Origin of the sequence: Streptomyces sp. NPDC102259 (assembly GCF_044766465.1) — a bacterium.
Taxonomy (GTDB): Bacteria; Actinomycetota; Actinomycetes; order Streptomycetales; family Streptomycetaceae; genus Streptomyces.
Genome location: NZ_JBIWMA010000002.1, coordinates 549,886 through 606,130, shown reverse-complemented (window position 1 = coordinate 606,130; position 56,245 = coordinate 549,886). Strand labels below are relative to the sequence as shown.

The window sequence follows — 56,245 nt, the reverse complement described above, 5'->3', positions numbered from 1 at the left end:
GGTCGTGTGCCTGGTAGCCGACGCATTCACAGCCGTTGTCGGCGCCCAGACCGAGGGTCGCCTCCTTGACGACCTCCGCCGGATTCTGCTCGGCGGTGTTGATCGGGATGGCACCGATCTCCTCCGCCTTGCGCAGCCGGTCGGGTTGGTGATCGGCCACCCAGACGCGGCCGGCGCCCTTGAGGAGGGCGGAGTAGGCCGCCATCTGCCCGACGGGACCGGCCCCGAAGACGATCGTCTGGTCGCCCGGCTTGACGTGCGCCATCTCGGTGGCGTGATAGCCGGTGGGGAAGATGTCGGCGAGCATCACGTAGTCGGTCTGCCGCTCGGCGGCGTCCTCGCCCAGACGCAGCGCGTTGAAGTCGCCGTAGGGCACGCGCAGGAGTTCCGCCTGGCCGCCCTGGTAGGGGCCCATGTCGGCGAATCCGTAGGCGGCTCCGGCGAGGGCCGGTTCCGGCTGCATGGTCAGGCAGTAGTTGGTCAGGCCCCGCTCGCACTGCTTGCAGAAGCCGCAGGCGATGTTGAAGGGCAGGACCACGTACTCGCCGACCTGGACCTTGCGGACGGCCGAGCCGACCTCCACGACCTCGCCCATGTTCTCGTGTCCCAGGGTTCGGCCGGACTCGAACGAGGTGCGGCCCTCGTACATGTGCAGGTCCGAACCGCAGATGTTGGTGGTGGTGATCTTGACGATGATGTCACAGGGATGTTCGATCTTCGCGTCCGGTACGTCCTTCACTGTGACCGTTCGCGGTCCTTCATATATCGCGGCCTTCATGATTGCTTCCTTCGGTGCCGCGGCAGCGGCATGACCGCAGCACGGCGGTGACGGGACGGCGCACAGAGCCTGACTCCCGGGAGTTGACGCATGGGGCCCGTGGCTCCGACATGCCCCCTGTGGGCCGTTCACCCGGTTCGGGTGGAACGGTGGTGCCGCCGGCCCGCCAGGCTGAGCCCCGCGTTCCGGCGGCGTGCCGTCCGGGTCCCCGTCGGCCCCCGACGCGAAACAACCACGCACGATCGATCAGCGGAGTCTTCGGGCCCGGACGACCGTCGACCGCCGACGAATCTCCGGCTCAGGTCTCCAGTCGGTCACCGTCGTTGTCTTGGAGCATGTGGCGACGTTCCTGTTCGCGCTTGGAGTAGGCGGCTGCCCGGATCGCCTCGTCGCTCTCCAAACCCGATCCCAGCGCACCGCCCACCGTGGCGACCGAAGCCACGAACCAGGCCAACGTCCAGTAGTCCGTTGCGTGCAGCGGAGTTCGTGTCGTGGAGGCGAACACTTGGTCGTTGAGGATGAACAGCGCCCAGACGAAATTGATGACCAACAAACCCGCGTAGCAGACGATCACGCCGATACCCACGGTCAGGACGGTCGAGGTGTTGTACAGCCGTGCCCTCTGCCTCGCTTCCCGCGAGCCCTCCGCCGATCGATGCCAGAGTTCCGCGTCCACGATCAGCCAGCCGATCATGAGCGCGACGGACCCGACCGTGGCGATCACGAGGCGTGGCGCGCTGAGGGACTCGGCCAGGCTCCAGACGGTGGAGTTCACGGTGGCGACCGCTCCCGTGGCGAGCGCGGCCGCCAGGGCTTTCGACAAGCCCGGCACCAACCGCCACGGCCGGTTGGCGCGGACCATACCGAGGAGCACCCTCAGGTATCCGCGCGGCCCGCTGACGACGTACCGAAGATCAGCGGTCTCCTCCTCACCGATCGCCCCCGGGTGAACAGGCGCGAAACGACCCACGAAGCGCCCCAGGGGCGGCTGACCCTGCAAGGGGCCTTCAGCCTCGGTGGCCGGCGGAGCCGCCAGGCCGAGCACCGCTTCTTCCACGGCCCGCCGGGCCCTCGTCTGGAGCCGCAAGCCCCCCAGCGAAGGCAGAGACAGCAACGCCAAGCCGTGTTCGTGACTCAGATCCACGACGAGTCTGCGCCCGTGCGAATGCAGCGGAAGGTCCGTGAGGGCCACGACGACGTCCCAGTTCTCCGCACGTCCACGGTCCACGATCCGGCGCATCAAAGTGGGCAGGTCCTCCGTGCCCGCGGTGAAGGGCTCGCTGACCACCTCGACGTCGAACCGTCGCCCCCGGTCCGACTTGTCGGCGAGCCGCTCGGGAAGTATCCGGGCCATGCGCCGCGCGATTTCGGTGGGCGCATCCGGATCCGCCAGGAGAGCCACGACCGTAACGCCCTGGGGCGACACCCGCATGACCGGACCCTTCTCGTCGACTGACCCCGCGAGCGCGAGTGCCCACAGGATGCCCCCGAGGCAACGCCGACGCCGCGTGACACGCTGGCCCCCGCCGACAGGCGCAGGCGGCACGGCCAGGTCTTCTCGTTCTCCACGTCCGGCGGGTCACTCGTCACGTGGGGCCACCTGTCGACACGGTGCCCACCCGGCTGTCGCTCCGCCCGCCCGTCGTCCGACTGCCCGACAGTCGCACGCCTGGGCCTGGCAGGGCAACACAGGAAGGTTAATTGGGCCCCGCATGTGCATGCGTTCGCGCGCCCCCGTCGGCCAGGCTGACTGGTAAGCCAAGGGGGGCCGGGAACCACCCGGCTCCCGCTGCCGGAGGTTGCCGTCATGACCGTGATGTCCATCGCCAGGTTCGAAAGGTTCTTCCGCGCGGCCGCGGGGCTGGACGTCGACAAGAACGATCTCAAGCGCTACAGCGACTTCGTCGACGCCAAGCTCTACGATCTGCTGACCGTCGCCCAGGCCACTGCCAAGGCCAACGGGCGCGACATCATCCGGCCCGGTGACCTACCGATCACGAAGGGCCTGCAGGAGAGCATTCACCGCTTCCGGAAGATCGACCAGGAAGTGGAGCTCAAGCCGATCCTGGAACAGCTCGCCGGCCACCCCGCTCTGGACCGCACGCCCGACGAAGAGACCGAGGCGGCCTATCCGGACATCATCGGCGGACTCAGCCTGGCCCTCGCCCAGTGCTTCAAGATCCTCCACCCTGACCTGAAGAACCCCCAGACCCAGCACTGGGACGAGGCCCGAGCCGTCTTCGACCTCCTGCTGTGAGCGGCGGAGCGCAACGCCCGACACGCGCTGGGTGAACAGCCCTTGGGGACCATCGAAGGACGTCGATGGATGCCGGGCATGGCTCAGTCTCCGCCGAGAAGCGGCGGGTATGGCGCCGCACCTCTGCGGCGCCATACCCGCGCAGGCATACCCTTCGCTCGCGACCACCGCGCCTCACGGGCTCAGTCAGCGAGTTCGGCCTTGCCGAACAGGACGGCGTAACCGGACGGGAGTTGGCTGAGGATCTGATTCAGCTCACCGCCGGTGACAGCGTCGGCAACGGTGGTCAGGACCGCGCTGGCATCCCACTGCGCCGTACGCGGCCGGGCCTGGATGCGCTCTGCGACCCGGCGGTAGAACTCTTCGATCCCGAAGCTCTGCGCCTGCTGCGGCGTGGCATGGTCCAGAACTTGTCCCAGCGGGCCGGGCAGTTGGGATGCGAGGTCCTTGACCTCTCCCGGGCTGATCCGTTGGGCCAGCACTTCCAGCACGGCGTTGGTGACGCTCGCGGCTTCGTCCTGGTCGTTGTATTCGCCTCGCTCGCGCACACGGGCGAGGAATCCGTCGTATTTCATAGCTGCCTTCCTTCTGCACGCCCACTCACCGCTGATCGAGGGGGTCGCCCGGTGTGCCGTCGGGCCGGCCGGGTCCGTCCGCCGACTCGTAGTCGCCGTTCGCAAGGCCCTTGGCCCGGGACTCCCGCACGGATACACGCAGGGCACCGCGGAAGCGCCCGGGGCCCCAGGAACGGCCGCCCACGGCCTGTTCGAGTCGGTCGTGGCTCGTCGGGCCGGCTTCTCGGAGCGCGTGGGCGATCTGTTCGATCTCGTCGTCGAGGCGTTGTTCGGCCATGGTGGAGGTACGGCTTGCCGTGCCCGCGGTGCCGACCATCCCCGGCGAGTACAGGGTGCTGCCCGGTCCGGTGCCCGGGCGGTAGCGGCGGGCTCCGGCGCGCTCCTGCTCCCGGTGGCGGGCGGCGCGGTCGGCGATCCGCAGTTCCCGCTCGTGCGCGGCCTGCCGGACGTGCGCGGGCCGGAGGCGGTCTCGTGCGTCCTGTGGCGCGGGCTCGTTGCGCCAGGCTGCCTCGGTTTCCTCAGCGGTGAGCGGCCGGGCGATGTTCTCCAGGGACTGTTGTTCGGCCCGGACACCGAAGAAGACCTCGGCCAACCCGCCCAGCGCCATGGCCGCCGCTCCGACGAGGAAGCCGATGGCCACCAGGTTCACATCGCCACTGTGAATCAAGTGGCCGAACAGCAGCGGGCCGGTGATTCCGCCCACGGCCGTGCCGATCGCGAAGAACAGCGAGATGGACAGGGCTCGGGTCTCCATGGGGAAGACCTCGCTCACCGTCAGATAGGCCGAGCTCGCTCCCGCTGACGCCACGAAGAAGGTCAGCGAGACCAGCACGAAGAACGACCATGTCGTCAGGGAGCCGTTGATCAGCAGAACGGCGAGGACGGCTGCCACGACGGCCGAGCCGAAGTAGGTGCCCGCGATCATCGGCTTTCTGCCCACGGTGTCGAACAGTCGGCCGAGAAGGAGTGGTCCGAGGAAGTTGGCGATCGCGAAGAGGGCGAGGAAGTAGGGGATCGAGCCGGAGCCGATGTCGAAGAAGCCGTTCAGGATCGTGCCCAGGTCGAAGACGATCGCGTTGTACAGGAACGCCTGTCCGATGAAGAGCGCCAGGCCGAGAACGGCGCGACGCGGGTACCGCCGCAGAGCCACGCCCGCGATCTCCGTGAACGGGATGACATCACGCTGCCGTACGGTGACGGCCTCGCCCGGTTCGGGCAGCTCGCGGCCGGTCTCTCGGTGCACCTCGGCCTCGATCCGGTCGACGATACGTTCCGCCTCGGCCTGATGCCCGTGGATGAACAGCCAGCGCGGACTTTCCGGTACGTGGCGGCGTACCAGCATGATGCCCAGGCCCAGAATGCCGCCCAGGCCGAAGGCCAGCCGCCAGCCGAGGTCGGCCGCCAGCAGACTCTCGTCGAGCAGCAGCACGGCGACCAGGCTGCCGAACGCCGCACCGACCCAGTAGCTGCCGTTGATGGCCAGATCCACCTGCCCTCGGTTGCGGGCGGGAATCAGTTCGTCGATGGCCGAGTTGATCGCGGCATACTCTCCGCCGATGCCCATACCGGTGATGAAACGGGCGAGGTAGAGGTACCAGGCGTCGTGGGCGAACGCGGTCGCGACGGTGGCGAGGACATAGATGCCGAGCGTGAGCATGAACAGCTTCTTGCGCCCGTAGCGGTCGGTGAGCCTCCCGAACAGGAGAGCGCCCGCACATGCGCCCGCCACGTAGATGGCGGCGGCAGTGCCTATGTCGGCGCTGGTCAGGTTGATGCCGCTGCCCGGCTCGGTCATACGGGCGGCAACCGCGCCGACGATCGTCACTTCGAGTCCGTCGAGAATCCAAACGGCTCCCAGACCGATGACGATCCGCCAATGGAATCGGGACCACGGCAGCCGGTCGAGCCGGGCCGGGACCTTGGTCGTGACGACACCGAGCTCGGCGGTGGTGGTCATGCCATGCCTCCTCGTTCAAGGGCCCTGGGCCGTTGCCTGGAGCGGGACAGAACGGGCCAGAATGGACAAATCCACATAGGGTGCTCTTCTGTGCTGCGCTGCCACCTTCTGGGACACCGTTTTCGCTTCCTCCATGAGGGCGACACCATGCTCTGGCACTGCGCGCGTGAGTGCGGAGCGGAGGGGAGCAAGCGATATCCGACGGCCGAGGACGCCGAGCGTTACGCACGGGCGTTCGACCGCGAGGACCAGGCGGACCTGGGCCGCCGAGCACCACTGGGTCTGCTCCCCCTTCGGCTGCTGCGCGCCTGGCGTCTGCGGCGCCGAAAGGAAGCCGGTGGCGAGCCCCCGGCCGGGTCTCCGCCGTGAGGGGTTGTGATGTCGGACGTCATTCTCGAGTCACCCTGGGTGTCATGCCTCGCCGACCCGGCACCGCGGTGCCGGACGGGTGTCCGGGACCGCGGCGTTCGCGTCTCAGCCGCCGCTCCCGGTGCTCTCACTCGTCTCGCTGATCTCGACGTGCCGCGCCTTCGCGACCTCGGCCTTGGGGACGGTGATGGTGAGCACCCCGTCCGACATCCGCGCATCGATCTTTTCGGTGTCCACCTCTCCGGGAAGCCTCAGCCGGTACTCGAAGGCTCCGGTGCGGCGGGTGCTCCGGCGCAGGATGCCTTTGCGTTCCTTCTCCTTGATCTCTCCGGTGACCACCAACTCCTGGCCGTTCGCTTCGACGTCGATGTCCTTGCTCTTGACGCCGGGGAGTTCGATCTCGACATGGAAGGCGTCGTCCGCCTCCGTGACCTCCGCCAGGGGCGTCCAGGCGACTGCGGGCGCCGCGCCTCCCACCGTGGATTCCATCAGCCCGCTCATCTCGGCGAGCAGTTGGTCGAACTCCGTCAGCGGATTGCGGGCCCAGCCGACGGGCCTGTCCTGCATCGCGCCACCTCGGTGGCGCCGTACGGGCGTGGCCATTGCCATCGCCTCCTTCTCGTGATCTCGTCGCCCGCTGGGCGTCATGCGAGCCAAGCGGCCTGTTTCGGACGGGTGTGCGGGGAGGTGTCGGTGTTGCCGGGCGCGGCGGTGCGGCCCAGGTAGCGGTGCACGAAGTGGATGCTCATCGAGCCTTCGCCGACCGCGGAGGCCACGCGCTTCACCGAGCCGCTGCGCAGATCGCCGGCGGCGAAGACGCCGGGCAGGCTGGTCTCCAACGTCAGGCAGTCGCGGCCCTGGCTCTGCCACACTTCGGGAACGGAGCAGGCCTGCGCCTCCGCCCCCGTGAGCACGAAGCCGCGCGCATCGAGAGCGAGCACGCCGGACAGCCAATCGGTGTGCGGGTCGGCGCCGGTGAAGACGAACAGGGCCCGCACCTCGATGTGGTGGTGCTCGCCCGTACGGTGGTCGACCACGGTGACCGCCTCGAGCGTCTTGTCGCCCAGTGCCTCGGTCACCTCGGTGTGCAGCAGCACCCGCACTCGGGGGTGGCGCTCGACCTGATCGATCAGATAGCGGGACATGTGCGCCTCGAGGCTCGGACCACGGACGAGCAGATACACCTGCGGTACGTATCCGGCCAGGAAGAGCACCGCCTGGCCCGCGGAGTTGCCGCCGCCGACCACCGCCACCGGGTCGGTACGGCACTGCTGGGCCTCGTAGACGGTCGCCGAGTAGTGGACACTCGAGCCCTCCAAAGGCTCGATGCCGGGCACACGGAGGCGGCGGTAGCGGGCACCGGTGGCCAGGACGACGGTACGGGCGGTGACCTCGCTGCCGTCGGCGAACCCGACGGCGTAGTGGTCGTCCCGCCGTTCGAGCCGGGCCGCCTCCGCCGGCACGCTGATCCGGGCGCCGAATTTCTCCGCCTGGAGCACGGCGCGCTCGGTGAGTTCGGCGCCGGAGATACCCGAAGGGAAGCCGAGCAGATTCTCGATGCGGGAGGACGTCCCGGCCTGGCCGCCGGTGGCCAGCGCCTCGACCACGGTCGTGCCGAGGCCCTCCGAGGCGGCGTTCACCGCGGCGGCGAGACCGGCCGGACCGGAGCCGACGATGAGGAGGTCGCCGCGGCCGTCGCCCGGTTCCAGGGCCGGCAGGCCTATGAACCGTGCCAGTTCGGCGTTGCTCGGATTGCGCAGCAGGGTCGTGTCCCTCCAGATGACCAGCGGCGTCTGCTCCGGCCCGACCCCGAAGCGGCGCAGCAGTGCCTCGGCCTCCGTGTCCGTCTCCAGGTCGATCCAGCGGTGCGGCAGCCGGTTGCGGGCGGCGAACTCGCGCAGCCGACGGGTGTCGGGCGAGTAGCGCGAGCCGATGATGCGGAAACCGGCGCCCTGCCCGACGAGCAGAGCGCGGCGCCCCAGGCAGGCGCGCAGCACCACGTCACCGAGGGTGGCGTCCCGGGTCACCAGGTCGCGCAGCTGGTCCATGGACAGGGCGAGGATCTCGCCGGGGTCCCTGACCACAGCGGTGTAGAACGCCACCTGTCCCTTCAGGAGGCCGAGTTCGCCGATGAAGCGGCCAGGGCCGTGCACACGCAGCAGGTGTTCGTCGGGCGTGCCGTAGTTCTCGACGATGGCGACAGAGCCACTGAGGACGACGTAGAACGTCTCGCACCTCTCCCCCTCCCGGATCAGCTCGTCACCGACGTCGACCGCACGCCGCCGGCCGTGCTGCGCCAGGCGGGCGATCTGGTCGTCTTTCAGGCGGGGATAGGCGCCGTAGACGTCAGGAGTCTCGAAGGGGACGCTCTCCTGCTCCTCGTCCGGCACCGGCGGCACGTCGGGCCGCGTCTCGTCGCCGGGCATCACACGAACGCCTCGTGGACGTAGCACCACCGCCAGTCCTCGCCGGGCTGGAACGACTGCACGATCGGATGGGCGTCGGCAGCTGCGTGCTTACGCGCGTGCTTGTTCGGTGAGGAGTCGCAGCAGCCGACGTGGCCGCAGGTCAGGCAGAGCCTGAGGTGGACCCACGGGGAGCCGAGCAGCAGGCACTCCTGGCACCCTTGTGGGGTCAGCGGCTGGACCGGCCGGACGAGCGCGAGGTGGGGATCGGCGTGCAGGGTCATGTGGATCACTCTTTCCGGGCCGCGATCGACTGCTCCACCCACCGCCGAAGGGCAGGGGCAGGTGCGGCACCCGCCTGCCGGGCGATGATCTGTCCTTTGTCGAGGACCAGCAGCGTCGGTACCGCCTGGACCTCGAACCGCTGTGCCAGACGCGGGTTCTTGTCGATGTCGACCTTGACCAGCTTGATCGTTCCTGCCAGGTCGGTGGCGACCTGCTCCAGCGCGGGGCTGACCATGCGACAGGGTCCGCACCAGGTGGCCCACAGGTCGACGACGACGGGCACGGTGGCCCGCTCGACGACCTCGGTGAAATCGTCGTCGCCCGCGTCGGCCGTCCACGGCAGCGGCTGCTTGCAGTTGCCGCACGTGGGGCGGCCCTCGGCGGCCGCCGGCACCCGGTTGGTGCGCCCGCAGTGCGGGCAGACGACGTTGGTGGCTTGCAGGGTGCTCATGCCGCCCTCGCTTCCTTCACATCCTCGGGCTTGTCGTAGGTGACCACCAGTTCTCCGTGCTGGGCGTCGACGCGGACCTGCGCGCCGTCCTGGACGTCACCGCGCAGCAGGGCGCGCCCGACCATGGTCTCGACCTCGTGGGAGATGTAACGCCGCAGCGGCCGGGCCCCGTACACCGGGTCGTAGCCCTGGTGGGCGATCAACTTCCTGGCTTCGTCGGTGAGTTCGACGGTGATGCGGCGTTCGGCGAGGCGCCGGCGCAGCTCGTCGAACTGCAGCTCCACGATCCGCTCGATCTGCCGCTCACCGAGTGGCCTGAACAGCACGATGTCGTCGACGCGGTTGAGGAACTCCGGGCGGAAGTGCCCGCGCAGCTCACCCATCACCAGGGCGCGGGCGTCCGGTTTGATCTCACCCTCGGCGGTGGCGCCGTCGAGGAGGTGCTCGGAGCCGATGTTGGACGTCATGATGATCACGGTGTTGCGGAAGTCGACGGTACGGCCCTGAGCGTCGGTGATGCGGCCGTCGTCGAGGATCTGCAGCAGGGTGTTGAAGACGTCGGTGTGCGCCTTCTCGACCTCGTCGAACAGCACAACGGAGTACGGCCTGCGGCGTACGGCCTCGGTGAGCTGGCCGCCTTCCTCGTAGCCGACGTATCCGGGCGGTGCGCCCATGAGCCGGCTGACGGTGTGCCGCTCCTGGTACTCGCTCATGTCGAGGCGGACCATGTTGTCCTCGGAGTCGAACAGGGCCCGGGCGAGGGTCTTGGCCAGCTCTGTCTTCCCGACGCCGGTGGGGCCGAGAAAGATGAACGAGCCGATGGGGCGGCGCGGGTCGCGGATCCCGGAGCGGGCGCGGATGACGGCGTCGGCCACCAGCTTGACCGCCTCGTCCTGGCCGATGACGCGCTCGCGCAGGATCTCGTCGAGGCGCAGCAGCTTCTCGCGTTCGCCCTCCTGGAGGCGGCTGACGGGGATGCCGGTCCAGGCGGCGACGATCTCGGCGATCTCCTCCTCGGTGACGACCTCCCGCAGCAGCCGGTTCTGGCCCTGCCTGGCGGTCAGTTGTTCCTCCTCGGCGGCCAGCCGGCGCTCGAGGTCCTGGAGGCGGCCGTAGCGGAGTTCGGCGGCGCGGTTGAGGTCGTAGGCGCGTTCGGCCTCTTCCGCCTCGTGGCGGACCTGCTCCAGTTCCTGGCGCAGCTCCTGCACGCGGCGGATGGCCTGCCGTTCGGCCTCCCACTGGGCGTGTTTGGCGTCGGCCTCGGCGCGCAGGTCGGCCAGTTCCTTGCGCAGTTCTTCGAGGCGGGTTTCGCTGGCGGGGTCGGTCTCCTTGGAGAGGGCGGCCTCCTCGATCTCCAGGCGGGTGACGCGGCGGGTGATCTCGTCGAGTTCGGCGGGCATCGAGTCGATCTCGGTACGCAGCCGGGCGCACGCCTCGTCGACGAGGTCGATGGCCTTGTCGGGCAGGAAACGGTCGGTGATGTAGCGGTGGGAGAGCGTCGCCGCCGCGACCAGCGAGGTGTCCTGGATCTTCACGCCGTGGAAGACCTCCAGGCGTTCACGCAGGCCGCGCAGAATGGAGATGGTGTCCTCCACGCTGGGCTCTTCGACCAGGACCTGCTGGAAGCGGCGCTCGAGGGCGGCGTCCTTCTCGATGTGCTTGCGGTACTCGTCGAGGGTGGTGGCGCCGATCATGTGCAGTTCGCCGCGGGCGAGCATCGGCTTGAGCATGTTGCCCGCGTCCATGGCGCCCTCGGCGGCGCCCGCGCCGACGACGGTGTGCAGTTCGTCGACAAAGAGCAGGATGCCTCCCTGGGCGGCCTTGACCTCGGACAGCACGGCCTTGAGGCGTTCCTCGAACTCGCCGCGGTACTTGGCGCCGGCGACCAGGGAGCCCATGTCGAGGGCGAACACGATCTTGTCGCGCAGGCCCTCGGGCACGTCGCCGCGGACGATGCGCTGGGCGAGACCCTCGACGATGGCGGTCTTGCCGACGCCGGGGTCGCCGATCAGGACAGGGTTGTTCTTGGACTTGCGGCTGAGGATCTGGGTGACGCGGCGGATCTCGGCGTCCCGGCCGATGACGGGGTCCAGCCGCCCGGACCGAGCCTCGAGGACCAGGTCGCGGCCGTACTTCTCCAGGGCCTCGTAGGCCACCTCGGGGTTGGCGGAGGTCACTCGCTGGTTGCCGCGGACCTGGGTGAGCGCGCCGAGGAAGGACTCCCGGGTCACGCCGTGCTCCTTGAGCAGGCGTCCGGCGGCGGTCGCCGAGCCCTCCTCGGCCAGGGCCAGCAGCAGGTGTTCCACGGACACGTACTCGTCCTTGAGGCGTTTGGCCTCCCGCTCGGCCCCGTCCAGCAGCCGGGCCAGGCGCTGGGTGACGAAGACCTGGCCCGGTGACGCACCCGGGCCGGTCACCTTGGGCCGGCGGGAGAGCTCTTCGCGTACGGCCGCGCGCAGTTCCTCGGGCTCGGTGCCCGTCTGCTGCAGCAGGCGCGGGATCAGGCCCTCCTCCTGGTCGAGGAGGGCGAGCAGCAGATGCTCGCCGTCGACCTCGGTGTGGCCCAGGCGGCCGGCGGCGCTCTGGGCCTCCTGCAGGGCTTCCTGGGACTTCTGGGTCAGGCGGTTCATGTCCATGGTGGTAGATCACTCCTCATGCCCGCCCGCCGCAGCGCGGCTTCGAGCAAGCTGATGCGGTCGAGCAGGTCGAGCACCAGACCGATGGATGCGTAGTTCAGGCACAGCCCGGTGCGCAACCGCTGGACACGGGCCAGGACGGCCGGGGCGGTGGGGGCGAACACCAGCCGTCCGGAGGCGTCGCGGCCGGCGTCCACCAGTCCGAGGGCGACGAACCTACGGATCAGGTCGGGATGCAGACCTGAGCGGCGGGCCGCGGTATCCAGGGAGAGCCCGGGCACGGGCACGATCGCGTACTGCACGCCCACCTCGGCCATGCGTGGGGGGGACGGGCGGGCCTCGGCCGGTCGGTCGGTCATCAGGTCCTCCTGGGGTCGAACGAGGAGACGGTGGCAAGTTCCTCCAGCAGTTCGCGCTCCCGGTCGCTCAGCCGGGGCGGCACCATGATCCGCAGCTCCGCGTACAGGTCTCCGTTCGCGCCGCGCGGGCCAGGCATGCCCTCGCCACGCAGCCGTAGACGCCGTCCGCTGGAGGATCCGGCGGGCACGGTCACCTTGGCCGTGGCGCCGCTCGGCGTGGGCACCGGCACGGTCGCGCCCAGTGCCGCCTCCCATGGGGTGACCGGAAGCCTCACGTGGATGTCCCGGCCGTCGAGGCGGAACTCGGGGTGCGGCTGGATCCGCACCCTCAGATACAGGTCTCCGGCGGGAGCGTCCTCGCCGCTCCCGCGCCCGCCCTCCCCGGCCAGCCGGATGCGCTGCCCGTCGATGGTGCCGGGCGGCACGTCGACCTGGTAGCGCCGCTGCCCGCCCGGCCCGGCGAGGGTGACCGTACGGCGGCCGCCACGATAGGCCTCCTCGACGGTGAGCGGCAGCTCGGCCTCCTGATTGGCGCCGGGCACGCGCGTCCGCCCCGCGCCGCCGAACAGCGAGCCGAACAGATCCTCGACGTCGACCCCCTCGCCCCCGAAACCTGCCGTGGAGTACCGCGCCCGGGGGCCGCCGCCGGTGGCCCACCGGAAGCCGCTGCCGGCTCCCGCTCCGGCACCGGCTCCGGCTCCGACGCGCTCCTCCCAGTCCTCCGGGATCTTCCGGAAGTCCTCGCCGAAGCGGTCGTACCGGGCTCGCTGATCCGGATCGGACAGGACGCTGAAGGCCTCGTTGATGTCCTTGAACCGCTCCTCCGCCTGGGGGTCCTTGTTGACGTCGGGGTGGTACTTGCGGGCCAGCGTGCGGTAGGCCCGCTGGATCTCGTCCCGGTCGGCGGTGCGCGGAACGCCGAGCACCTCGTAGAAGTCGTGTGCCATGGAGGGTCACTCCCGCTTGGCGACGGTCACTGCGGCAGGCCGCAGCTGCCGCTCGGCCTCCCCATAGCCGGGTCGCAGCACCTGGACCACGGTGTTCGGATCGGCGTCGGGATCCTGGACCACGCCGACCACCTCGTGCCGGGCCGGGTCGAAGGACACGCCCACCTCTGCGTGGCGCGGGTAGCCCAGCCGCTCCAGGACGTTCACGGCCTGGTCACGCACGGCCCGGACACCTTCGACGATCGCACCGGGGTCGGCGGCCGCGTGGCTCAGGGCGAGTTCCAGGTTGTCGATGACGGGCAGGAAGGCCGCGGCTGTACGGGCGCGTTCGGCGGCGGCCTCCCGCTCCAGCTCCCTGACGTGGCGTTTGCGCAGGTTGTCGAGGTCGGCCAGGGCGCGACGCCATCGGTCCTCGGCCTCTCGCAGCGCGGCCTCGTACGCGTCGTCGGGTGCGGCGGCGCCGGTCGCGGCGTCGGGCCCCGGCTCGGCCTCCTCGGTCGGCGGTCCAGGCTGTGCGAGATCCCCGCGCGGCGGCTGTACGGCGCCTTCGGGCGACGGGTCGGGCTCTCGGCCCCGGGGTGGGATGGGCATGGCGGGCACCTCAGCCCTTGTCGAACTCGGCGTCGATCACATCGTCGTCGTCGCCCGGCGCGGCGCCGCCGGGACCGGATCCTTCCGGTGAGCCGTCGCCCGCCGGACCGGCCGCGGCGGCTCCCGCCTCATGGGCCGCGAGCGCCGCGAAGACCTGCTGGAGTTCGGACGTCAGCGGCCGGACCTTGTCCGCCCCGGCCTCGTTCTTGACCGCCTCGCGGGCCTCGGCCACCAGCATCTCGGCGCGGGCCTTCTCATGTGCGGGCGCGGCGTCGCCGAGTTCGCCCAGGCGCTTCTCGACCTGGTAGGCGATGGCGTCCAGTTCGTTGCGGGCGTCGACCGCCTCGCGCAGGGCCTGGTCCTCGCCGCGGTTGTGTTCGGCCTCCTGGACCATCCGCTCGACCTCGCCGCGGTCGAGGTTGGAGCTCTCGCTGATCGTGATGCCCTGTTCCTTGCCGGTGTCCTTGTCCCGCGCGGTGACGTTGAGGATGCCGTTGGCGTCGACGTCGAAGGTGACCTCGATCTGCGCCTCGCCGCGCGGCGCGGGGCGGATGTCGGTGAGCTGGAAGCGGCCCAGAACCCGGTTGTCGGCGGCCCTCTCCCGCTCGCCCTGCAGGACGACGACGTCGACCGCGGGCTGGTTGTCCTCGGCGGTGGAGAAGGTCTCGGTGCGGCGCACGGGGATGGTGGTGTTCCGCTCGATGATCTTCGTCATCACGCCACCACGCGTCTCCACGCCCAGCGACAAAGGGGTGACATCGAGCAGCAGGACGTCCTTGACCTCGCCCTTGAGGACCCCGGCCTGGATCGCGGCGCCCATCGCCACGACCTCGTCGGGGTTGACGCTCATATTGGGTTCCTTGCCGCCGGTCAGCCTCCGCACCAGGGCCTGGACGGCGGGGATGCGGGTGGAGCCGCCGACGAGGATGACCTCGTCGATGTCGTTGTCACTGACCTTGGCGTCCTCCATGGCCTGCCGCACCGGGCCCAGGCAGCGCTCCACCAGGTCCCCGGTGATCTGCTCGAACGTGGACCGCATGATCGTCGTGGTCAGATGCTTGGGCCCGGAGGCGTCGGCCGTGATGAACGGCAGGCTGACCTGCGTCTGGGTCACCGAGCTGAGCTCGGTCTTGGCCTTCTCGGCGGCCTCGAACAGTCGTTGCAGGGCCTGCGGGTCCTTGCGCAGGTCGATGCCGTTGTCCTTCTGGAAGCCGTCGGCGAGCTGGTCGACCAGCCGACGGTCGAAGTCGTCACCGCCCAGATGGCTGTCGCCCGCTGTGGACCGTACCTCCACCACGCCGTCGCCGACGTCGAGGATGCTGACGTCGAAGGTGCCGCCGCCCAGGTCGAAGACGAGCACCGTCTCGTGCTGCTTCTTGTCCATGCCGTAGGCGAGTGCGGCCGCGGTCGGCTCGTTGATGATCCGCAGCACTTCCAGGCCGGCGATCCGTCCGGCGTCCTTGGTGGCGGTGCGCTGGGCGTCGTTGAAGTAGGCGGGCACCGTGATGACCGCCTCCGTGACCCGCTCTCCCAGCTGCTTGGAGGCGTCGTCGGCGAGCTTGCGCAGCACCTGCGCGCTGATCTCCTCGGGCGCGTAGAGCTTGTCGCGCACCTTGAAGCGGGCGGCGCCGCCGTCTCCCTCGACCACGTCGTACGTGACGGCCTTGACCTCTTCGGAGATCTCGTCGAAGTGCCTGCCGATGAACCGCTTGGCCGAGTAGATGGTGCCTTTGGGGTTGAGGATCGCCTGGCGGCGGGCCAACTGGCCCACCAGGCGCTCGCCGGTGTCGGTGAAGGCCACCACGGACGGTGTCGTGCGGTTGCCCTCGGTGTTGGGTACGACTGTCGGCTCGCCACCCTCCCAGACGGCGATCACCGAGTTCGTGGTGCCCAGGTCGATGCCTACTGCCTTGGCCATGAGGAACTCCTTTCGCGACGGGCGGCCCCGTTCGCTCTCGGAGTCGTGCCCGGTTTTCCGTACTCGCTCAGGTGATGGCGGGACCGCTCCGCGGGCGGCTGCCCTTCCGCGCTCCGCTGTTCGTGCCGGTGCCGGTGCCGGTCCCGCCGGGTAGCTCGGCCAGCAGCTGCGCCGCGTCGTCGGCGACCGCTTCGTCGGCGACGACGTCGTACCGGCTGGGCTGCATGGAGCTCACCGAGGCGAAGTCCCGCCGGCCACGCTGGGCCGCGTGCGCCAGCACGCCGAGCAGAGCGCCGACGAGTGCCCCGAAAACCAGCCCGTACAAGGCGAGGAGCAGTCCCGACACGACCGGGTCCAGCCAGTTCAGCAGCCCGAAGATCCATCCGATCAGTGCGCCGGGCAGGGCGCCGCTCGCCGCTCCCTGCAGCGCGGCCCCGCCGTGGCCGAGGCGGCCGGTCACCTGTTCGACCAGGCGCACGTCCTGCCCGATGATGGCCACCCTCTCGACGGGAAAACCCTGGTCCGACAGGTGATCGACGGCGCGTTCCGCCTCCTGGTAGGTCATGTACGAGGCGATGGCCCTACGGGCCTGCTCGCTCATCAGCCTGTCCTTCCTGCCACGGCCACCGGTGCGCTCGGCGTCTCCGACAAGCCCAGAGTGGCAAGAGAACAGCGCGCTCCGCCTGCACCCGGCAGGTCAGAAGTCGACGCAGCCGGTCGGTCCACCAGAACAAGGCATAAAGTCGTATAAGTCCCATGGCTCTGCCTGGGCTGGGTGCGCCGAGAGCTCACAGGCCTGGATCCCACGATTCGCTCGATCGCTTCCGATGACCGGAGGAGAACGGAGTGACTATGGCCTGTCACCCGTCACGGAGAATGTCCGCTCATGTCCCCGACCAGGAAGTGACCCGCCACCCGAGCGACACCGAGGGCACCGAGGGCACCGAACGACACGACCCCCGTCCGCTCGCGGCGCTGGACCCACACGGGCTGCTCGTGCTGTCCCACACCCTCTTCACCTGCGCGGAGCAGAGTGAGATCGTGCGGTTGGCCATGCGGCACGTCAGTGCCCTCGGTCCCTACCTCGCCGAGGCCGGATACCTCGCGACGGGCGACGGTCTGTCCCGCGTCCCCGGCCACGACACGGAAGCGCCGACAGTCGACGACGCACGGGTGGAGGAGTTGGGCGAGGCCGACGGCGCCGTGTCGCTTCCGGAGCAGTCCTGGAGCTGGGCGTTCGGCCTGCGCGGGGCCGGCGTCCTGCTCGGCTACATCGTGGTCTCCTCCCACTCCGGGCCCGATGAGCAGGGGCGCTTCCTCCTCTCGACCCTCGTGCGGCTCACATCGGCGGCCATGTCACTGGCGGCCTCGCGCGCCGCGCACCGCGACAACGCCGGTGAACTGCGCCGGATCGGCACCGAACGGGACACCGCACTGCGGCAGTTGGACGCGACGCGCTCCGAGCTGCACCTGCAGGAGACCGTTCACGAAGCCCTCGCACGCGTCGCTGCCCGGGGCGGCGGCGAGGACGCCATCACCCAGGTGCTGTACGAGCTCACCGGGCTGTCGGCGCTCATCGAGGACCGGTTCGGCAACCTGAGGTCCTGGGCCGGTCCAGACCGGCCCGACCCCTATCCGGTGCGGTCCTCGACCTACCAGGAAGGGATGTTGCGGCAGGTCGCGCGCGAGGCGGGCCCGGTCAGGGTCAAGGACCGGCTGATCGCCCTGGCGCGCCCCGGCGGCGACCTCCTCGGCGTACTCGCCCTCGAGGACCCCGACGCGACGGCCGACGAGTACACCATGTTCGCCCTGGATCACGCCCAGCGGACGCTGGCCCAGGAACTCATGCATCTGCGCGCACTCACCGAGGTCGAACTGCGGCTGCGCCGCCAGCTGATCGACGACCTGTTGGAGGGTACTGACGAGACGAGCGCCTACGCCCGGGCCGAAGCCGTCGGCCACGACCTGCAACGTACCCAGTACGTGGTCGTGGTGCACTGGCCCGGCAACGCCCCTGACGACACCTTCATCCGTGCCGTCGAGCACACGACGGCCACCATGGCGACCCGTCCGCTGATCACCCGTCGCGGCGACCGGGTGGTCCTCCTGACCGAAGCAAGGCCCGACGACGATGCCATGCACGCGTCGCTGGCCCATGAGCTGGGGACGCCCGACGGAGCGATCGGGGTGAGCACCCGCTGCGACTCCCCTGGCGGCGTTCCCCGCTGCTATCAGGAGGCACTGCGGGCCCTGGAGGTGCGGCAGAACTCCCGCCAGCACAGTGGGACGACGTTCTTCGACGAACTCGGGCTGTACCGGATCCTGGGGCCGGGCAACGATCGCCGGGAGCTCGAGGGCTTCGTGCGAGAGTGGCTCGGTCGGCTGATCGACTACGACGCGGGGCATGGCACGGAGTTGGTGGAGACGCTCTCGCGCTACTTCGACTGCGGAGGCAACTACGACGACGCGGCCGCCGCGCTGACGGTCCATCGCAGCACCCTGCGCTACCGGCTGCAGCGCATCCGTGAGATCAGCGACCGCGACCTGGCGGATGTGGACACCCGGCTCAATCTGCAGGTGGCGACGCGCGTCTGGAAAATCATCCTGGGCGGGCGACGCTGACCGCACTCACCCCAAAGGGCCGGGACTGCGGGCCGGCTCGCCACGCGAACAGGACGCCTGTCACCTCGCCGGACACATCGAGCCGGTCGAAGTCGACGTCTACCAGCCCCCAGTCGGCCCGGCGATCCGAGGTACAGGCGGTGCCCACCCTCCTGGTGCTCCACCTATCGGCTCGGGTTACGTGTCTGGGTGGGCTCCAGGTGTGTCGCGATGTGCGCGGGGGGGGTGTCGTGTAGTCAAGGGTCCGGCGTGGATGGGATGTTGATGCTGATGGTGGCCTTGTAGCTGGTCCGGTCGACGGTGCCTTTGGCGTTGTGCGCGGTGTGAGAGGACTTGCGGGGATCGATACCTGAGGGTGATCACGGGCACCCTGACCAGGCCCCAACGGGATGAGTGCGGTGGCACGTGGGCGTGCTCCCCGGCCTGGACGTCGGCAAGAGCGCTCACCACGGCGTCCTGGCGAGCGCGGACCAGCCCGCCTCCATCGGAGCCCTCCCCCTGACCATCGCCCGGGATGCGGGCTGCAAGGTCGCCTACCTGCCCCGCCCGGCGATGCACCGATAGCCACCTCTGTCCGGGCGAGGCCCACACCGACGCACACCCACTGCACTTACCGAGATGTAGGTACCTGACTCGAAGGTGGGTACTTTCCCCGAGTTAGTGCTTACGTACGGTTGGCGACACCGCACCCCACAAGGAGTTCTGATCATGAGCATCGTCGTCACCGGAGCCACCGGCCACCTGGGCCGCCACGTCGTTGAGCAGCTGCTGGAGAAGGTTCCGGCCGACCAGATCACCGCGGTCGCCCGCACCGCGGACAAGGTTGCCGACTTCGCCGCCCGCGGTGTGAAGATCGCGCTCGCCGACTACAACGCCCCCGACTCGTTCGACGGCCTGTTCGCCGCCGGCGACAAGGTGCTGCTCATCTCCGGCAACGAGATCGCCAAGGGCCGGGTCCAGCAGCACAAGGTCGTCATCGAGGCCGCCAAGGCGGCCGGCGTAGCGCTGCTCGCGTACACCAGCGGCCCGGCCGGCCTGACCGCCGCCATCGCCGACGACCACCGTGGCACCGAGGAGGCGCTCCTCGCCTCCGGCGTTCCCTACGCGCTCCTGCGCAACGGCTGGTACCACGAGAACTACACCGAGAACCTCGCCCCGGTACTGCAGCACAACGCGGTCGTCGCCGCCGCCGGTGACGGCCGGGTCCCCGGCGCCTCGCGTGCCGACTACGCGGCCGCCGCGGCCGCCGTACTGACCGGCGAGGGACACGAGAACCAAACGTACGAGCTGGGCGGCGACGTGGCGTGGAGCTTCGAGGAGTACGCGGCCGAGCTGAGCCGGCAGACCGGCAAGGAGATCGCCTACAGCCCCGTTTCCGTCGAGGCGCTCACCGAAATCCTGGTCGGCTCCGGGCTGCCCGAGCCGCTCGCCGCGATCTTCGCCGGCGTGGACGCCTCCATCGCGAAGGGCGAGCTGGTCGTCACCACCGGTGACCTGTCCCGCCTCATCGGCCGTCCGACCACCCCCCTGTCCGAGGCGATCGCGGTCGCGCTCAAGGGCTGACCCGAGCGGACCGGCCCCCCTGCCTCCCGCTGAGGCGCACTCCCCCTTCGGGCCCCGGCCACCCCTGCACCCGCCTGCCACGACCTGTTCCGATACGGGGCCTGACAGGCGGAGGCGCCTGGCTCCAGTTTCAGTGCTTACCCGCGCGGGGCCTGAGATTGAAATGTGAAGTGTCCACACGTGTCCCCAGCCTTCTGTCCCGTTCTCCTTTGAGGTAGCGCCCCCCCATGATCCCCACCACGCGTGCCCGCAGCGCGCTTGTCGCTGTCCTCGCCTCAGCCGCCCTGCTGGGTGCCCATCCCGCCGCCGAACTGATCACGCTGTACCACCAGCGCTTGGAGCCAGCTCGCCGGTGGAGCAGAAGCAGCGGCGGCCCAGGCGGCGGCACAGGAGCCCGGCGGGCTGCACCTCGCAGCACTGCACCGGGCCTGACCGCTCTGGACCCGATGGCCCCCGCGAGATCCCATACCGAACAGTTCGGTTTGACGACAAGAGCGCCTCTGCGTACGGTCAATACCAATCGGTTTGGTTTGGGTGTGGGTCGGGCCGAGTGCCGCAGAGGCTCTTCAGCGGTCGAAGCGCTGCCACCGACCTACCGCCGATCGCGGAGCCCCCGGGCCGCGCGGGCAGCAGCGGCTCGTCGCCGCACCGACCGAACGACGAAGACAGCGAGGAGAAGTCGATGAGCGACACCGTCGTGTACGCCCTGTTCCACTACCGCGTGAAGCCCGGCATGGAAGACCGCTTCCAGGACTACCTGGCCAAGGTCCTCCCGGTCACCGAGGCCCAGGAGCCGTACATCCTCGGCTACGAGATCTTCCAGGCGCCCGACGGCTCGTACTTCCAGCACGAGCACTACGAGAACGAGGAGGCCGTCTGGAAGCACCTGGAGCTCACCGCCGACGGCCAGAAGGATTTCGCCGAGGCCACCGAGATGATCCACCTCACGATGGTCGGCAACCTCACCCAGAAGTTCCGCGACACGTTCCTCGGCGGCGAGGGCACCGACTTCAAGCCCTTCCGCAGCGTCAGCCGCTGATACCCGGGCCGGCCCCCCGATCGCCACGAACCCGCCGCAGAACCGGTCCGCACAGGCCGTCGGCGCCGGGTTCGTGGCCGTTCTGCGTTCCAGATCGTCCGACCCCCGGAGAGAAGGTCTGACTGCATGGCTCGCAAACCGAACTGTTCGGTCGCCTATCGTGTCCCTATGCCTCGCTCCGCCGTCTCCCGCAAGACCTCGAACCCCCCTACCGCCGATACCCGGCAGCGGATCCTCGCCGCGGCGAAGGAAGAGTTCGCCCGGTACGGCATCGCCGGCGCCCGAGTGGACCGCCTCGCCAAGCAGGCGCGGACCAGCAAGGAACGGGTCTACGCCTACTTCAGCAGCAAAGAGGCCCTCTACCACCACATCACCGGGCACGAAACGGCCGCGCTCATCGAGGCCACCCGCATGGACCCGGCGGACCTGCCCGGCTACGCCGGCATCCTCTTCGACCACTTCACGGCCCACCCGGACCACTATCGGCTCATCACCTGGGGCCGCCTCGAACTCGCCGACGGCGACACGGTTCACCCCATGCTGGCCACCATCACCGGCAAGGTCGAACAGCTCCGCGACGCGCAGCGCGCCGGCCTGATCGATCCCGCCTGGGATCCGGTCGACGTACTCGCCCTGATCAACCAGATCGCCACCACCTGGGCAGGTCAGCCGGAGATCGGCGCCGCCGCGGCCAAGCTGGCCGCGGACACCTCCGTCGGCGCACGCCGTGCGGCCCTGGTCACCGCCGTCGAGCGCCTGTTCCCTCGCGCACGCTGACCCACTCGCCCGAGTCTCCCGGCCGCCAATGAGGGTGAGTCGCCGCTTCGAGGGCTCGGGGCGCGGTCAGTTCGTCGTCGCGGGGAAACAGGCGCTCGACGGCTGCGACGACGGCGATTCGGCGGCGCTCACGATGCGGTCGCGACCGAGTCTGCGCAGGATGAGGGTCTCATGTCTCCACGCTACCCGACCAAACCGTTTGGTTTGCCACCGGGCGATGGTCGGCGTAGGCTTCAAACCGAACTGTTTGGTTTCACATCAGGAGATCCTCATGCAGCAAAGGACACTCGGCGCCCAGGGCCTGGCCGTCTCGGCGATCGGCTACGGCTCGATGGGCCTGACCATGGCCTACGGCCCCGGTGACGAGGAGGCGGGCATCGCAGCCATCCGCCGTGCCCACGACCTGGGCGTCACCTTCTTCGACACCGCCGAGCTCTACGGCTGGGGCACCGGCTCCAACGAGATCCTGGTCGGCAAGGCGGTCAAGGACTTCCGCGACGAGGTGGTCCTGGCCACCAAGTTCGGCTTCGACCTGTCCGACCTGTCCCAGGGGTTCGGCGTCAACAGCCGCCCCGACAACATCCGCAAGGTCGCCGACAACAGCCTGCGCTACCTGGGCGTCGACCAGATCGACGTCTTCTACCAGCACCGCGTCGACCCGGACGTGCCGATCGAGGACGTCGCGGGGACGGTGAAGGAGCTGATCGACGCGGGCAAGGTGAAGTACTTCGGTCTCAGCGAGGCAGGCCCGGAGACGATCCGCAAGGCGCACGCCGTCCAGCCGGTCTCGGTCCTGCAGACCGAGTACTCGCTGTTCGAGCGCGAGGTCGAGCAGCTCTTCCCGCTCCTTGAGGAACTCGGCATCGGCTTCGTCCCCTACTCGCCCCTCGGCCGCGGCTTCATCACCGGCACCGCCAAGCCCGCCGGCTCATACGACGCCACCGACATGCGCAACACCGACCCGCGCTGGCAGCCCGGCAACTTCGAGAAGAACGTCGAAGCCGTGGACCGACTCGGCCGGCTGGCCACGGCCAAGGGCATCACCGTCTCCCAGCTCGCCCTGGCCTGGCTGCTCGCCCAGGGCGAGCACATCGTCCCGATCCCGGGCACCCGGAGCGCCGCCCGCATGGAGGAGAACGCCCGCGCGGCCGACGTCACCCTCACCGAGGCCGACCTCGCCGCGATCCACGAGATCCTCCCGACCGGCGGATTCGGCGCCCGCTACGCCGCGGAGCACATCCCCAACTGGGTCTGACCCCAGCCCGAGCGGACCTGCGAATCGATCGGGAGCCCCGCGGTGTGAGCGCCCGTTGCCCGTAGGGCCAGGGGTCCGGGGCCAGGGGTCCGGGGGCCGCCGTCGCGCTCTGCTCATGGATCGGGCGTGGTGTCGCGGGCCGCGTAGGCGGCCGGGGTGAGGCCGGTGCGGTCGCGGAAGAAGCGGCCGAAGTTCGCGGGGTCGGTGAAGCCGAGGTGGGCGGCCACGGACCGGGCGTCCCACCGGGCGCCTCTCAGCAGGCGGCGGGCTTCGAGGAGGCGCCGCTCGTCGATGAGCTCGCGCACCCCCTTGCCCGTGGCGTCCCGGGCGGCGCGGCTGAGGGTGCGGACCGAGCAGCCGAGCAGCTCGGCGTAGTCCGCGGCCTGGTGCAGTTCGCGGAAGTGCAGCTCCAGGGCGTCCAGGAAGCGTCCGTACCTGTCGGCGCGGCCGGTGCCGGCCGTGGCCGTTGCGACGGGGACGACGCCCGGGGAGTCGGCCAGGCGCAGCAGCAGCGATTCGAGCAGGCTGCGCCGCAGGGCGTGGTGGACGTCGAGCGGGCGGCGCCCGAGTGCGCGGTGGTCGCGGGCAACGTGTGGAGTCAGCACCGCACCGTCAAATCACCATGAACTGCGCGTCCTGGACGGTACTCGTTTCGACACCATCGCTCTCCTGAACCGCCTTTCCACGAGTCGGCATGGTGGCCGCACGCATAGCGAACCCTCGAACTATGTTGCCCCGCCATATGTGCGCCTGACCTGCGGATTCCTACGGTGTGGCGACACGCAAACGTCCCCGTCACACCCCAGGAAGTGGTGCCGATGTCGTCGCCCGCAACCGCTCCACCAGCCCCGAACAACCTCAAGCGCATCGTCGCCGCGTCTCTCATCGGCACCACCGTCGAGTGGTACGACTTCTTCCTCTACGGCTCGGCCGCCGCTCTCGTCTTCAACAAGCTGTTCTTTCCGGGCTCCGACCCTCTCGTCGGCACGCTCCTGTCGTTCCTGACCTACGCCGTCGGTTTCGCCGCGCGGCCGCTCGGCGCGCTGGTCTTCGGGCACTACGGGGACCGGCTCGGGCGCAAGAAGCTGCTGGTGCTGAGCCTGCTGCTGATGGGCGGGGCGACCTTCGCGATCGGGCTGCTGCCGACGCACGCGACCGTCGGGAGCGCCGCCCCGGTGCTGCTGACCGTGCTGCGGCTGGTCCAGGGGTTCGCGCTCGGCGGTGAGTGGGGCGGAGCCGTTCTGCTCGTGTCCGAGCACGGGGACGCTCGGCGGCGCGGCTTCTGGGCCTCCTGGCCGCAGACGGGCGCGCCCGCGGGGCAGTTGCTCGCGACCGGGGTGCTGTCCCTGCTCACGGCCGTGCTCTCGGACGCCGCCTTCGTCTCCTGGGGCTGGCGGATCCCCTTCCTGCTCTCCGGGGTGCTGGTCGTCGTCGGTTTGTGGATACGTCTGTCTGTCGATGAATCCCCGGTGTTCCGGCAGGCGTTGGCGCAGGCCGAGGCCCGTAAGGCAGTACGGTCGGCGCAGGCGGAGGCCGATCCGCTGCCGCTGGTGTCGGTGCTGCGGCACCACTGGCGTGACGTGCTCGTCGCGATGGGCGCGCGGATGGCGGAGAACATCTCCTACTACGTCATCACCGCCTTCATCCTGGTCTACGCGACCACCTCGGCCGGCGTCTCCAAGCAGACCGCGCTCAACGCCGTGCTCATCGCCTCCGCCGTGCACTTCGCGGTGATCCCGGCCTGGGGTGCGCTGTCCGACCGGGTCGGGCGACGGCCGGTGTACCTGCTGGGCGCGGTCGGGATCGGGCTCTGGATGTTCCCGTTCTTCTCGCTCGTCGACACCGGCGCCTTCGGCAGTCTCGTGCTCGCCGTGACGGTGGGTCTGATTCTGCACGGGGCGATGTACGCGCCCCAGGCCGCCTTCTTCTCCGAGATGTTCGCGACCCGGATGCGCTACTCCGGCGCGTCCATCGGCGCCCAGTTCGCCTCGGTCGCGGCGGGCGCGCCGGCGCCGCTGATCGCCACCGCGTTGCTGGCCGACTACGACAGCTCCACCCCGATCGCCCTCTACGTGATCGCCGCGGCCCTGGTGACGGTCGTCGCCGTGGGGGTCGCCAAGGAGACCCGGCACCGCGACCTGGCCGACGCCGACCCCGGCGTGGGCGCGGAGCACCCGCAGACCGCGACGACGGACGCGCGCGCTGTCTGATCCCGTCCTCGCGCCCGCCGCACAGCCGCCTCCGTACGCCGTCCGCGCGTACGGAGGTCGGTCAGTGCGGTGCCGCAGTCGCCAACCGGCGCAGTCTCAGCGCGAGTTGGATCTCCAGTGCGCGGGCGGGGCTCTGCCAGTCGTCGCCCAGGAGGCGGCCGACGCGTTCGAGTCTCTGGGCCACCGTGTTGACGTGGACGTGCAGTTCGTCCTTGGTGCGGGCCGGGCTCATGCCCGAGGTGAAGTACGCGTCCAGGGTGCGCAGCAGGTCGGTGCCGCGTCGTTCGTCGTAGGCGGCGACCCGGCCGATGGTGCGGTCCACGAAGCCCGACACGTCCCGGTCGCCGGCGAGGAGCAGCCCCAGGAAGCCGAAGTCCTCGGCGGCCGCCCCGTCGCCGGAACGGCCCAGCAGCCGCAGGGCGTCGAGACACCGGCGGCCCTCCGCGTACGCGGCGACCACCTTGTCCGGTTCGGCGGCGAGGCCCCGCACCGGTGCGGACGCGCCGACGGTGACCGCTTCGTGGACGGCGGTGCCCAGATGCAGCGCGGTACTGCGGGCCAACTCCGTCGCGGTGTCTCCGGGTTGCAGGGGCAGCAGCAGGACGGTGCCGCCGTCGCGGGCGGCGGCCAGGCCGTGCCGGGTGGCGGCGAGGTGGGAGGCGGCGGACCACAGGCGGCGGCGCGCGGCCGCCTCCTGGTCGGCGTCGGGTGCGTCGGCGTCGGGTGCGGCGGCGTCGAGACGGGCCGCGAGCACGACGTGGGTCGCGTCGAGGTCGGCGTGCAGTCGGGCGGCGCGCTCGCGCAGCAGGCGCGGGTCACGGTCGCGGGCCTCGATCAGGTCGTCGAGGAGCTCGCCTCGCACGCGCTGTTCGGCCTCGGCGGCGGAGCGTCTGGCCAGCAGGAGCAGGGAGGTGACCATCGCGGCCCGCTCCAGGGTGCGCTGGTCGACCGGGTCGAGGCCCGGGTGGCCGCGGAGCACCAGGGCGCCGAGCAGTTCCCCGCCTGCCGCGACCGCCGCGATCCAGTCCTGCTGATGACGGACGGCGTGGCCTTCCGCGCGGGAGGTCTCCACCGCGGCGGCCGGCGCGCTCTCCAGGAACTCCACGGTGCCGTCGAGCACTTGGGAGACCGCGGCGGCCACGTCGTGGACCCCGCCGCCGCGCAGGACCAGTTCGGCCAGCCGGTCGTGCACGTCGGAGGCACGCTCGATGACGGCGCTGCGGTCCTGGATGATCTCGTTGGCGCGCTCCAGGCCGGCCAGTGCCGAGCGCGTCTCGGTGAGCAGGTTGGCGGTGTCGATGGCGGCCGCGGCGAGCGCGGCGAAGGATCCGAGCAGGGCGATCTGCTCCCGTTCGAAGACCCGGGCGCGCCGGTCGGCGGCGAACAGCACCCCGATGACGTGGGGCCCGAGCATCAGCGGAACCCCGAGGATCGCGACCAGTCCCTCGTCGCGTACGCCCGCGTCGATGGTCGTCGTGTGCCGGAAGCGGTGGTCGCGGAAGTAGTCGTCGGTGACGTAGGGACGGGCCGTCTGGGCGACCAGGCCGCCGAGCCCCTCCCCCATTCCGAGGCGCAGCTGCTGGAAGCGGGCGGCGACCGAACCCTCGGTGACCCGCATGTACGTGTCGCCCCTGGCCGGGTCGTGCAGGCTGAGGTAGGCGATGTCGGTGCCGAGCAGCGAGCGGGCCCGTTGCACGATCGCCTGGAGCACGGCGTCCACGTCGCGTGGGCCCGCGAGGTCGTGGGCCGTCTCGAAGAGGGCGGACAGCTCGGCCTCGCGTCGGCGTCGGCCCTCCAGCTCGGAGCGGACCCGCAGCGCGAGCAGCTTGGCGTGTTCGAGTGCCGCGATCCGCTCGCCGGACCCTCCCTCGGCGCGGGCGAGCAGCACGGGCCGGTCGTACGCCTCGGCGGCCGCGCCCCGGGCGAGCAGCTCGAGGAACGGCGCGTCGGCGTCGTACGTGGGACCGGGGGCGGCCATGGCGCCCTTCAGGTGATCGCGGGACATGCTCACAGGATTCCTCATCGCCGGGCCGCCCCGTCAGCCCTGTGGACAACCCCGCCGCCGCGGGACGGCAGGGTGCTCGGTGCGCTCAGTGCGCGGTCCAGCCGCCGTCGAGGACCAGCGAGGTGCCCGTCATGAAGGACGCCTGCGGGCCGCACAGGTACGCGACGGCCTCGGCGACCTCCTCCGGTTCGATGAGCCGTTTGACGGCGCTGTCCCGCAGCAGCACGTCGGCCAGTACGCGTTCTTCGGGCACGCCGTGGGTCCGTGCCTGGTCGGCGAGCTGCCGCTGCACGAGCGGGGTGCGCACATAGGCGGGGTTGACACAGTTGGAGGTCACACCGTGGGGCGCACCTTCCAGGGCGGCGGTCTTGGAGAGGCCCTCGAGTCCGTGTTTGGCGGCGACGTACGCCGACTTGTAGGCGGAGGCGCGCAGTCCGTGCACGGAGGACACGTTGACGATGCGGCCCCAGCCCTGCCCGTACATGTGGGGCAGGGCGCCGCGGATGAGCCGGAACGGCGCCTCCAGCATCACGGTGAGCACCGTGTGGAAGACGTCCGGCGGGAACTCCTCCAGCGGGGCCACCCGCTGCAGCCCGGCGTTGTTGACCAGGACGTCGGTCCCTGCGGCGGCGAGTTCGGCGGCGTCCAGGTCGGTGAGGTCGAGGACGTACGGTTCGACCGAGCCGGGCAGACCGGCCGCGCTCCCGGCGAGCGTCTCCAGTCCTGCCGCGTCCCGGTCGACGGCGCGCACCTTGGCGCCCGCGGACGCCAGCCGCAGCGCACAGGCCCGTCCGATGCCGCCGGCCGCGCCGGTGACGAGGGCGGTGCGACCGCCGAGGTCGAGCGAGGGGACGGCGGGGCCGGGAGCGGCGACCTGGGGCGAAGTCATGCGACGAGCCTAGGCAGTGCCGGGCCCTCGCCCCATGTGGTCCCCGCCCATATTTCACACGGAAGGCGTGGTCTCGAACCATGTGGGTTCGTCGGTGAGCGCCTGCTTGATGCGGAACAGCTGCCGGTCCTGCATCGCCGGCAGCGCGTCCAGCTCGAACCAGCCGACCTCGACGGACTCGTCGTCATTGACCCGCGCCTCGCCGCCCACGGCCCGGCAGCGGAACGTGACGTCCATGAACTGGCATTCGTCGCCGTTGGGAAACTCCACCCGGCTCCCGGCACGGACCAGGACGACGCGCTCGGGGACGCAGTGCACGCCCGCCTCCTCGTACACCTCCCGCACCGCGCAGTCCGCGGGCTGCTCGCCCGGTTCCGGGATGCCCGAGATCACGCACCACTGGTGGTTGTCCGCGCGCTGGCCGAGCAGCACCCGCCCCTCGTCGTCGAAGACGACGGCGCTGACGCCGGGGAGCCAGAGCAGCTGGTGGCCCGCGGTGGCCCGGATCTCGGTGATGAAGTCAGGAGTCGGCATACGGCGACCCTATCCGGACCGCCAGTTCAGTCGGTGGCGCTCCGTCGGGCCCGCACGCCGGCGCCGATCGCCCATCCCAGGCCGCCCACGGCGACGAGCACCAGGGCGATCTCGGGCAGGATGCCGAGCTTCGTCGCCGGCGTCTCGGAGGAGCGCAGGGGCACCTTCTGCACCAGGGAGTCCGCGACGAACATGCCGGTCTTCTGGGTGATCTTCCCGTCCGGCATGATGATCGCGCTGACGCCGCTGGTCACGGGCACCGTGACGGTACGGCTGTGCTCGACGGCGCGGACCCGTGACATGGCCAGCTGCTGGTAGGTCATCTCGCTGCGGTCGAAGGTGGCGTTGTTGCTGGGCACGGAGATCAGCTGGGCGCCGTGGGTGACCGTGTCCCGCACGGCCCAGTCGAAGGCCGCCTCGTAGCAGGTGGCGAGGCCGACCTCGGTGCCGTCCATGTCGAACACGCCGGGCTTGGTGCCCCGGCTGAAGTCCTGGCCGACCATGGAGGTCCAGTTCTCGTTGATGGCGCCGATGAACGAGCGCAGCGGGAGGTACTCGCCGAACGGCTGGACCTGCCGCTTGTCGTACGTCTGGGTGGGCCCCTTCACCGGGTCCCACAGGATCTGCTCGTTGTAGAGCTTGCCGTCCCGCTCGACCACGCCGCCGACCGAGACGGGCGCGTTGATCGCCTTGGCCGCCTTGTCGATGACGGCGGCGGCGTCCGCGTAGGCGAAGGGGTCGATGTCCGAGGAGTTCTCGGGCCACAGGACGAAGTCGGGCTGGGCGACCTTGCCCGCCTTGACCTCGGCGGCCAGGCGCTCCGTCTCGCGCGCGTGGTAGTCGAGCACGGCCCGGCGCTGGGCGTTGAACTCCAGACCGAGACGGGGGACGTTGCCCTGGATGACGGCGACCGTCGCGGTGCCGTCCTCCGCCTTGTCGCTGACCAGCGAGCGGGCGGCCACGGCGCCGACGACCGGGACGGCCACGCTGAGCAGCGCCAGGGCGGCCGCCGACCGCCGCACCTCACCCGAGCGCCGCCGCTCCAGGACGAGGCGTACGACCTCGTACAGGCCGAAGCCGCACAGGACGACGGCGAAGCCGAGAACGGGGGTGCCGCCGACCGCGGCGAGGGGCAGGAAGACGCCGTCCGCCTGGCCGAAGGCGATCTTGCCCCAGGGGAAGCCCCGGAAGGGCACGCGCGCGCGTGCCGCCTCGCCGGCGATCCAGAGCGCCGCCGCCCACAGGGGCCAGGCCGGCAGCTTCGACACGGCCGCGACGCCCACGGCGACCAGCGCGACGAAGACCGCCTCGATGACCACCAGGGCGAGCCAGGGCCCGGGGCCCACCTCGACGCCGGTCCACACCAGGAGCGGCAGCAGGAAGCCCAGTCCGAAGAGGTAGCCGAGACCCAGCGCGGCCTTCCAGCTGCGCCCGCGCAGCACCCAGCCGAGGACGGCGAAGGCCGGCAGCGCCAGCCACCACAGGGTGCGTGGCGGGAAACTGACGTAGAGCAGCACTCCGGAGAGCGCCGCAGCGGCGGCCGGGACGAGGCGCAGAAGCCGCGCGCCGCGCGAGGCCCGCGCGGCCTGGGGCTCCAGCTGGTCCGGCTGGCCCACGGAAGTTGCGGTGACGGTCACTCCGGGAGTGTACGGCGAGTGACCTTTTGGCCGACAGCGCAGTCCGAGGGGCGGCCTCCGCTTACCGCACAACCCGGCGCAACTCATCCACAAACCGCCCATCAGCCGTTACGGTGTGCCAGTGCCCCAGTCGCGCGCGGGCGAGCGGGGTCCGTCACGGTTCAGGGCCGTCACGGTCGGGGGGCGACCGGGTTCGGGGGGACGGGTGGGTTCCACGGGGATGACGTCTGCGGCCGACGCGGACGCGGACGGGGAAAGACGAAACGTTTCTGACGCGGCGGGCGTGGCCGTGCTCGGGGCCTGCGCCATCTGGTCCCTGGTCACCGCCACCGTGCACGGGGGACGCCCCGAGGGTGTCCTGCTCGCGGTGCTGGCGGTGGCCGCGGGCTATGCGGCGGGGCGGATCCTCGGAGTGTTGCTGCCGGTCGCCGCGCCCTGTGCCGGGGCGCTGGCGGGGCTCGCCCTGTCGGTGGCCCGGCCCCGGCTCGCTCCGGGCCCCGAGATCGTCGCGCCGCTGGGCCACGCCGGCGCCACCGCCGCCGTACTGACCCTGTCGGCCGGCGCCGCGTGCTGCGCCGCCTGGGCGACCCCCGTGCCGGCGCTGCGGCTCGGGCTGCGGCTGCTCGCCGGAGGCATCGCGGTCACCGGGTCCCTCCTGGGCTCGACCACGGCCGTGGTGACCTGCTGCGCGGTGCTGCTGTGCTCCCTGGCCGCCGGCCGGCTGCGCCACCGGGGACCGGCTCTCGCGGCCCTGGCCACAACCGCCGTCCTGGTGACGGGCCTGCCCTGGGCGGTCGCCGGGAACGCGCTGCCCGGCGGCCCCGCCGAAAGACTGACGGACCGGCTGACCGCGCACCGGGTCGCGCTGTGGCGCGACGCCCTGGGCATGGCCCACCGGGAGGCCGGCCTCGGCGTGGGCCCCGGGCGCTTCGGGGAGCTGAGCGGTACGGCGGCGCAGTCGACGCTGTCGGACGGCAAGCCGCACTCGGCGCCGCTGCAACTGGCGGCGGAGCAGGGTGTCGTCGGGGTGCTGTTGCTCGCCGCGGCCTTCTGCTGGGTGCTGTTCACCCTGTGGCGCGCACCGCGCCCCACTTCGGTCGTGCTGACCGCGGGTTCCACGCTCACGGCCCTGGCCGCCGTCGCCGCGATCGGCAACGCGCTGAGCTTCACCACGGTGTCGGTCGGCGCGGGGCTGCTGGCCGGCCTGGCCACGGCCCGACCGCTCGCCGAGGAACCCGTGGCGCCCGAGGCCCGGCCGGAGTTCGACCGGGACCTGCGCCACGGCGACCGCCCGACCGCCTGACCTCGGCGCGTCCCCGGTGCGGGCGTCAGGGCGTGGTGCCCGGGGCGCCCGTCCGCAGCCGACCCCTGATGGCGCGCACCGCCGACTCCGCGTCGTCCACGGTGATCGTGAACGTGTGGCCGTCCCAGAGCCGCAGCACTACGCCCTCGCCACGGCGGACGACGACGGCCGTGCCCTTCTCGGGCCGCCAGCGATAGCCCCAGCCGCCCCAGTGGCGCGGGGTGACGAGCGGCACGAAGTCGGCCCCGGCGACATGGGCCAGCGGGATCCGCCGGCGCGGCAGCCCGACGTGGCCGCAGCGCACTTCGAGCGAGTCCTTGTCGAGTTTCAGGTCGACGTGGACGAAGGCGAGGGTGCCGAAGAGAACCAGCAACCCGGCGGCGATACAGCCGACGACGGACATGGCGAGCGGGGCGACGCCGGACGTCCACGCGGATTCGACGGCGAGCTCGACGCCGAGCGCCATACAGGCGGCGCCGACGAGCGCCAGCACCCACTGGAACCGGTTGGTGGCGCGCCCGGTCCAGACGTCGGGATGCGGGGCATCGGCATGCGGGACGTCGGGAAGCGGGATGCTCTCGTCGTGGGGGTGGTCCCTCATATTCATGAGATTACTCAGGTTTCGCTGCGCCGGTAGCGCGTTGCGCACGGTGACTGCTCCGCCTGGGCGGCAAGCGGCCCCAAAGGGCCGGTCCCCCTGCCCGTCGGTCACTGGGCGGAGCTGACGGCCTCCAGCAGTCGGCCTTCCGCGTAGGCCAGAGCGGGCGCCGGCAGAGCGCCCGGACGGCCGCTGAGGAGAACCGTCACGGTGCCGAGCGCCGCGGCCTCGGGTGCGGGACCCGCTCCGATGCGGCGCAGTGCCTGCGCGGCCACCGCACCGGCCGAGCCGTGCAGGACGAGCGGCGGCCGGCCGGGGCGCTGCACGGCGGCACGGATGCGGTCGGCGACCAGTTCGTAATGGGTGCAGCCCAGGACGACGGTCGTTACTTCCTCAGGGGTGAGGGCGGCGGCCGCGGCGACCGCGGTGTCGATCGCCGCCTCGTCGGCGTGCTCGACCGCCTCCGCCAGTCCCCAGCAGGGCACTTCGGCGACCGTGACGTCACCGGCGAAGTCCCGGATGAGGTTGCGCTGGTAGGGGCTGCCGGTGGTGGCGGGCGTGGCCCAGATCGCGACGGGGCCGCCGCCGGCCGCGGCCGGCTTGATCGCCGGGACGGTGCCGATCACCGGGATGCCGGGCTCGAGGAGGGACCGCAGCGCGGGCAGGGCGTGCACGGTCGCCGTGTTGCAGCCGACGATGAGCGCCTCGGGCCGGTGCGCGGCGGCGGCCGCGGCGACGGCCACGGCACGCTCGGTCAGGTCTTGCGGAGTGCGCGGCCCCCAAGGCATGCCGTCGGGGTCGAGGGAGAGCACGAGATCGGCGTCGGGCCGCAGGCGCCGTACCGCGACGGTGGCCGCCAGCAGGCCGATTCCGGAGTCCATGAGCGCGATCTTCACCCGGCCACCATAGACGATGTGCTCTTGCGGCCCAGTGGCGTGGGGCAGACTGCGCGCGTGAGCGCCATCGTGTGGATCGCCGCCATGTCTGTGGCCGCCTGGCTGTGGCTGCTGCTCTGTCAGGGCTTCTTCTGGCGCACGGACGTCAGGCTGCCGGCCCGGGAGGAGCCGCTGGAGTGGCCGTCCGTCTGCGTCGTCGTCCCCGCGCGCGACGAGGCGGCGGTGCTGTCCGCGAGTCTGCCCTCCCTGCTCGCGCAGGACTACCCGGGGCGGGCGGAGATCTTCCTCGTCGACGACGGCAGCTCCGACGGCACGGGGGAACTGGCGGGCGCGCTCGCCCGCAGGCACGGCGGGCTCCCGCTGACCGTGGACTCCCCCGGCGAACCTCCGGCGGGCTGGACCGGGAAGCTGTGGGCGGTGCGTCACGGCATCGGTTTGGCACGCGCGCGTGAGCCCGAGTACCTCCTTCTCACGGACGCCGACATCGCGCACGGGCCCGACAGCCTGCGGGAGCTGGTGGCGGCGGCGCGCACCGGAGGGTTCGACGTCGTCTCCCAGATGGCACGGCTGCGGGTGGAGAGCCCGTGGGAGCGGCTGGTGGTCCCCGCCTTCGTCTACTTCTTCGCGCAGCTCTACCCCTTCCGGCGGATCGGCCGACGTGGGGCGCGGACGGCGGCCGCGGCGGGCGGTTGCGTCCTGCTGCGCACCGACGCGGCCGAACGCGCGCGGATCCCGGACGCCATCCGGCATGCCGTCATCGACGACGTGGCGCTCGCGCGGGCCGTGAAGGGCGCGGGCGGCCACATCTGGCTGGGGCTGGCCGACCGGGTGGACAGCGTGCGCCCGTACCCGAGGCTGCACGACCTGTGGCGGATGGTCTCGCGCAGCGCCTACGCCCAGCTGCGGCACAGTCCGCTCCTGCTGGCCGGCACGGTGCTCTGCCTCGCGCTGGTGTACCTGGCGCCTCCGCTCGCCCTGCTCGGCGGGCTCGCCGCCGGCCGTACGGCCACCGCGGTGTTCGGCGGTCTGGCATGGCTGACGATGGCGGGCACGTACGTCCCCATGCTGCGCTACTACCGTCAGCCGCTGTGGCTCGCTCCCCTGCTGCCGTTCACCGCGTTCCTCTATCTGCTGATGACGGTCGACTCCGCGGTCCAGCACTACCGGGGACGCGGCGCGGCCTGGAAGGGCCGCACCTACGCCCGTCCGGACGCCGTCGCCGACGAGGGCTGAGCCGTCGTACAGGGGCCCCTCTGTGCAGGGGCCCCGACCACAGGGGCCTCTATTTGCGGCCGGGCGTCCAGTTCATGCCCCACCCATAGATGTGGTCGACGGTCCGCTGCGGGCTCACCCCGCGCTCGGGCACCAGGTAGCGGGCCTCGCGCTGGACGACGAGGTCACCCCCGTTGTTGGTGATCAGCGCGAGCGCGCACACGGTCGAGGGGACGGTGCACTCGTCCAGGGAGAAGTCGATCGCGGCGCCGAACTGGGGTTGCAGCGTGACCGTGGCGTGCAGGTCGGCGAAGGAACGGGCGCCCTCGTAGATGGTCACGAAGACGAGGATGCGCCGGAAGTCGTTCTTGTGGTCGAGGTTCACCGTGAGGTTCTCACCGCTCGTCACGGCGCCGGTACGGTCGTCGCCGTCGAGGTGGATGTACGGCGGTTGGTGCAGGGCTCCGAAGGCGTTGCCGAGGGCCTGGACCACGCCCTTGCGGCCGTCGGCGAGCTCGAACAGGGCGCACAGGTCGAGGTCGAGGTCGTTGTGCATGGCGACCGCGCGGCCGCGCTTGCTGCCCCACCCGGAGAACTGCTTGCGCACCTCCCAGTTCAGGTTCACGCGCAGGGCGCCCGAGGTGCCGCCCTGCTTGCTCAGGGACACCGACGGGGCGGCCTTGGTCAGCGTCACCTTGGTCAGCCGGACGGGCGTGACGGGCGGTGCCGGCGGCGGGGGCGGCGGGGCCTGGTGGACGGGCGGGGGCACCGTGGCCGGAAAGGCGGGCATGGTCGGCGGCTGGGGCGGCGGGGCCTGACGGGCCGACGGGGCCGGGGCGGCCGCCTGCCGCGGCTCGTCCACGGCGATCCCGAAGTCGGTGGCCAGGCCTTCGAGACCGCTGTCGTAGCCCTGTCCGACGGCCCGGAACTTCCAGGCGCCCTGGCGGCGGTAGAACTCTCCCAGCACGAAGGCCGTCTCCACCGTCGCGCCCGCGCTGTCGAACCGCGCCACGACGGTGCCCTGCGCCGCGTCCCGTACCTCGATGTAGAGGTCCGGGACCCGGCCGAACGGGCCGCCGTCCGACGAGGCCGCGAGGACGATGGTCTCGATCGCGGGCTCCACGCGCGCGAGGTCGACGAGAAGGCTGTCGGTCACCCGGCCGCCTGCCTCGTGCTTGCCCTCGTGGCGGACGGCTCCGGAGGAGTGGGACGGCTGGTTGTAGAAGACGAAGTCCGCGTCGGAGCGAACCTTTCCGCCCACGAGCAGCAGTGCCGACGCGTCCGCGTCCGGGACTCCCGGTCCCGAGCGCCAGCCCAGTTCCACCCGCAGTGCCGTGGTCGGCACCGGAGCATTGGACCCCTTCGACATTGACATGTACGCCCCCATCGCGTGTCAGTGCACCGGGCCGCGCGCCTCGGCACCCCCGGGTTGTCTTTCCGGCCAACCTATTCCGCGGGACGGGGAACTCCCATCGGGAGCGCAGGATCAGCCCCGACCAACCGCCGGTAACCCGCTCGGAACTCGGCCTTTACACGATCGGAAGGACGCGCGCCGTCCTTTTTTCCCACGTTCGCTCGCATTGGGGGTCCGAGGTCACCGCGGACACGGAAATCAACCCTCTTATCGGTCTCCCCAACCAGCACATCGTGGGCTTAACTTATGTGCCATGACCTCCCCCCGCTCCACCTATGGCGGCGGCTACTACGCCTCCTTCCCGGACACTCCGATCTACGACTCTCTCGTGGCCGAGCGGGGCACCCCGCAGATCGCCCCGATCCGGGTCCCCGCCGCGTACGACATGGGCAGCAGCAACCTGCCCGCGTTGCCGTCGGCGCTGCCCGCCCTCCCGGCGGGCCCCTCGCAGTCCTACGGCTACGGCTACCCGCAGGCGCAGCAGCCCGCTCCGTTGCAGCAGGCTCCGGCGGCGTACATCCCGCCGCAGGCCGGCGCGCCGCGCGGCTACCCCGGACCCCAGGCGCAGCAGCAGCCGCGTCCGGCGGGCCCCGGCACGGGCTACGACGCCATGCGCCCGGCCGCTCCCCGGCCCGCCGCTCCCCAGTACCAGGACCCGTACAACCAGCAGTACCGGGGCTACTGAGCCCACGGGGTCGTCGGTGCCACCTGGCAGGATGACCCCATGGGGCATGTGAAGCTGCTGTCGATGCACGTCCATCCGGTCAAGGCGTTCCGGGGCCAGACACCCCGGGAGGCCGTCGTGGAGCCCTGGGGGCTGGCCGGAGACCGACGGTGGGCGCTGATCGACGCCGGGGGAAAGGTCGTCACACAACGTCAGCAGCCGCGCCTCGCGCTCGCCGCCGCCGAGCTCCTGCCCGGCGGCGGCGTGCTGCTGTCCGCGCCCGGTCTGGAGCCGCTGACCGTGCCGGTGCCCGAGCCGGTGGGCACGGTGTCGATGGAGATCTTCCGTGACAAGGTGGAGGGGGTCCTCGCCGACGACGCCGCGCACGCCTGGTGCAGCGCCCACCTCGGCGCCGACGTGCGGCTGGTGCACATGGACGACCCCGCGACCCGTCGGCCCGTCGACCCCGAGTACGCGCGGCCCGGCGAGACCGTCACCTTCGCCGACGGATATCCGCTGCTGGTCACGACGACCGCTTCCCTCGACGCCCTCAACTCGCTGATCGCCCGGGGCGAGCACGCCGGGGAGGGACCGCTGCCGATGAACCGCTTCCGGCCGAACCTGGTCCTGGCGGGCGCCGAACCGTGGGCGGAGGACGGCTGGTCGCGCCTCGCCGTCGGCGAAGTCGAGTTCCGGGTCGCGAAGCCGTGCGGCCGATGCGTCGTGACCACCACCGACCAGGGCGCCGGGACACGCGGCAAGGAGCCCCTCTTCACCCTGGGCCGGCATCGGCGGCTCGGCGGCAAGCTGATCTTCGGACAGAACCTGGTGCCGCTCGGTCGCGGCACGATCAGAGTCGGTGATCCGGTGCGCGTCATCGCATAGTTCCGGCCCAGGTCGCAAGCCGGGCGATCGGTGGGAACCCCCGCCCCGCTCCCGAGCGTTGGGATGGGGTGAGAAGTTCATGAGAGGTCCCGGGCTCTGGTGATTTCGCTCTCTCTTTCCCCGGGCTCGCGCGTGAACGGCTCCAACGGGGGTTATCACGGAGCGGGAAGGGGGTGCGGGCGGTGCGAGCGATCGGCGGAATCTGGCGCTGGCGACACAACCCACTGCGCCGTACGACGGATCTGGTCGAGGCGTGGGTGGCCTTGTCGGCTCTCCTGTTGATCCTCCTCGTCGCGCCCGTGGTGGGTTCCCTCGTCGGCGCCGTGGCGCAGGACGTCCTCCAGCGGTCGGTCCACGAACAGCGGCAGTCCCGCCACGAGGTCACGGCCACCGTGGTGGGCAAGGTGAACGGTTCGCCGCTGGAGGTGGACCCGGAGACGGCCACCGGCCGGGAGACCCGCACCCGGGTCGTCGCGGACTGGACGGCGCCGGACGGCACGGCACAGCACGGCACGGTCCTGGCGGGTCTCAAGACCCCGCACAACGGCGACCACTTCGCGATATGGACGGACGGGCACGGCGCACTGGTGGCCCGCCCGCTGGACTCCGCCACGGCGACGACGCACGCCGTGCTCGCCGGCTTCGGCGCGGCCCTGCTCACCGCGGGCGCCGTCGAGGGCGCTCGGCGGCTGATCGTCTGGCGCATGGTCCGTCGCCGCCACGCCCGTTGGGACCAGGCATGGGACCGGGCGGGCCCGGACTGGGGCCGCACCGGCACCGGCAGCTGACGGCCTTCCGTCTCTGGTCAACCCACCACCCGCGCGCACGCTACGGTGGTCCGGCCGAACCATTCGGCATCAACCCGCGTACCACGAGGTGGGGGCACAGCAACGCCATGGCACAGGGCACGGTCCAGGTGACGCACACCGGCACATCGAGGTGGCGGCGCCGCACGGGTGAGTACGCGTCGCTCGCCGCCGCCCTGGAGGCCGCGGCCGAGGGCGACGTCCTCACCATCGCTCCCGGAACCTATCGGGAGAACCTGGTCGTGGAGCGGTCGGTGACCCTGCGCGGCCCCGAGGGCTCCCCCGGTTCCGTGCGCCTCGCGCCCGCGGACGGGGTGCCGTTGACCGTGCGCGCCTCGGCGGTGGTACAGGACCTGCACGTGGAGGGCCAGGACGCGGCCGCGCCCGCGGTGCTCGTCGAGGACGGCACCCCGGAGCTGCTGGACCTGCGGATCGTCACGCGGTCCGCGGCGGGCATCGAGGTGCGGGGCAGTGCCCGCCCGACGGTCCGGCGGTGCACCGTCGACAACCCGGCGGGCATCGGCATCGCCGTGGTCGACGGCGGCGGTGGCGTCTTCGAGGAGTGCGAGGTCGTCGCGGCGGGTCAGGCCGGCGTCTCGGTGCGCGGCGGCGCGCACCCCCGGCTGGAGCGCTGCCGGGTGCACCACACGTCGGGCGCGGGGCTGAGCGCGACCGGCGACAACTCCTCCCTGGAGGCGGTGGGCTGCGAGGTCTACGAGGTCCGGGGCAGCGGGGTCCAGATCACCGCCCGGGCCACCGCGCACCTCACCGACTGCGATGTGCACCGCACGACCTCCGACGGCGTCACGCTCGACACGGACGCCGTGCTCACCCTGGCCGACTGCCGTATCCACGACATTCCGGAGAACGCGGTCGACCTGCGCTCCCGTTCCGTACTGACGCTGACCCGCACGACGGTGCGTCAGTTCGGTCGCAACGGGCTGTCGGTGTGGGACCCGGGCACCCGCGTGGACGCCAACCAGTGCGAGATCTTCGACAGCACCGGCGACTACCCGGCCGTCTGGGTCAGCGACGGCGCCACCGCGGTCCTCGACTCCTGCCGGGTGCACGACGTGCCCGACGCGCTGTTCGTCCTCGACCGGGGCTCGCGTGCGGATGTCGTGGACAGCGACCTGTCCCAGGTGCGCAACACGGCCGTGTCGGTGAGCGACGGCGCGACGGCCCAGCTCGACGACTGCCGGATCCGGGACGCGGCGACCGGCGCGTGGTTCCGCGACCACGGCAGCGGCGGCACCCTCAACAACTGCACCGTGGACAGCACGCAGACCGGCGTGATCGTCACCAAGGGCGCCGATCCCACCGTCGAGCGCTGCACCGTCGACTCCCCCGCCGAGGCCGGGTTCTATGTGTCGGCCGGCGGTCGCGGCACGTTCCTGAACTGCCGGGTGACGAACAGCGGCGGCTATGGCTTCCACGTGATAGACGGCAGCCGTACGACGCTGCGCAAATGCCGTACGGAGCGCTGCGCGCGCGGGGGTTACGAGTTCGCCGACGCCGGGGGGGACGGGGGCCCGGGCTCCGGTCCCGTGGTCGAGGACTGCACCAGCGACGAGAGCGCGGGCGCGCGGACACCCGGGGCGGCGGCGCCGGAGCCGGTGGTGCAGACGACCGCGCAGTCGCCGGGCCTGCTGGGCATGGTCCCCGAACAGCGGGCCACCGCGCCGCAACCGGTCGCCGGTGAGCCGGAGTCGTCGGTGCGCAGCTCGAAGGACGTGCTCGGCGAGCTGGACACGCTGGTGGGCCTGGAGAGCGTCAAGCGCGAGGTGCGGGCCCTCATCGACATGATCGAGGTGGGCCGGCGCCGTCAGCAGGCCGGGCTCAAGGCGGCGTCCGTCAAGCGCCATCTGGTCTTCACCGGCTCCCCCGGCACCGGCAAGACGACGGTCGCCCGTCTCTACGGCGAGATCCTCGCCGCCCTGGACGTGCTGGAGAAGGGTCATCTCGTCGAGGTGTCCCGCGTCGACCTGGTCGGCGAGCACATCGGCTCGACGGCGATCCGCACCCAGGAGGCCTTCCAACGGGCGCACGGCGGTGTGCTGTTCATCGACGAGGCGTACGCGCTGTCGCCGGAGGACGCGGGCCGCGACTTCGGCAAGGAGGCCATCGACACCCTGGTCAAGCTGATGGAGGACCACCGGGACTCCGTGGTGGTGATCGTGGCGGGCTACACGGCGGAGATGGAGCGCTTCCTCTCGGTCAACCCCGGTGTGGCGTCCCGTTTCTCACGGACCATCACCTTCGGTGACTACGGGCCCGACGAACTGTTGCGGATCGTGGAACAGCAGGCCGAGGAGCACGAGTACCAGCTCGCCGCGGGCACCGCGGACGCCCTGCGGAAGTACTTCACGGAGCTCCCCAAGGGAGCCGCCTTCGGCAACGGGCGTACCGCGCGCCAGACGTTCGAGGCGATGGTGGAGCGGCACGCCGGCCGGGTCGCCCAGGTGACCGAGCCGAGCAAGGACGATCTGACACTGCTGTACGCGGAGGACCTGCCCGAGCTGCCCTGATCCGCTCAGGTGCGCTGCACGGGCAGCTCCGGTCGCAGCCGTCCCAGCAGCATCTCGCGCTCCTGCGCGAACGCCGGGTCGGCCTGGTAGTCGGAGTGGCCCAGGACGGGCGCGGGCAGCGGGTGTTCCTCGTCGCGGCCGTACGCCAGCGGGTCCGCGAGGGGCTCGCGGTCCACCTGGGGGCCGCAGTCGTCGCCGGCCAGCCGGACCGGGCCGCCGATGGGGTCGGTGAGCCGGTAGAGGTTGCGCCAGCAGGCGATGTCCTCGTGCAGGGCGGCGAGCGCGGCCGGACCGAAGTGGGCCGGGAACCAGCGGCCGTAGAGCCGCTCGATCGGGGAGCCGTAGGTGAGCAGGGCGACCCGTTTGCGGTCGGAGGGTTTCAGCTGCCAGGCCGCGGCGGCCGCGAGGACGCTGCCCTGGGAGTGACCGGAGATCACCAGCCGTCCGCCCGTGGCGCGCGTCCAACTGGCCATTCGCCAGGTCAGGTCGGGGACCGCGCGCTCGGCGTAGCAGGGCGGGGCGAAGGGGTGCGCGGCGCGCGGCCAGAAGGTGCCGACGTCCCAGAGGATGCCGATCGTGCGCCGCGCGGAGGCGTCCTTGTAGGCGCGCCGGCCCCAGGTGACGAAGAGTACGAAGCCGAGGCCGATGAGCCAGGAGCCCATCGCCTGTGCGGTCTGGGCGGCGCCATGGACGAAGGGCTGGGCGCCGTCCCCTGCGCGGACCGGGGTCTTGCCGGTGCCGAGGGCGCCGACGAGCGCGCCCGCGCCCAGGAGCAGGGTCGCGGTCGAGACCACGGCGACGAGGAGCGGGCCACGGTCGGTGAGGGTGGCCATCGCGCGGGCGCGGGCGATGCGACGGGTGCGGGCCGGGTCGCCGGGTCCGACCCCGTACTCGCGGCCCACGGCGTCCTGCTCGGCCCGGGTGAGCAGCCAGGTCTGCCGGCCGAGCAGTCCGCACAGCGCCAGCAGGACGACGAGCAGCACGGGGATCACGGACGCCTGCCAGGTCAGCAGCACGGGCGGTCCGTCGAGGAAGGTCCCGGTGCCGTCCAGCCAGTCCGACACCCGCTGCGACACGCCACCGGACATCACCCCGCCGAGCGCGCAGGCCAGCATCGCGACAGCGGGCCCGCCGAGGCCGCGCAGGGCGCAGCGCTCCTGCTGGGCGAGCTGAACCCGCTCGACGGCGGTGGCCGCGTTCGCGTCGGCGGACGCGGGGCGCTCACGTGGGCAATGGTGCAGGACGCGGGCGACGGCCGCGAGGGCGATCACCAGGACGCCCTGGGCGACGGCGAGGCCGCCGAAGGTCGCGTCGCCGGGGAGCCGGCCCTCGGAGTGCCAGCCGGGGCGCTCCCACCCGGCGTACACCAGGGTGAGGGCGAGCAGGACCAGGGCGGCCGACGGCAGCCGGTGGACGAGGTGCGCGTCGACGCGGCGGTCGAGGCGGTGCTCGCTGCGCCCCCGGCGGCACACCACCCACACCGTGGCCAGCGCGCCCGCCACCAGGGATGCCTCCAGCAACCGGCCGAGCCCGTCGAGGAGGGCGGGGCCGCCGGGTCGGCGGTCCTGCCGTACGGCCGCCGTACCGACCGCCGCGGCCACCGTCAGCAGTCCCGCCGCGGTGTGCGCCGCACGGAGGCGGGCCACCAGACGGCGCCCGTACCAGAAGCCCGGCCGGCGGAGCGCGGTGTGACCGGGGCCGTTCTCGGGTTCCGACGCGCGATCGAGGGGTTCCTGGGACTCGTACGCCCGCCAGGTGCGATGGGACAGGTACCACAGGAGACCGACGAGGGCGGTCGGGATCAGGGCGGCGAGGGCGAGCCGGCGGCCCGGCAGGCTCCACCAGCCGCCGTCGGAGACCGCCGGTGAGAGGAAGCCCAGCCAGGAGTGACGCTCGGCGCACGCGGTCGTGCCCGCGCACTGCCAGGCGGTCAGGTCGAGGGCGACCTCGCAGGCCGCGGCGACGAGCAGCACCGTCAGGCTCAGCGCGGCGAGCCGCACGAGCAGTCCGTACAGGCGCACCGCGCGGACGCCCTCCGGGGCGGCGGGCCGCATCCAGTGGGCGAGGTTGACGACCATGAACGGCAGCAGCAGGAGCCACAGGGCGCGGGTGCCGTTGCCCGAGGTGAGGTTGGACCACACATAGGCCTCGGGAACCGGGGCGTCGCGGCCTCGGTCGTCGGCGGGGCCGGTGTCCGCGGTGACGTCGTCGGCGCGCCGGAACACGGCCGCCGTGTCGTCGCCGGTGATCCGGACGGTGCGCGGATCGTTGAGCATCTTCTCGGGCGTGGCGCCACCCACGCCGTGTACCAGGAGTTCCAGGGCCGGTCTGTCCGCTGAGGCACGTTCCACTGTTCGCACTTCCCCCGTGACACGCCTTCGACATGCGTCCGTGCGGACATAAGGATCGCCACTTCAAAGGCTTGATACACCTCCCGTCACGGAACCTCCCCGGACCGGGCGGGGAACACCCACGCCACATCCGAGTGGCATGCACGCGTCGGGGTGGTGGACCGCCTGTGAGCGAGCCGTGCGAGGATGGGACGCCCCCGCACCCAAATCGGCGAGAATGGCCTCGTCGGAGCAGGTGAGCGGGCCTGTCGAACGGGCTGAGGGAAAGGACCGGAGCGTACGTGAGTGAGAATCAGAACCTCCTCGCGGAGCAGCGCCGCGCCCTGATCCTGGACGAGGTACGCCGCAGGGGCGGCGTACGGGTCAACGAGCTGACCCGCAAGCTCGGCGTGTCGGACATGACGGTGCGCCGCGACCTCGACGCGCTGGCGCGACAGGGTGTCCTGGAGAAGGTGCACGGCGGCGCGGTGCCGGTCGTGGAGGCGAGCACCCACGAGCCGGGCTTCGAGGCGAAGTCGGGCCTGGAGCTGACCGCCAAGGAGGACATCGCGAAGGCGGCGGCGGAACTCGTCGCCCCGGGCAGCGCGATCGCGCTGTCGGGCGGTACGACGACGTACGCGCTGGCGCATCACCTGGTGGACGTGCCGGATCTGACCGTGGTGACCAACTCGGTGCGCGTGGCCGACGTCTTCCACGTGGCGCAGCGCACCTCGGGCCCTCGGCAGGGCGCGGCCACGGTGGTGCTCACCGGCGGGGTGCGCACGCCGTCCGACTCGCTGGTGGGGCCGGTCGCCGACCAGGCCATCGCGGCGCTCCACTTCGACGTGCTGTTCCTCGGTGTGCACGGGATATCGGCCGAGGCCGGTCTGTCGACGCCGAACCTCGCGGAGGCCGAGACCAACCGGCGTCTGGTGCAGTCGGCGCGCCGGGTGGTGGTGGTCGCGGACCACACCAAGTGGGGTGTGGTGGGCCTGAGTTCGTTCGCGGCGCTGGAGCAGGTCGACACGCTGGTGACGGACGCGGGACTGCCGGAGGCGGCGCGCGTGGAGGTCTCCGAGCATCTGCGGCGGCTGGTGGTCGCCGGCGAGCCCGGTGAGGGTACAGACATCTGAAGGGCCTGCGGCTAGGGTGACGCACCCGTTTCCTCGCCCTGAAGGGGTTGCGCGCATGGCTCACCGGTTGCGCCCCGAAGGACTCGCCTTCGTCGAGACCGCTCCCGTACGGCTGGTTTTCGCCCGGGAGGTGTCCGCTCCCCCCGAGCGGGTCTTCCACGCGCTCGCCGAGGACGTGTCCGGCTGGGCGGAGTGGTTCCCCGCCGTGACGTCCGTCCAACCGCTGGACGACGGCGCGGGGCGCGACGTACGGCTCAGGGGCGGCACCCGTTTCCGGGAGACGGTGCTCGTGGCCAAGGAGCCGGAGGTGTACGCCTACCGCGTGGACGTGACCAACGCGCCGGGCGTCCGGGCCCTGGTCGAGGAGTGGCGGCTGTCGCCGGCCGGGGCGGGGACGCGGGTGCAGTGGACGTTCGCCGCCGACGGGAACGGCGCGTTCCGTGCGGTTCTGCGGCTGGCCCGGGCGGGTCTGGGGCGGTCGTTCCGGGGCGCGGTGACGAAGCTGGACCGCCGGCTCACCCCGTAAAGGGCGCCGGCCCGCCCGCTCCGGCGGCGCGTACCGGGAGTCAGGCCGGCCACACGCCCGTGGACAGCAGCGACTCGATCGCGGTGGTGTACGGGGCGATGTCCAGGCCCTGCTCGGCGAGCCAGGCGTCGGAGTAGTACTTGTCGAGGTAGCGGTCGCCCGGGTCGCACAGCAGGGTGACCACGCTGCCGCGGCGCCCGTCGGCCACCATCTCGGCGACGATCTTCAGCGCGCTCCACAGTCCGGTGCCCGTCGAGCCGCCCGCCTTGCGGCCGATGGCCCGTTCCAGGGCGCGCACGGCGGCGACGCTGGCCGCGTCCGGGACCTTCATCATCCGGTCGACGGCGCCGGGCACGAAGCTGGGCTCCATGCGCGGCCGGCCGATGCCCTCGATGCGCGAGCCGCAGTCGCAGGTGACGTCCGGATCGCCGGTGGTCCAGCCCTCGAAGAAGCACGAGTTCTCCGGGTCCGCGACGCAGATGCGGGTGTTGCGGCGCGTGTAGTGGACGTACCGGGCGAGGGTCGCGGAGGTGCCGCCGGTGCCGGCCGTGGCCACGATCCAGGCGGGCTCCGGGAACCGCTCCCACTCCAGTTGGCGGAAGATGGATTCGGCGATGTTGTTGTTCCCGCGCCAGTCCGTGGCCCGTTCGGCGTAGGTGAACTGGTCCATGTAGTGACCGCCGCTGTCCGCCGCGAGGCGGGCGGACTCCTCGTACATCGTGCGGGGGTCGTCGACGAAGTGGCACCGGCCGCCGTGGAACTCGATCAGGCGGATCTTCTCGGCGCTCGTCGTGCGCGGCATGACCGCGATGAAGGGCACGCCGATCAGCTTGGCGAAGTACGCCTCGGAGACGGCCGTCGAACCGCTCGACGCCTCGATCACCGGACGGCCCGGCCGGATCCAGCCATTGCACAGGCCGTAGAGGAAGAGGGAGCGGGCGAGTCGGTGCTTGAGGCTGCCGGTGGGGTGGGTCGACTCGTCCTTGAGATACAGGTCGATGCCCCACGTCTCGGGGAGCGGAAAGCGCAGCAGATGGGTGTCGGCCGAGCGGTTGGCGTCGGCCTGCACCTTGCGGACGGCCTCTTTCAGCCAGTCGCGGTAGGCGGTGTCGCTGCGGTCGACGTCGAGGGTGGCGCCGGTCCTGCTGGGCTGGGGGGTGGTCACGGCGGGGCTCCTTCAGGCTTCGCGCCGACGGTGGTCCGCGCGGTCGACGCACCGATCATAAACACCAGCCACACGCTTCTCACCTGCATAAACACACCTTTGGGAGCCTCAAAGGCGGCCCTGGGGGGCGGCTTTGGGCGCGCGGGGGCGCATTCCCGCGAATGCTCCGGGCGGGTGGCGCCCAGGCGTCGTGCGCACTGGTGCTCGACGGCGGGCGCGGGCAGACTGCACCGGGTCGGGCGAAGGCCCGGGCGGGGGGATGACGCCGGTCCGGACGCGGGTTCCGGACGGGGGCGCACACTGGATCGAGGACGAGTTCGATCACGACGCGGGCTGGATCACGACCCACGCGGGTGCACGGTTCGGCTCGCCCAGGCACACAAGGGGGCGGGGAGGCATGGCGGAGCCGGAGTTCACGGCCACAGGCGTGCGCATCGGCAAGCGGCTGCGTTCGCTCACCCGGGCCGGCCAGGTCCGGATCAGCGACGGCAGGCTGGAGCTGCTGACCAGCTACGGCAGCGAGATCGACAGCGCGCCGGTGCAGGCGGTCCGTGCCTCCAGGCCGTGGTTCGCGCCGGAGGACCGGGCACTGGCCGACCTCAACGGCAAGCGGTATCTGCTGACCCTCGGCGACCACGACCCGGCGCCGGGCGAACCGGGGCCGCCCGCGGCGCGCCGCTTCATCGAGGCCGTGCGCAGGGCGGCGGGGCGCGGCGGCTGAGCCTACGCCGATGAGGCCGGACGGGTGGCCTGGCCGACGTGAGTTGCGGCATGGCGGCCCCTGCGCCACTCTGGTCTCACGTCACTCTGGGTTTACCGGCGATAACGCTGCGAACCAGCCCGCCGGCCACGACAGCAGGCGGCCGCCTTGCGCAGACGCTCTGCTCGATCCGAATCCCGTGTTCTTCCGGACCTAAGTCGGGGAGTCGCAGCCGTGATCACCAACCCGAACAGGCACTGCACGGTCGAGCTTCAGGCCCTGCCGTCGCGGATCGGCCAGGTCCGCAGAATCGTATCGGCGCAGTTGCGCTACTGGCATATGGATCCGCTCATAGACCGCGCCGCACTCGGTGTGACGGAGCTGTTGACCAACGTCCACCTTCACGCGCAGCCCGACAAGCTGTGCGTCGTGGAGATGGAGCTGCTGCTCGACCGGCTCACCGTCTCCGTGCGCGACCACGACCCGCGCCTGCCGGTCGTGGGGGCGGTCGACGACGGGGCGCTCTCCACCTGTGGGCGCGGCCTGGCCATGGTCGCGGCGGTGAGCGAGAGTTGGGGCGCCCGGCCGGACGGCGAGTCCGGCAAGGTCGTGTGGTTCACGCTGCCGACCCCCGTCGCCACGCGCGAGCTGTCGGCGCGTCCGCCACGTCGTACGCCCCGGGAGACGGTCCCGCCGCGCTTCACGGAGGTCGTTTCCGTCGACGACCTGCGGCCCGCACATGCCCCCGCCCGGTCGGCCGTCGTCGGCTGACCGGGCGGTGACGTCACCCTCGGGGCGTACGTGGCCGGGGCGTACGTGCCTGGGCCACGGAGTCTCGTCCCTGGGGTGTACGCCGTTAGGGCGTACGTCACTCCGTGGCGATGGCGCGCAGCACGTCCAGGCGTGCCGCGCGCCGGGCCGGGCGCAGGCCGGCGAGGGCTCCGGCGGCGACGCCCACCAGGGCCACCACGGCGAGTCGCGCGGGCGGCAGTGCGAAGGCGAAGACGCTGTCGCTCGCCCCGTCGGAGGCCCGGACCAGCACCCAGCCGAGGAAGGCGCCGAGGGCCAGGCCGCCCGCCGTGCCGAACGCGGCGACCAGGATCGACTCCCAGCGGACCATGGCCCGCAACTGGGACCGGGTCTGGCCGACGGCCCGCAGCAGGCCGAGCTCGCGGGTGCGTTCGTGGATCGCCAGGGTCAGCGTGTTGGCGATGCCCAGCAGGGCGATGAGGACCGCGAGGGCGAGCAGGGCGTAGACGAGGGTGAGCATCATGTCGATGCCGCCGGCCGAGGACTGCGCGTACTCGTCTCGGGTCTGCACCTCGGGATTGCCGTACCGGGCCGCGACCTTCTCCACGGCCGCCTTGCCGTCGGCCGTGCTCACGCCGTCCGCGAAGGCGACCGCGAGCAGTGTGTCGGCGTCCTGGGTGCGGTGCGGGGCCCAGGCCGCGCGGGTGATGACGTAGTCACCGGCGAGTTCGGAGCGGCCGTAGACCGCCCGTACGGTGAACGTCTTCTCGTCGCCGTCGGTGAAGACGAGCCGGGCGGCGTCACCCGTGGTCAGATGCCGGCGGTCCGCCTCCTGCCGGGTGATCGCGATGCCGTCGGTCCCGAGGGCGCTCAGGTCTCCCTGGACGGCGCCGAGGTCGAAGGTGCGGCGCAGTGCGACCGGGTCGGTGACGGTCAACGCCCGCCCCTTCCCGTCGACTTCCGCGACTCCCCGGCCGAGTCCGACGGCCGTGTCCACCTCGGGGAGCGTGCCGAGGGCCGGGGCGAGCTTCGGGCTGAGTCCGCTGCCGCCCGCGCCGAAGGAGGGGGTGCTGACGGCCACGTCGCCCGCGAAGGAGCGGGAGACGGTCTGGTCCATGGTCGCCTTCAGGGAGGCCCCGAACACGGTGAAGAGGGAGACCACGGCGACGCCGATCATCAGGGCGCCCGCGGTGGCCGCCGTCCGCTTCGGGCTGCGCAGGGCGTTGCGGCGGGCGAGACCCCCGGTGACGCCCCGCAGCCGGTCCAGCGGGCTGCCGAGAACGCGTACGGCCGTGCCGGAGGCGACCGGGCCGAGGACGACGAAGGCGATCAGGGCCAGGACGGCTCCTCCCCCCGCCAGCCACAGGGACGGGACGACCAGGACTCCGGTGAGGGTCACGGCGACGGCGAGGACGAGCAGGCCGGTGCCGGTGAGGGCGCGTGGGCGGGAGGCGCCGGCGGAGTCCACGGCCGTCTCGCGCAGCGCGGCCAGCGGGGCGGTGCGGCCCGCGCGCACGGCGGGCGGCAGCGCCGACCCCAGGCAGACCAGGACGCCGACCACGAGGGGGGGGCCAGCGACACGGCGCTGATCACCAGGTCGCCCTCGGGGAAGGGGAATCCGATGGCCGGGAACAGCGCCTGGAGACCGGCGGCGATACCGATGCCGCCCGCCAGTCCGGCGGCCGAAGCGGTCACGGCGACCGCGGCGGCCTCGACGAGTGTGGCCTCGGCGACCTGGCGGCGCGAGGCGCCGAGGGCGCGCAGCAGGGCGTTCTCACGGGCGCGTTGGGCCACGACGATCGCGAACGTGTTGTGGATGGAGAAGGTCGCGACCAGCAGGGCCACACCGGAGAACACCAGGAGGAACGTGGTGAAGATCGTCAGGAACTGGCTGGCGATCATGTCGGTGTTCTCCTGCGCCGACGCCTGACCGGTGATGGCCTCGACGCCCGTGGGCAGTACGGGAGTCAACCGGTCGACGAGCTCCGACTGGCTCACTCCCGGGTCGGCGCGCACGACGATGCCCGTCGCCCGGCCGGGCCCGGCGGTCAGGTACTTCTCGGCGTCGGCGCGGGTCATGCCGGTGAAGGTCACCTGGGCCATGCCGTCCTCGCCGCCGAAGGTCGCGAGTCCGACGATCGTCACGCGCACGGGATCCGGGGTGCGCAGCGTGGTGGTGTCGCCGATCCTCAGGCCGCCCTTCTCGGCGGCGCCCCGGTTGACGACGACTTCGCCCGACCGGGCCGGTGCGCGGCCCTGCGCGAGCCGGTAGGGGTTGAGCTTCGCGTCGGTGATCCAGTTGCCGGCGAGGGTGGGCGGGCCCTGGCCGCCGATCGGCTCGCCGTCGCTGCCGACGAGTTGTCCCGGGCCCTGGATGTCGGGGGCGACGGCCGCGACGCCGGGGACGGCCGCGACGGTGTCGACCAGGTCCGTGGGGATGGGCTGTCGCACGCCCTGGCTCTCGCCGGGGGTGGTGATGGCGTCGGCTCCGCGCACGACGGCGTCGGTGCCCGCGGTGGCGTTGCCGAACATCGAGTCGAAGCCGGCCCGCAGGGTGTCCCCCATGACCAGCGTCCCGGCCAGGAAGGCCACGCCGAGGAAGACGGCGAGGAAGGTCCCGGCGAAGCGGCGCCGGTGGGCGCGCAGGGACGAGAGGCTGAGCCGCAGCGACGCGTTCATGACGGCACCTCGAACGCTTTCATACGGTCCAGGACGCGGTCGGCGGTCGGGGACTCCATCCGGTCGACGAGCCGTCCGTCGGCGAGGAAGACGACCTCGTCGGCGTGGGCGGCGGCGACCGGATCGTGGGTGACCATGACGACCGTGCGGCCGGTCCGGCGTACGGTGCGGGCGAGGAGCCCGAGCACCTCTCCCCCGGCGCGGGAGTCGAGGTTGCCGGTGGGCTCGTCGGCGAAGACGACGTCCGGCCGGCCGGCGAACGCCCTTGCCACGGCGACGCGTTGCTGCTGGCCCCCGGAGAGCTCGGCGGGCCGGTGGTGGAGCCGGTCGCGCAGTCCGACGACGTCCACGAGGGCATCGATCCACTCCGCCTCGCCCCGCTCGCCGGCCAGGTCCAGCGGCAGCCGGATGTTCTCCTCGACGGTCAGGGTCGGCACCAGGTTGTACGCCTGGAAGACGAAACCGACCCGGTCGCGGCGCAGGAGGGTGAGGCGCCGGTCGTCGAGGGTGCGCAGTTCGGTGTCGCCGATGTACGCGGTGCCCGAGGTGAGGGTGTCCAGGCCGGCGGCGCAGTGCATCAGCGTGGACTTGCCCGAGCCCGACGGGCCCATGATCGCGGTGAACCGTCCGGCCGGAAAGGCCACGTTCACCCCGTCCAGGGCCCGTACGGCGGTGTCGCCGACGCCGTACACCTTCACGGCGTCGACGACTCGCGCGGCGTCGCGCGTGGCCGTGGTGGCGGTCGCGGTGCTCATGCCGCGCCGCCCTTGCCCGTGCGGCCGAACTGCTCGTCCAGGACGGACAGCCGACGCCAGTACTCGTCCTCGTCGATCTCGCCGGAGGCGAAACGACGGCCGAGGACGGCCAGCGGCGAGTCGCCGGTGGGCCGGGGGTCGCCGACCGCGCTCCACGGACCGCGGCGGCCTCGCCACACCGTGCGGCGCAGGAGCGTGACGACGCCGACGACGACGGCCGCCCAGATCAGTGGGAAGAACAGGATCCACGGGCCGGGTCCGCCACCGTCCCAGTTCGCCAGGGTGTTCATCTCGGGTCATCTCCTCGAGTGGTTCGCGTGATGTCTCGAGAGTCCCGCGCGGCGGGGGTTCGGGTCGTCGTACGACCAGCGGCAGTACGCGTACCCCGCCGGGAGTACGCGCGTGTGTCCCGACTGCTCCTGGAGGGGTGTTCCTGGAGGGCTCGATTCTGTAACTACTAGTATGTACAGTGGGTTCGTGAGCACTTCGGAGCGACTGATCGAGTCCACCCGGGAACTGCTCTGGGAGCGCGGTTACGTGGGGACCAGCCCCAAGGCGATCCTGGAGCGGTCGGGCGCCGGGCAGGGCAGCATGTACCACCACTTCAAGGGCAAGCCCGACCTCGCCCTGGCGGCGATCCGGCGCACGGCCGACGAGATGCGGGCCACGGCCGAGGGAGTGCTCGACGGGCCGGGCACGCCGTACGAGCGCATCGCGGCCTACCTCACGCGCGAGCGGGACGTGCTGCGCGGCTGCCCCATCGGGCGACTGACGATGGATCCGGAGGTGATCGCGAGCGACGAGCTGCGCGAACCCGTGGACGAGACGATCGACCTGATCCGTGAACGAATCGCGCACCTCGTCGAAGAGGGCAAGGAACAGGGGCAGTTCAGGCCCGAGCTGGACGGCGAGGCGATCGCCGCCACCGTCGTCGCGACCGTCCAGGGCGGCTACGTCCTGGCCCGCGCGTCCGGTTCACGGACCGCGTTCGACGCGGGTGTCCGCGGACTGCTCTCGCTGCTCGCACCACGTCCCGCCGACTAGGAGGCCCTGTGCACGCCATGCAGTACGAAGTCACTCTGCCCGCCGACTACGACACGGGCGTCATCCGCGCGCGCGTGTCCCGTGTCGGGCATCTCCTCGACGACTGGGAGGGCCTCGGCCTCAAGGCGTACCTGCTGCGCGAGCGCGGGGTGCACGGCTCACCGGTCAACCAGTACGCGCCGTTCTACCTCTGGAACACCGTGGAGGGCATGAACGCCTTCCTCTGGGGAGGCGGCTTCCAGAAGCTGAGCGACGACTTCGGGCGTCCGACGGCCCGTCAGTGGACCGGTCTGGCGTACGAGGAGGGCGTCGCCGCCGGTTCCCCGGCCCGGTTCGCCGTACGGCGGCGCGAGCCGGTGCCGGACGGAGTGGCGCTGTCCGAGGTGGCGCGGGACGCGGTGGCCGAGGCCGCGCGGCTGGCACGGGAGGAGGGCGCGGTGCTCGCGGCGGCGGCCGTGGACACCAGCCGCTGGGAGAGCGTGCACTTCTCCCTCTGGGAGCACGACACGCCGAAGGCCGAAGGCGACCTGTTCCAGGTGCTGCACCTGTCGACGCCGGGGCGGGCCGCCCTGCCCGAGGGCCGACAGTGGTGACGGCCGTCCGGACCGTGCTCGGGGACCTGCCGGCCGAACGGCTCGGCGTGTGCGACGCGCACGACCATCTGTTCTTCGGCAGTCCCCGACTGCCCGGTCAGGAGCTGAACAGCCGCTCCGCGGCGGGCGCCGAGCTCGCCGCGTTCCGCGCGCAGGGCGGTGACGCCGTCGTGCAGTGGACGCCGTACGGTCTCGGGCGGCGCGCGGCGGATCTGCCGCCGCTGTCCCGGGAGGCCGGGGTGCATGTGGTGGCCGCGACGGGTCTGCACCAGGACGTCCACTACGACGAGGCGACGCTCGACGGTCTGCGGCACCGGCTCGCCGAGTTGTTCGTGGCCGAACTGACCGAGGGCATCGGGACGTCGGGGGTCCGCGCCGGGCTCGTCAAGGTCGCGGGCGGGTTCCACGCCCTCGACGCGCACACCCGCTGGACCATGACCGCGGCGGCCGAGGCGCATCACGCGACGGACGCGCCGATCGCCGTCCATCTGGAGCTGGGCACCGGCGCGCTCGACGTGCTCGACCTGCTGTGCGGGGAGTTGGACGTGCCCCCGCACCGCGTGATCCTCGGGCATCTCAACCGCGCGCCCGACACGGTGGCGCACCGGCAGGCCGCCGAGGCGGGCTGCTGGCTCGCCTTCGACGGCCCGTCACGCGCCCACCACGCCACCGACTGGCGGATGCCGGACGCCGTACGGGCCCTGGCCGACGCCGGTTTCGGCGACCGGCTGCTGCTCGGCGGCGACACCACCACGGCCGCGGCCCGTTCCGTCGACGGCGGACCCGGGATGCCGTATCTGCTGCGCCGGGTCCGCCCGAGGCTGGCGCTCGCCGTGGGTGAGGAGCTCGTGGCGCGGATCCTGGCGGAGAATCCGGGGCGGGCCTTCGGCGTCGAGTGGCGCTGAACGCCGGGCCCGGCCGCGGGGACGCTCAGGTGGACGCCTGGCCGCTGTCCTTCAGGGCGCCCCAGCCGTGCCAGCGGTCGATCTCGATCCAGGCGCTGACGCGGGAGCGGACCCGGTCCGGGTACGGCTTGCCCGTGTAGTGGGTGGAGATGCGGTCGATGTCGGTCAGGCCCTCGTCCTCGCGCAGCTCGGCCGCCCGCCCGATGAGGGTGACATGCGTGTACCAGTCGTCGGCGTCGAGGACGGTGAGGGTCAGCCGCGGGTCGCGGCGCAGATGCTGGAGGCGGACCCGCCCCTCGTCCAGGCTGATCAGGACGCGCCCGTCCTCCCAGAGGTACCAGGTGGGGGTGGAGACGGGGGCTCCGTCGGAGCGCAGGGTCGCCATCACGCAGGGGTTGGGGCGGCCCAGCAGCTTGACGGCCTCGGGCGGAAGCGGGGGCTTGGACATGGGATCTCCTCTCGGTTCAGGCGTTCTTTTCGACGCTCAGCCGTTCTTGTCGAACCTCAGGCGTTCTTGTCGAAGCTGGCGAAGTAGGCGGCGGCCATGTCCTCGTCACCGTGGCCCTGAGCGGCGGCCCGCTCCAGACGCTCGGCACTCGCCGCCGCCACGTCCAGCCGGACGCCGTGCTCACGGCCGGCCTCGACGATCAGACGCGCGTCCTTCGCGGCCGTCGTCACCGCGAACTGGGCGGGCGAGAGCCGATCCTCCAGGATCAGGCCGGTCTTCGCCTTCAAGTACCCCATGTCGAGCGGGCCACCCGCGATCAGCTCGAAGAACGCGTTCGGGTCGACATCCAGGGACTGCGACAGGGCGAGGACCTCGCCGGCCGCGGCGGTGGCCGCGAGGACCCAGCTGTTGGCCACCAGCTTCAGGCGCGTCGCACTGCCCTCGCCGCCGTCCTCGCCCGTCCACACCGTCCGCGCGCCCACCGCGTCGAAGACCGGCGCCACCGCCTCGCGGTGCTCGCTCGGGCCCGCCACCAGCACGGTCAGCTGACCGGCCTCGGCGGGTTGCCGGGTGCCCAGGACGGGCGCGTCGAAGAAGACGAGGTCGTGTGCGCTCGCAAAGGCTGCCAGGTCGCCGATGGCTCCGGTCCCGGCGGTCGTCGACTGCACCCACGCCGCTCCGGCGCGCAGGCCGGGAGCGGCCTCGCGCATGACGTCCAGGGCGGCGGGGCCGTCGTAGAGCATGGTGAGGACGACGTCCGCGCCCTCGACCGCCTCGGCGGGGGTGTCGACGACGTGGACGCCGTCGGCGGTGAGCGGCTCGGCCTTGGCGCGGGTGCGGTTCCAGGCACGCACGGTGTGGCCCGCCCGGGCCAGGTTGCGGGCCATCGCGGCGCCCATGATGCCGGTGCCGAGGACGCCCACGGTCAGTTCGTCTGTCATGGCCTCAACCTACGTCGACGCCGCGCCGACCGGGCCGTCCAGCCACGCCTGGTGGCCGTTGGGCTTCGCCGGCCGGTCACGCTAGAACGGCAGCGCACCTACGTCCTGGCGCACCTACGTCCTGTGCGGAGCGGCCGAGGACAACTCCTGGTCGACGATCGACGTCTCCTTCACCCTCGCCCACCTGGCCGCGCTCACCCCGGGCCGGATGCGCTGCTTCGCGGGCGGTGCGCCGGGCGCCGAGGACGACGGCTGGCTCACCGCGTCGATCGAGGACTTCCGCGCCGACGCCTGCCAGGACGACTGACCCGCCCCCTTCCCCGCACATACTTGACCGATCATTCTCGTTTGATCTAGCGTCACCTCATGGCCAGGACCAAGGAATTCGACCCGGACGCGGCCCTCCAGTCGGCGCTGGAGCTGTTCTGGCGGCGCGGCTACGAGGCCACGTCGATGGCGGACCTCGTCGAGCACCTGGGAATCGGCCGCGCCAGTCTCTACGCGACCTTCGGCAACAAGCACGACCTGTATCTGAAGGCGCTGGACCGGTACGGGGAGAAGCACCAGCCGCTGCTCCTGGACGAGTTGTCGCAGCCGGGGCCCGCCCTCCCCGCGGTGCGCGCCGTGGTGCGGCGGTTCGCCGCGGAGGCGACGGACGAGGCGAGCCGGGCGTACGGCTGCCTCGTCACCAACACGGCGGCGGAACTGGCCCCGCACGACGCCGCGGCGGCCCGTCGGGTCGAGCGGAGCTGGGAGCACCTGGAGACGCTGCTGGAGTCGGCGCTGGTGCGCGCGCGGGCGCGGGGCGAACTGCCGGCCGGGCGTGATCCGCGGGGGCTGGCGCGCATGCTGCTGGTCCTGCTCCAGGGACTGCGGGTGGTGGGCAAGGCGTCGCCCGATCCCGCGCGGGTGCGGGACGCGGCGGAGCAGGCGCTCACCCTGCTGGACTGACCGCGCCCTGGACCGACCGGCCTTTGGACTGACCGGCCCCGGCCCATGGAAACCGTTGGGGCCGCTTTCGCCTGCCCACATACTGGAACGATCAGTCTTGAAAGGACTGCCATGCCTCGGAACCGCTTCTCCGGCCGCACCGCACTCGTCACCGGTGGGGGTTCCGGCATCGGACGCGCCCTCGCCCTGGCTTTCGCCGCCGAGGGAGCCCGGGTCGTCGTGTCCGGGCGCACCCGCGCCTCGCTCGACGAGACGGTCGGGCTCGTCGAACGGGCCGGGGGGACGGCGTTCGCCGGGGTCGCCGACGTCTCGCGCGCCGCCGACCTGGACGCGCTCGTCCGGGCGGCCGTCGACCGCTTCGGGTCGCTCGACGTCGCCGTCAACAACGCGGGGGTCCTGCGGGCGGGCCGTCCGCTCGCCGAGGTCGACGAGGAGGACTGGCGATCCATGCTGGACACCAACCTGACCGGTGTCTTCCTCGCGCTGCGGGCCGAGGTGCGGCAGATGCGGACGCAGCCGGGCGGGGGCGCGATCGTCAACGTGTCGTCCAACATCGGCGTCCACCGGCAGATCCGGGGCCTGACCGCGTACGCCACGAGCAAGGCGGCCGTGACCGCCCTGACCCGTGGCGCCGCCCTGGAACACCTGGGGGACGGCGTCCGGATCAACGCCGTCAGCCCCGGCCCGTCGGAGACGGCGATGTCGCTGCGGCCCGGCGAGTCCGAGACCGAGCGTGCCCTGCGGATGAAGGAGCAGTCGCCGCTGGGCCGGGTGTCGTCGACGGAGGAGGTGGCCCAGGCGGTCCTGTATCTCGCGTCGGACGACGCGGCCTCCGTGGTGGGCACCGACCTGGTGATCGACGGCGGGGCCGCGCTGTGAACCGGCCGTGAACCGGCCGTGAACCGGGCGGGCCGGGCGCGAGGCGGCCTCTGCGGTGGGCCGGGCGGAGCCGTGGGCCGC

The 56,245-nt window shown here is 71.7% G+C and carries 49 protein-coding genes and 3 pseudogenes (1 of these 52 cut by a window edge); 23 read left to right on the top strand and 29 right to left on the bottom strand.

All coding sequences use genetic code 11. From position 1 onward, the window contains the following. A protein-coding gene (locus ACIRPU_RS07240) for a glutathione-independent formaldehyde dehydrogenase (protein WP_403862821.1) crosses the window boundary here: on the bottom strand, positions 1–778 show its 5' portion. The gene continues 398 nt to the left of window position 1, outside the view; only the first 778 of its 1,176 coding nucleotides appear in the window; the start codon lies at positions 776–778; the stop codon falls past the left edge of the window. A gap of 298 nt (positions 779–1,076) precedes the next feature. After that, positions 1,077–2,210 (bottom strand): hypothetical protein, encoded by a 1,134-nt coding sequence (locus ACIRPU_RS07235; RefSeq protein WP_403862818.1) that lies wholly within the window; start codon positions 2,208–2,210, stop codon positions 1,077–1,079. A gap of 375 nt (positions 2,211–2,585) precedes the next feature. Between ACIRPU_RS07235 and ACIRPU_RS07230 the strand changes: the two genes are divergently transcribed. Next, positions 2,586–3,035 (top strand): DUF1931 family protein, encoded by a 450-nt coding sequence (locus ACIRPU_RS07230; RefSeq protein ID WP_403862815.1) that lies wholly within the window; start codon positions 2,586–2,588, stop codon positions 3,033–3,035. 182 nt (positions 3,036–3,217) lie between these two features. On the opposite strand, the gene ACIRPU_RS07225 is transcribed toward ACIRPU_RS07230, so the two are convergent. The 12 genes from ACIRPU_RS07225 to ACIRPU_RS07170 form a co-directional block, all read right to left on the bottom strand. Further along, a complete protein-coding gene (locus tag ACIRPU_RS07225; RefSeq protein WP_355701847.1) occupies positions 3,218–3,610 on the bottom strand; it encodes a DUF2267 domain-containing protein in 393 nt (130 codons plus the stop codon). Positions 3,611–3,635: 25 nt separating this feature from the next. Next, a complete protein-coding gene (locus ACIRPU_RS07220; RefSeq protein WP_403862810.1) occupies positions 3,636–5,567 on the bottom strand; it encodes an MFS transporter in 1,932 nt (643 codons plus the stop codon). A gap of 474 nt (positions 5,568–6,041) precedes the next feature. Further along, complete coding sequence (locus ACIRPU_RS07215) at positions 6,042–6,503, bottom strand: Hsp20/alpha crystallin family protein (RefSeq protein WP_355701850.1); 462 nt, start codon at positions 6,501–6,503, stop codon at positions 6,042–6,044. 77 nt (positions 6,504–6,580) lie between these two features. Further along, positions 6,581–8,362: an FAD-dependent oxidoreductase gene (locus ACIRPU_RS07210; RefSeq protein WP_403862807.1), complete on the bottom strand. Its 1,782-nt coding sequence runs from the start codon at positions 8,360–8,362 to the stop codon at positions 6,581–6,583. Next, positions 8,362–8,625: a UBP-type zinc finger domain-containing protein gene (locus tag ACIRPU_RS07205; protein WP_355701852.1), complete on the bottom strand. Its 264-nt coding sequence runs from the start codon at positions 8,623–8,625 to the stop codon at positions 8,362–8,364. The genes ACIRPU_RS07210 and ACIRPU_RS07205 overlap by 1 nt, the downstream gene beginning before the upstream one ends. 5 nt (positions 8,626–8,630) lie before the next feature. After that, entirely contained in the window at positions 8,631–9,077 is a 447-nt protein-coding gene (gene trxA, locus ACIRPU_RS07200) for a thioredoxin (protein ID WP_355701853.1), read from the bottom strand. Continuing rightward, positions 9,074–11,713 carry an ATP-dependent chaperone ClpB gene (gene clpB / locus ACIRPU_RS07195; RefSeq protein WP_403862803.1) on the bottom strand — a complete coding sequence of 880 codons (2,640 nt, stop codon included), beginning with the start codon at positions 11,711–11,713 and terminating at the stop codon, positions 9,074–9,076. The genes trxA and clpB overlap by 4 nt, the downstream gene beginning before the upstream one ends. Next, a complete protein-coding gene (locus ACIRPU_RS07190) occupies positions 11,704–12,072 on the bottom strand; it encodes a chaperone modulator CbpM (RefSeq protein WP_355701855.1) in 369 nt (122 codons plus the stop codon). Before ACIRPU_RS07190 ends, clpB begins: the two co-directional genes overlap by 10 nt. Continuing rightward, positions 12,072–13,019, bottom strand: coding sequence for a DnaJ C-terminal domain-containing protein (locus ACIRPU_RS07185; RefSeq protein WP_403862799.1), 948 nt, complete (start codon positions 13,017–13,019; stop codon positions 12,072–12,074). Before ACIRPU_RS07185 ends, ACIRPU_RS07190 begins: the two co-directional genes overlap by 1 nt. Before the next feature lie 6 nt (positions 13,020–13,025). Continuing rightward, positions 13,026–13,610 carry a nucleotide exchange factor GrpE gene (gene grpE / locus ACIRPU_RS07180; protein WP_355701857.1) on the bottom strand — a complete coding sequence of 195 codons (585 nt, stop codon included), beginning with the start codon at positions 13,608–13,610 and terminating at the stop codon, positions 13,026–13,028. Between the two features lie 10 nt (positions 13,611–13,620). Further along, positions 13,621–15,528, bottom strand: coding sequence for a molecular chaperone DnaK (gene dnaK, locus ACIRPU_RS07175; RefSeq protein ID WP_403862795.1), 1,908 nt, complete (start codon positions 15,526–15,528; stop codon positions 13,621–13,623). A 67-nt stretch (positions 15,529–15,595) separates the two neighbouring features. Next, positions 15,596–16,129, bottom strand: coding sequence for a general stress protein (locus ACIRPU_RS07170; RefSeq protein ID WP_403862792.1), 534 nt, complete (start codon positions 16,127–16,129; stop codon positions 15,596–15,598). A 275-nt stretch (positions 16,130–16,404) separates the two neighbouring features. On the opposite strand from ACIRPU_RS07170, the gene ACIRPU_RS07165 reads away from it, so the two are divergent. The 6 genes and pseudogenes from ACIRPU_RS07165 (at position 16,405) to ACIRPU_RS07140 (ending at position 22,784) form a co-directional block, all read left to right on the top strand. Beyond that, positions 16,405–18,150, top strand: coding sequence for a PucR family transcriptional regulator (locus tag ACIRPU_RS07165; RefSeq protein ID WP_403862789.1), 1,746 nt, complete (start codon positions 16,405–16,407; stop codon positions 18,148–18,150). Positions 18,151–18,555: 405 nt separating this feature from the next. Then, positions 18,556–18,748 (top strand): annotated as a pseudogene (locus tag ACIRPU_RS07160) (IS110 family transposase); the annotation flags it as partial. Positions 18,749–18,858: 110 nt separating this feature from the next. Further along, positions 18,859–19,713: an SDR family oxidoreductase gene (locus ACIRPU_RS07155; protein WP_403862786.1), complete on the top strand. Its 855-nt coding sequence runs from the start codon at positions 18,859–18,861 to the stop codon at positions 19,711–19,713. A 682-nt stretch (positions 19,714–20,395) separates the two neighbouring features. Beyond that, positions 20,396–20,752: a putative quinol monooxygenase gene (locus ACIRPU_RS07150; RefSeq protein WP_403862782.1), complete on the top strand. Its 357-nt coding sequence runs from the start codon at positions 20,396–20,398 to the stop codon at positions 20,750–20,752. A 168-nt stretch (positions 20,753–20,920) separates the two neighbouring features. Next, positions 20,921–21,529, top strand: a complete 609-nt coding sequence (locus ACIRPU_RS07145) for a TetR family transcriptional regulator (protein ID WP_403862779.1) — start codon at positions 20,921–20,923, stop codon at positions 21,527–21,529. 271 nt (positions 21,530–21,800) lie between these two features. Further along, positions 21,801–22,784 carry an aldo/keto reductase gene (locus ACIRPU_RS07140; protein ID WP_403862776.1) on the top strand — a complete coding sequence of 328 codons (984 nt, stop codon included), beginning with the start codon at positions 21,801–21,803 and terminating at the stop codon, positions 22,782–22,784. Positions 22,785–22,897: 113 nt separating this feature from the next. On the opposite strand, the pseudogene ACIRPU_RS07135 reads toward ACIRPU_RS07140, so the two are convergent. Beyond that, positions 22,898–23,392, bottom strand: a pseudogene (locus tag ACIRPU_RS07135) (helix-turn-helix domain-containing protein); the annotation flags it as partial. Positions 23,393–23,602: 210 nt separating this feature from the next. Here ACIRPU_RS07135 and ACIRPU_RS07130 point away from each other — a divergent pair. Further along, entirely contained in the window at positions 23,603–24,994 is a 1,392-nt protein-coding gene (locus ACIRPU_RS07130) for an MFS transporter (protein ID WP_403862773.1), read from the top strand. A gap of 61 nt (positions 24,995–25,055) precedes the next feature. Here ACIRPU_RS07130 and ACIRPU_RS07125 read toward each other — a convergent pair whose 3' ends face one another. The 4 genes from ACIRPU_RS07125 to lnt form a co-directional block, all read right to left on the bottom strand. After that, positions 25,056–26,999, bottom strand: a complete 1,944-nt coding sequence (locus ACIRPU_RS07125) for a helix-turn-helix domain-containing protein (RefSeq protein WP_403862770.1) — start codon at positions 26,997–26,999, stop codon at positions 25,056–25,058. Between the two features lie 85 nt (positions 27,000–27,084). Beyond that, positions 27,085–27,888, bottom strand: coding sequence for a 3-hydroxybutyrate dehydrogenase (locus ACIRPU_RS07120; protein WP_403862767.1), 804 nt, complete (start codon positions 27,886–27,888; stop codon positions 27,085–27,087). 54 nt (positions 27,889–27,942) lie between these two features. Continuing rightward, the gene (locus ACIRPU_RS07115; protein ID WP_403862764.1) at positions 27,943–28,422 is read right to left on the bottom strand and encodes an NUDIX hydrolase; all 480 of its coding nucleotides are present in this window, start codon (positions 28,420–28,422) and stop codon (positions 27,943–27,945) included. A gap of 26 nt (positions 28,423–28,448) precedes the next feature. Next, complete coding sequence (lnt, locus tag ACIRPU_RS07110; protein ID WP_403862761.1) at positions 28,449–30,059, bottom strand: apolipoprotein N-acyltransferase; 1,611 nt, start codon at positions 30,057–30,059, stop codon at positions 28,449–28,451. A gap of 220 nt (positions 30,060–30,279) precedes the next feature. Between lnt and ACIRPU_RS07105 the strand changes: the two genes are divergently transcribed. Continuing rightward, the gene (locus tag ACIRPU_RS07105) at positions 30,280–31,362 is read left to right on the top strand and encodes an O-antigen ligase family protein (protein WP_403862758.1); all 1,083 of its coding nucleotides are present in this window, start codon (positions 30,280–30,282) and stop codon (positions 31,360–31,362) included. A gap of 25 nt (positions 31,363–31,387) precedes the next feature. Here ACIRPU_RS07105 and ACIRPU_RS07100 read toward each other — a convergent pair whose 3' ends face one another. Continuing rightward, entirely contained in the window at positions 31,388–31,963 is a 576-nt protein-coding gene (locus ACIRPU_RS07100; protein WP_403862755.1) for a hypothetical protein, read from the bottom strand. 107 nt (positions 31,964–32,070) lie between these two features. Then, positions 32,071–32,856, bottom strand: coding sequence for a glutamate racemase (locus ACIRPU_RS07095; protein ID WP_403862752.1), 786 nt, complete (start codon positions 32,854–32,856; stop codon positions 32,071–32,073). Between the two features lie 69 nt (positions 32,857–32,925). Between ACIRPU_RS07095 and ACIRPU_RS07090 the strand changes: the two genes are divergently transcribed. Then, entirely contained in the window at positions 32,926–34,089 is a 1,164-nt protein-coding gene (locus ACIRPU_RS07090; RefSeq protein WP_403863575.1) for a glycosyltransferase, read from the top strand. A 49-nt stretch (positions 34,090–34,138) separates the two neighbouring features. Here the strand turns inward: ACIRPU_RS07090 and ACIRPU_RS07085 are convergent, their stop codons facing one another. Continuing rightward, positions 34,139–35,437 (bottom strand): TerD family protein, encoded by a 1,299-nt coding sequence (locus ACIRPU_RS07085; protein ID WP_403863572.1) that lies wholly within the window; start codon positions 35,435–35,437, stop codon positions 34,139–34,141. Between the two features lie 298 nt (positions 35,438–35,735). Between ACIRPU_RS07085 and ACIRPU_RS07080 the strand changes: the two genes are divergently transcribed. The 4 genes from ACIRPU_RS07080 to ACIRPU_RS07065 all read left to right on the top strand — a co-directional run bounded on the left by ACIRPU_RS07080 (position 35,736) and on the right by ACIRPU_RS07065 (position 40,365). Next, a complete protein-coding gene (locus ACIRPU_RS07080; protein WP_020125984.1) occupies positions 35,736–36,167 on the top strand; it encodes a DUF6643 family protein in 432 nt (143 codons plus the stop codon). A 39-nt stretch (positions 36,168–36,206) separates the two neighbouring features. Continuing rightward, positions 36,207–37,031, top strand: coding sequence for an MOSC domain-containing protein (locus ACIRPU_RS07075; protein WP_403862749.1), 825 nt, complete (start codon positions 36,207–36,209; stop codon positions 37,029–37,031). 182 nt (positions 37,032–37,213) lie between these two features. After that, positions 37,214–37,819: a hypothetical protein gene (locus ACIRPU_RS07070; RefSeq protein ID WP_403862746.1), complete on the top strand. Its 606-nt coding sequence runs from the start codon at positions 37,214–37,216 to the stop codon at positions 37,817–37,819. A 107-nt stretch (positions 37,820–37,926) separates the two neighbouring features. After that, positions 37,927–40,365 (top strand): right-handed parallel beta-helix repeat-containing protein, encoded by a 2,439-nt coding sequence (locus tag ACIRPU_RS07065; protein WP_403862743.1) that lies wholly within the window; start codon positions 37,927–37,929, stop codon positions 40,363–40,365. A 5-nt stretch (positions 40,366–40,370) separates the two neighbouring features. Here the strand turns inward: ACIRPU_RS07065 and ACIRPU_RS07060 are convergent, their stop codons facing one another. After that, positions 40,371–42,716, bottom strand: a complete 2,346-nt coding sequence (locus tag ACIRPU_RS07060) for a hypothetical protein (RefSeq protein WP_403862740.1) — start codon at positions 42,714–42,716, stop codon at positions 40,371–40,373. A 281-nt stretch (positions 42,717–42,997) separates the two neighbouring features. Between ACIRPU_RS07060 and ACIRPU_RS07055 the strand changes: the two genes are divergently transcribed. Both ACIRPU_RS07055 and ACIRPU_RS07050 read left to right on the top strand, forming a co-directional pair. Beyond that, positions 42,998–43,828, top strand: coding sequence for a DeoR/GlpR family DNA-binding transcription regulator (locus ACIRPU_RS07055; RefSeq protein ID WP_384116007.1), 831 nt, complete (start codon positions 42,998–43,000; stop codon positions 43,826–43,828). 55 nt (positions 43,829–43,883) lie between these two features. Then, a complete protein-coding gene (locus tag ACIRPU_RS07050) occupies positions 43,884–44,354 on the top strand; it encodes an SRPBCC family protein (protein WP_403862737.1) in 471 nt (156 codons plus the stop codon). A gap of 40 nt (positions 44,355–44,394) precedes the next feature. Here the strand turns inward: ACIRPU_RS07050 and ACIRPU_RS07045 are convergent, their stop codons facing one another. After that, complete coding sequence (locus ACIRPU_RS07045; RefSeq protein WP_403862734.1) at positions 44,395–45,519, bottom strand: PLP-dependent cysteine synthase family protein; 1,125 nt, start codon at positions 45,517–45,519, stop codon at positions 44,395–44,397. 397 nt (positions 45,520–45,916) lie between these two features. On the opposite strand from ACIRPU_RS07045, the gene ACIRPU_RS07040 reads away from it, so the two are divergent. Then, positions 45,917–46,240 (top strand): hypothetical protein, encoded by a 324-nt coding sequence (locus ACIRPU_RS07040; RefSeq protein WP_054240675.1) that lies wholly within the window; start codon positions 45,917–45,919, stop codon positions 46,238–46,240. 213 nt (positions 46,241–46,453) lie between these two features. Next, a complete protein-coding gene (locus ACIRPU_RS07035) occupies positions 46,454–46,990 on the top strand; it encodes an ATP-binding protein (RefSeq protein WP_403862731.1) in 537 nt (178 codons plus the stop codon). Between the two features lie 97 nt (positions 46,991–47,087). Here ACIRPU_RS07035 and ACIRPU_RS07030 read toward each other — a convergent pair. From ACIRPU_RS07030 to ACIRPU_RS07020, 3 genes and pseudogenes are all read right to left on the bottom strand, one after another. Further along, a pseudogene (locus ACIRPU_RS07030) lies at positions 47,088–49,648 on the bottom strand (ABC transporter permease). Next, entirely contained in the window at positions 49,645–50,403 is a 759-nt protein-coding gene (locus ACIRPU_RS07025) for an ABC transporter ATP-binding protein (RefSeq protein WP_403862728.1), read from the bottom strand. Before ACIRPU_RS07025 ends, ACIRPU_RS07030 begins: the two are co-directional and overlap by 4 nt. Next, complete coding sequence (locus tag ACIRPU_RS07020; protein ID WP_355701878.1) at positions 50,400–50,693, bottom strand: SHOCT domain-containing protein; 294 nt, start codon at positions 50,691–50,693, stop codon at positions 50,400–50,402. Before ACIRPU_RS07020 ends, ACIRPU_RS07025 begins: the two co-directional genes overlap by 4 nt. A gap of 172 nt (positions 50,694–50,865) precedes the next feature. Between ACIRPU_RS07020 and ACIRPU_RS07015 the strand changes: the two genes are divergently transcribed. From ACIRPU_RS07015 to ACIRPU_RS07005, 3 genes are read left to right on the top strand one after another with little or no spacing between them, the layout of a single operon-like run. Further along, positions 50,866–51,447 carry a TetR/AcrR family transcriptional regulator gene (locus ACIRPU_RS07015; protein ID WP_403862725.1) on the top strand — a complete coding sequence of 194 codons (582 nt, stop codon included), beginning with the start codon at positions 50,866–50,868 and terminating at the stop codon, positions 51,445–51,447. Between the two features lie 8 nt (positions 51,448–51,455). Then, positions 51,456–52,040 carry a DUF4865 family protein gene (locus tag ACIRPU_RS07010; protein ID WP_403862722.1) on the top strand — a complete coding sequence of 195 codons (585 nt, stop codon included), beginning with the start codon at positions 51,456–51,458 and terminating at the stop codon, positions 52,038–52,040. Next, entirely contained in the window at positions 52,037–52,945 is a 909-nt protein-coding gene (locus tag ACIRPU_RS07005) for a phosphotriesterase (protein ID WP_403862719.1), read from the top strand. Before ACIRPU_RS07010 ends, ACIRPU_RS07005 begins: the two co-directional genes overlap by 4 nt. A gap of 25 nt (positions 52,946–52,970) precedes the next feature. Here the strand turns inward: ACIRPU_RS07005 and ACIRPU_RS07000 are convergent, their stop codons facing one another. After that, positions 52,971–53,393 carry a PPOX class F420-dependent oxidoreductase gene (locus tag ACIRPU_RS07000; protein ID WP_403862716.1) on the bottom strand — a complete coding sequence of 141 codons (423 nt, stop codon included), beginning with the start codon at positions 53,391–53,393 and terminating at the stop codon, positions 52,971–52,973. Between the two features lie 56 nt (positions 53,394–53,449). Further along, on the bottom strand, positions 53,450–54,334 hold the full coding sequence (locus tag ACIRPU_RS06995) for an NAD(P)-dependent oxidoreductase (protein ID WP_403862714.1): 885 nt from the start codon (positions 54,332–54,334) through the stop codon (positions 53,450–53,452). A 366-nt stretch (positions 54,335–54,700) separates the two neighbouring features. Here ACIRPU_RS06995 and ACIRPU_RS06990 point away from each other — a divergent pair, with 366 nt between their 5' ends. Continuing rightward, positions 54,701–55,285 (top strand): TetR/AcrR family transcriptional regulator, encoded by a 585-nt coding sequence (locus ACIRPU_RS06990; protein WP_403862711.1) that lies wholly within the window; start codon positions 54,701–54,703, stop codon positions 55,283–55,285. A 111-nt stretch (positions 55,286–55,396) separates the two neighbouring features. Next, positions 55,397–56,164 carry an SDR family NAD(P)-dependent oxidoreductase gene (locus tag ACIRPU_RS06985; protein ID WP_384116047.1) on the top strand — a complete coding sequence of 256 codons (768 nt, stop codon included), beginning with the start codon at positions 55,397–55,399 and terminating at the stop codon, positions 56,162–56,164. Positions 56,165–56,245: the final 81 nt, after the last annotated feature.

Excerpts from the sequence above, each read along its gene's own strand:
- ACIRPU_RS07235 (WP_403862818.1), bottom strand. The coding sequence starts at position 2,210 with ATGCGGGTGTCGCCCCAGGGCGTTACGGTCGTGGCTCTCCTGGCGGAT.
- ACIRPU_RS07150 (WP_403862782.1), top strand. The coding sequence starts at position 20,396 with ATGAGCGACACCGTCGTGTACGCCCTGTTCCACTACCGCGTGAAGCCC.
- ACIRPU_RS07225 (WP_355701847.1), bottom strand. The coding sequence starts at position 3,610 with ATGAAATACGACGGATTCCTCGCCCGTGTGCGCGAGCGAGGCGAATAC.
- ACIRPU_RS07075 (WP_403862749.1), top strand. The coding sequence starts at position 36,207 with ATGGGGCATGTGAAGCTGCTGTCGATGCACGTCCATCCGGTCAAGGCG.
- grpE (WP_355701857.1), bottom strand. The coding sequence starts at position 13,610 with ATGCCCATCCCACCCCGGGGCCGAGAGCCCGACCCGTCGCCCGAAGGC.
- ACIRPU_RS07210 (WP_403862807.1), bottom strand. The coding sequence starts at position 8,362 with ATGCCCGGCGACGAGACGCGGCCCGACGTGCCGCCGGTGCCGGACGAG.
- ACIRPU_RS07155 (WP_403862786.1), top strand. The coding sequence starts at position 18,859 with ATGAGCATCGTCGTCACCGGAGCCACCGGCCACCTGGGCCGCCACGTC.
- ACIRPU_RS07205 (WP_355701852.1), bottom strand. The coding sequence starts at position 8,625 with ATGACCCTGCACGCCGATCCCCACCTCGCGCTCGTCCGGCCGGTCCAG.
- ACIRPU_RS07130 (WP_403862773.1), top strand. The coding sequence starts at position 23,603 with ATGTCGTCGCCCGCAACCGCTCCACCAGCCCCGAACAACCTCAAGCGC.
- ACIRPU_RS07015 (WP_403862725.1), top strand. The coding sequence starts at position 50,866 with ATGTACAGTGGGTTCGTGAGCACTTCGGAGCGACTGATCGAGTCCACC.
- ACIRPU_RS07105 (WP_403862758.1), top strand. The coding sequence starts at position 30,280 with ATGACGTCTGCGGCCGACGCGGACGCGGACGGGGAAAGACGAAACGTT.
- ACIRPU_RS07140 (WP_403862776.1), top strand. The coding sequence starts at position 21,801 with ATGCAGCAAAGGACACTCGGCGCCCAGGGCCTGGCCGTCTCGGCGATC.
- ACIRPU_RS07100 (WP_403862755.1), bottom strand. The coding sequence starts at position 31,963 with ATGAGGGACCACCCCCACGACGAGAGCATCCCGCTTCCCGACGTCCCG.
- ACIRPU_RS07145 (WP_403862779.1), top strand. The coding sequence starts at position 20,921 with ATGCCTCGCTCCGCCGTCTCCCGCAAGACCTCGAACCCCCCTACCGCC.
- ACIRPU_RS07125 (WP_403862770.1), bottom strand. The coding sequence starts at position 26,999 with ATGTCCCGCGATCACCTGAAGGGCGCCATGGCCGCCCCCGGTCCCACG.
- ACIRPU_RS07185 (WP_403862799.1), bottom strand. The coding sequence starts at position 13,019 with ATGGCACACGACTTCTACGAGGTGCTCGGCGTTCCGCGCACCGCCGAC.
- ACIRPU_RS07000 (WP_403862716.1), bottom strand. The coding sequence starts at position 53,393 with ATGTCCAAGCCCCCGCTTCCGCCCGAGGCCGTCAAGCTGCTGGGCCGC.
- ACIRPU_RS07230 (WP_403862815.1), top strand. The coding sequence starts at position 2,586 with ATGACCGTGATGTCCATCGCCAGGTTCGAAAGGTTCTTCCGCGCGGCC.
- ACIRPU_RS07025 (WP_403862728.1), bottom strand. The coding sequence starts at position 50,403 with ATGAGCACCGCGACCGCCACCACGGCCACGCGCGACGCCGCGCGAGTC.
- ACIRPU_RS07220 (WP_403862810.1), bottom strand. The coding sequence starts at position 5,567 with ATGACCACCACCGCCGAGCTCGGTGTCGTCACGACCAAGGTCCCGGCC.
- ACIRPU_RS06985 (WP_384116047.1), top strand. The coding sequence starts at position 55,397 with ATGCCTCGGAACCGCTTCTCCGGCCGCACCGCACTCGTCACCGGTGGG.
- ACIRPU_RS07120 (WP_403862767.1), bottom strand. The coding sequence starts at position 27,888 with ATGACTTCGCCCCAGGTCGCCGCTCCCGGCCCCGCCGTCCCCTCGCTC.
- clpB (WP_403862803.1), bottom strand. The coding sequence starts at position 11,713 with ATGGACATGAACCGCCTGACCCAGAAGTCCCAGGAAGCCCTGCAGGAG.
- ACIRPU_RS07050 (WP_403862737.1), top strand. The coding sequence starts at position 43,884 with ATGGCTCACCGGTTGCGCCCCGAAGGACTCGCCTTCGTCGAGACCGCT.
- ACIRPU_RS07215 (WP_355701850.1), bottom strand. The coding sequence starts at position 6,503 with ATGCAGGACAGGCCCGTCGGCTGGGCCCGCAATCCGCTGACGGAGTTC.
- ACIRPU_RS07165 (WP_403862789.1), top strand. The coding sequence starts at position 16,405 with ATGTCCGCTCATGTCCCCGACCAGGAAGTGACCCGCCACCCGAGCGAC.
- ACIRPU_RS06990 (WP_403862711.1), top strand. The coding sequence starts at position 54,701 with ATGGCCAGGACCAAGGAATTCGACCCGGACGCGGCCCTCCAGTCGGCG.
- ACIRPU_RS07115 (WP_403862764.1), bottom strand. The coding sequence starts at position 28,422 with ATGCCGACTCCTGACTTCATCACCGAGATCCGGGCCACCGCGGGCCAC.
- ACIRPU_RS07190 (WP_355701855.1), bottom strand. The coding sequence starts at position 12,072 with ATGACCGACCGACCGGCCGAGGCCCGCCCGTCCCCCCCACGCATGGCC.
- dnaK (WP_403862795.1), bottom strand. The coding sequence starts at position 15,528 with ATGGCCAAGGCAGTAGGCATCGACCTGGGCACCACGAACTCGGTGATC.
- ACIRPU_RS07085 (WP_403863572.1), bottom strand. The coding sequence starts at position 35,437 with ATGTCGAAGGGGTCCAATGCTCCGGTGCCGACCACGGCACTGCGGGTG.
- trxA (WP_355701853.1), bottom strand. The coding sequence starts at position 9,077 with ATGAGCACCCTGCAAGCCACCAACGTCGTCTGCCCGCACTGCGGGCGC.
- ACIRPU_RS06995 (WP_403862714.1), bottom strand. The coding sequence starts at position 54,334 with ATGACAGACGAACTGACCGTGGGCGTCCTCGGCACCGGCATCATGGGC.
- ACIRPU_RS07065 (WP_403862743.1), top strand. The coding sequence starts at position 37,927 with ATGGCACAGGGCACGGTCCAGGTGACGCACACCGGCACATCGAGGTGG.
- ACIRPU_RS07040 (WP_054240675.1), top strand. The coding sequence starts at position 45,917 with ATGGCGGAGCCGGAGTTCACGGCCACAGGCGTGCGCATCGGCAAGCGG.
- ACIRPU_RS07080 (WP_020125984.1), top strand. The coding sequence starts at position 35,736 with ATGACCTCCCCCCGCTCCACCTATGGCGGCGGCTACTACGCCTCCTTC.
- ACIRPU_RS07170 (WP_403862792.1), bottom strand. The coding sequence starts at position 16,129 with ATGAGCGAGCAGGCCCGTAGGGCCATCGCCTCGTACATGACCTACCAG.
- ACIRPU_RS07020 (WP_355701878.1), bottom strand. The coding sequence starts at position 50,693 with ATGAACACCCTGGCGAACTGGGACGGTGGCGGACCCGGCCCGTGGATC.